This is a genomic window from Jiangella anatolica (genome assembly GCF_003236295.1).
GTDB lineage: Bacteria > Actinomycetota > Actinomycetes > Jiangellales > Jiangellaceae > Jiangella > Jiangella anatolica.
Window position 1 is genome coordinate 56279 of the sequence record NZ_POTW01000005.1, and the last position, 55858, is coordinate 112136.

The window sequence follows — 55858 nt, forward strand, 5'->3', positions numbered from 1 at the left end:
GGCTTGGTGCTGCCGTGGAAGTTGAGCATCAGCTCGTGCTCGCCGGCGGCGTCGCCGATCGACTGGTACCAGCCCATGACGTTCTGCGAGTCGTTGAGGAAGAAGTCGACCTTCAGCCCGACGACGCCGTACGCCTTGTGCTCGGCGACCAGCGCGTCGGCCTGCGTGGGCGTGGCGAACGGCTCGGCCGTCACCCAGGCGAAGATGCCGACGTCGCGCTGGGCGGCGTACTGCGAGATCGCCGGCAGGTCGACGTCGGGGTCGTAGCAGCAGTCGACCGTCACGTACTCGAAGCCCATCGACGCGGCGAAGTCGACCATCTGCTTCTGCTTGTCCAGGTCCGCCGCGCTGTCGCCGTCGCTGAACCAGGACCACGCGGCCCGGCCCGGCTTCACCCAGTCCGCGTTCTGCGTGGCCGGCGGGTTGAGGTGCTGGACGAGGTCGGAGTTGACCAGCGTGTCCAGGTCACCGGCGATGATCGCGGCCCGCCACGGGGTCTGGAACGGGTACGTGCTGGCGATCGGGAACGACTGGTCCGGAGTCCGCCTCACGTTCAGCAGGCCGTCGTTGGCCTGGCTGCCCTTGAGCAGCGCCGGCGCGAAGCTCGCCCCGGCGTTGTAGACGTTCGCCTCGGAGATCACGGTGAAGTAGGCGTTGTTGTCGATCGACGCCAGCAGCGGCATCGTCAGCTCGGTGCCGTCGTTGAGGCCGGCGGCGGACCGGTAGATGTAGTCCTGCTCGTAGTTCCCGTTCCACACCGCGGCCCAGCCGCCGGTCGGCGCGGGCAGCCGGAAGCCGCTCTTCTCGTCGGTGATGCTGACGGCGCCGGAGCCGCCCGGCAGCACGTACCGGTACGCGACCCCGTCGTCGTAGGCGCGCACGACCAGCTGCATCGTCTGGCCGCCCTTGGTGTAGCTGAGCACCAGCTGGTTGGCGTGGTCGCGATAGGACGGCTTGGTGCCGGCCGGCAGCGTGTAGGTCTGGTCGATGGTCGTCCGGGCCTGCGACGCGTACGTCAGCCCGGTGGAGAAGTCGACGGCGCTGGTCGCGATGCCCAGCGGCGACTCCTCGAAGATCGTCGTGGTGCCGGCGGTGACCTCGTAGGTCAGCGCGCCGGAGGCCTGTTCGTGGACGGCGAAGGTGATCGCGCCGTCCGGTGAGGTGACGGTGTGCGTGGTCAGCGCCTGCGCCGGGACGACACCGACGTCGGTCGCCGTCAGCGCCGCGACGACGGACGCGGTGACGGCGACGGTGGCCAGGGCGAGGGTCGATCGGCGGCGTTTCGAGCCTGCGAACACGGATCCTCCTCCGAGTGCTGCGGTTCCCCTGTCGCGTGACGCTAACCGTGACCGCGCGTCGCGCGGAATGACGAAAACGCGACCGCACCTGGAGAAAGCGATCGAACCGCCGACGGCGCCGGAAACAGGGACGAAGCGGTGGGTGAACAACGCGTCCCGGGCTGGATTCGGGCACGACCGTCCGGCAAGATGCGACTGAGTCGCACATGCGACGTTGTCTCCGGAGGTGCTGTGAGTCTGACCGACACGCTCGTTCTCGACGAGGACGACGACCTCGGCCAGGTCGCGCAACGGCGGCGGACCGCGCTGTGGATCGGCGGGCTGTCCGCCGGGCTGCTGGTCACCGTCGTGCTGGCGGTCGGCATCGGCGCCGTCGGCATCTCCCCCGGCACCGTCGGGCGGATCGTCGGGCACCACACGCTGGGCAGCCCGGACGCCATCACGTGGACGCAGGCCGAGGACTCCATCGTCTGGCAGGTCCGGCTCCCCCGGGTGCTGCTCGGCGTCGTCGTCGGCGCGGCCCTGGCCGTGTGCGGCGTCGCGCTGCAGGCGATGGTGCGCAATCTGCTGGCCGACCCGTACCTGCTCGGCGTCACGTCCGGCGCGTCGACCGGCGCGGCGGCGGCGATCCTGTTCGGCCTCGGCGCCGGGCTCGGCGAGAACGCCCTCTCGGCGAGCGCGTTCGTCGGCGCGCTGGCCGCGTCGGCCGCGGTGTTCGTGGTGGCCCGGGCGGGTGGGCGGATCACGTCGCTGCGGCTGCTGATGGCCGGAGTCGCCGTCGGCTACGCGCTCTACGCCGCGACCAGCTTCCTGATCTTCGCCTCCGACTCCGCCGAGGGCGCCCGCTCGGTGCTGTTCTGGCTGCTCGGCTCGCTCGGGCTGGCCCGCTGGGGCCTGCCGCTCGCGATCGTCGTCGTGGTGGTGACGCTGACGCTGGCCGCGCTGCTGCTGTGGAGCCGGCGGCTGGACGCGCTGGCGATCGGCGACGAGACCGCGCGCACGCTCGGCGTGCCGCCGACGCGGTTCCGGATCCAGCTGCTGATCGTCGTGTCGCTGTGCGTCGGCGCGGTCGTCGCGGCGTCCGGCGGCATCGGCTTCGTCGGCCTGGTCATCCCGCACGTCGCCCGCCGCTTCGTCGGCGCGGCGCACGGCCGGGTGGTGCCGGTCGCGGCGCTGATCGGCGCGATCTTCCTGGTCTGGGCCGACGTCGCCGCCCGGACCGTGCTGGAGCCCCGGGAGCTGCCGATCGGCATCATCACCGCGCTCGTCGGCGCACCGTTCCTGCTCATCCTCGTCCGGCGGTTCCACGCCGCCGGCGCCTGACCTGAGGAGCACCATGCGTTACCTGCCGCCCGTCGCCGTCGCCCTGGTCCTGGTGGCCGCGGCCTGCGGGTCCGACGACACCAGGGAGACCGCCGCAACCAGCGGCGGCTATCCGGTCACCGTCGAGAACTGCGGCGTCGACGTGACGTTCGACGCGCCGCCGGAGCGGGTGGTGCTGCTGGAGAGCGCGCCGGTGACGATCATGCACGAGCTGGGCGTGCTGGACGCTGCCGTGCTGCGGGCCGGAGCGTTCCCGGAGGAGTACTACGACGACGAGACCGACGCGGCGATCGCCGGCATCGAGTCGCTCGGCGAGGACCTCGACACCAGCGGCCATCTGCAGATCTCGCAGGAGGTCATCATCGCCCAGCAGCCCGACCTGGTCATGGGGCTGCCCGACGGCATCACCCGCGAGGGGCTGGACGGCGTCGGCATCGAAGCGCTGGTGCAGCCGGTGATGTGCCCCGAGGGCGTCGACGCGACCACGTTCGACGACGTCTACGAGCAGATCGAGACCTACGGCCGGATCTTCGACCGCGCCGACGAGGCCGGCGCGCTGGTCGCCGACCTGCAGGCGCGGGTCGCCGCCGTCGAGGAGTCCGTCGCTGCCGCCCCCGAGCGCACCGCCGCGGTGCTGTACCCGACCGTCGGCGGCGGCAGCGGCTACGCCTACGGCAACCGCAGCATGGCGCACCCGCAGCTGGAGGCGGCCGGCTTCACGAACGTCTTCGCCGACGTCGACGAGCGGGTCTTCGAGGTGACGCTGGAGCAGATCATCGCCGCCGACCCGGACGTGCTGATCCTGCTCCACGTCGACGGCGACCCCGCCGCCGTCAAGGACGCCGTCGTCGGCCTGCCGGGCGCGGACGACCTGCGCGCGGTCCAGAACGACGACATCCTCGTGCAGCTGTTCAACTTCACCGAGCCGCCCACGCCGCTGTCGATCGACGGGCTGGAGCGGATCGCCGAGCGGTTCGCGCCGTGATCGGCGCCGACGGCGTCTCGTTCGCCTACGGCGACACGCTGGTGCTCGACGGCGCCCGCGTCACCGCCGGTCCCGGCCGCGTCGTCGGGCTGATCGGGCCGAACGGCAGCGGCAAGACCACGCTGCTCCGGACGCTCTACGGCGCGCTGGCGCCGAGGGCCGGACTGGTCACGCTGGACCAGACGCCCGTCGGCGAGCTGAAGCCGCGCGACCTGGCCCGGCGGCTGGCCGTCGTCGTGCAGGAGGGCTCCGGCGAGCTGCCGCTGACGGTGACCGAGACGGTGCTGCTCGGCCGCACGCCGCACCTGTCGACGTTCCAGCGGCACGACCGGTCCGACTACCGGATCGCGGCCGCGGCGCTGGCCCGGGTCGGCGCCCGGCACCTGGCCGGCCGGGTGTTCGCCGGGCTGTCCGGCGGGGAGAAGCAGCGGGTGCTGATCGCCCGCGCGCTGGCCCAGCAGGCCGACCACCTGTTGCTCGACGAGCCCACCAACCACCTGGACATCCGCTACCAGCACGAGGTGCTGCAGCTGGTCAGCCGGCTGGACGTGACCACCGTCGTGGTGCTGCACGACCTCAACCTGGCCGCCCGCTACTGCGACGAGCTGGTGCTGCTCGACGGCGGCCGGGTCGCCGCCGCGGGCACGCCGGACGACGTCCTGCGCGCGGAGGTGCTGGAGCCGGTGTACCGGATCGGCGTCCAGCGCATCGACACCGGCGACGGCGTCCAGCTGCTGTTCCGTCCGCTCGACTCCGTACCCGAAGGAGCGCCCGTATGACCGACGTCGCCACCGCTCAGGACAGCATCAACCGGTACTGGACCGAGCGCGCCGACTCCTACGACGCCCACCACCTGAAGCAGCTCGGCAACGCCGAGATCAAGGCCGGCTGGACCGGCGTGTGGCGGCGCGCGCTGCCCGCCCCGCCGACCCGCGTGCTCGACGTCGGCACCGGCACCGGTCATGTCGCGCTGCTCCTCGCCGAGCTGGGCTACGACGTCGTCGGCACCGACCTCGCCGAGGGCATGCTGGACAAGGCTCGCGCGAAGGCAGCCACGCTGGCGACGCCGCCGAAGCTGCTGATCGGCGACGCCGTCACGCCGGACTTCCCCGATGCGAGCTTCGACGTGCTCACCAGCCGGTACCTGCTGTGGACGCTGCGCACGCCGGAGCTGGCCCTGGCCAACTGGCGGGCGGTGCTGCGGCCTGGCGGTCTGCTGGCGGCGGTCGACAGCACCTGGTTCCCGGCCGGCGTCGGGCCGGACCCGCTGTACGACCGGACGGCGATGTCGCTGCTGCCGCTGGCGGAGGCGGCCAGCATCGACGAGTCGGCGGCGCTGGTCCGCGCGGCCGGCTTCGCCGACGTCGCCGTCACGCCGCTGCCGCAGATCCTCGACCTCGACCGCCGCTTCGGCGTCGCCGACGGGCACGAGGTGCAGCTGCAGTTCCTCATCACCGGGCGGGCCGTCGCATGAGCTGGCTGGAGCGCTGGGACCGCCAGCAGGAGGTCTACATCCGCGACCGGGAGCGGCGCTACGACGCCATGCTGGCGTTCCTGGAGGACCTCGCGCCGAAGGACCCGGTCGTGCTCGACCTCGCCGCCGGCCCCGGGTCGACGGCGGTCCGCGTTCTGGACCGGCTGCCGGGCACCCGCTGCCTCGCCGTCGACGTCGACCCGGTGCTGCAGCGGCTCGGCAAGGACGCGTACGGCGACGCCGGCGGCCGGCTGACCTGGGTCACCGCCGATCTGCGCGACCCGTCGTGGCCGTCGGCGCTGGGCGTGGACGGCGTCGACGCGGTGGTCTCGACGACGGCGCTGCACTGGCTGCGGCCGGAGGAGCTCACGCCCTTGTACCGGACGCTGCGCGAACTGCTGGCCGCGTCGGGCGGGCCGTTCCTCAACGGCGACCACCTGCCGTTCCCGCGCGAGACGCCACGGATCGGGGCCGCCGCCGAGCGCGTCGACCAGGCCCGCCGCGACGCCGCCGTCGAGGCCGGCGCCGAGGACTGGGCCGCCTGGTGGGACGCGCTGCGGGCCGACCCCGCGCTGGCCGCCGAGCACGCCGCCCGCGAGGCGCTCTGGCCCGCCGACGGCCGCGGCTCCGCGGCGGCGTCGCTCGCCTACCACCAGGCGGCGCTCGACGCGGCCGGGTTCGCCGAGTCCGCGATCGTCTGGCAGGACCTGGACGAGCGGGTGCTGCTCGCGCTGCCCTGACTACTCGACCAGCTTGCCCTCGGTGGAGACGTCGCGGATGAGGCCGGCGATCTCGTCCGGCACCGGCGGGATCTCCTCGCGGACCACCCCGGTCGCCGGCGACCACACGAGGTTCACCCGCAGCGCGGGGTCCAGCTCGGGGTGGTCCGCGCGGTTGTGGCAGCCGCGGGTCTCGCGCCGCTCCAGCGCGGCCTCCAGCGTCGCCCGGGCGGCCAGCGCGGACGCCTTCAGGTCGAACGCGTGCGCGAGGTCCTGGAAGCCGGCGATGTCGGGATGGATCCCGACGTCGGCCATGCGGTCCTCGATGCGGCCGAGCTCGGCCAGCCCGGTCTTCAGGCCGGTCTCGTCGCGGACGACGCCGGCGTGCTCGGTCATCGTGTTGCGGATGGAGCGCTGCAGCGCCCGCACGTTCTCGCGCCCGTCCGCCGCCAGCAGGTCGTCGACCTCGGCCCGAGCCTGCGCCACCGCACCGGGCGAGCGGCGCTGGGCGTCCAGGCCGGCCGCGTGCTCGACGGCGGCCCGGCCGACGATGCGGCCGAACACGAGCAGCTCGATCAGCGAGTTGCCGCCGAGCCGGTTGGCGCCGTGCAGCCCGCTGGACGCCTCGCCGATTGCGTAGAGGCCGTCGACATCGGTGCGGTGATCCTCGGGCCGGACCCACACCCCGCCCATCGAGTAGTGCGCGGTCGGCGCCACCTCGATCGGGTCGGTGGTGATGTCGAGCATCTGCACCTCGAGCATCGTCTGGTAGACGCGCGGCAGCCGGGACATGATCGTCTCGCGCGGCAGGTGCGACACGTCCAGCCAGACGCCGCCCTTCTCGGTGCCGCGGCCCTCCTTGATCTCGGTGTACGCGGCCAGCGCGACGCGGTCGCGGGTGGACAGCTCCATGCGCTGCGGGTCGTAACGCTCCATGAACCGCTGGCCGAGCGCGTTGCGCAGGATGCCGCCCTCGCCGCGGGCGGCCTCGGAGATCAGCGTCCCGGCCGCGTTCTCCGGCTCGATGATGCCGGACGGGTGGAACTGGACCAGCTCCGGATCGCGCAGCCGGGCGCCGGCCTCGACGGCGAGCCGGAACGAGTCGCCGGTGTTCTCGTCGCGCCGCGACGAGGTGCGCCGCCAGATGCGGTTGTGGCCGCCGGCGGCCAGGATCACGGCGTCGGCGTGGATGCGGTAGCGGGTGCCGTCGCGCAGGTCGAAGCCGTACGCGCCGAACACCACGTTGTCGCGGACGAGGATGCGGGTGACGTAGACGCTGTCGAGGATCGGGACCGCCAGCTGCTCGGCACGCCGCACCAGCGTGCGCTGGATCTCCAGCCCGGTGTAGTCGCCGGCGAACGCGGTGCGCCGGTACGTGTGGGCGCCGAAGAAGCGCTGGGAGATGCGGCCGTCGGTCTCCCTGGCGAACTCCATGCCGTAGCGCTCGAGGTCGCGGATGCCGCGCTCGGCGCCGCGGGTGACGATCTCGACCGTGTGCGGGTGGGCGAGGAGGTAGCTCTCCTTGATCGTGTCGGCGGCGTGCTGCTGCCAGCTGTCGGCGGCGTCCATGGTGCCCAGCGCCGCGTTGATGCCGCCGGCCGCGAGCGCGGTGTGCGCGTCGTCGCGTGGCCGCTTGCCGACGGCGAGGACGTCGACGCCCTGCTCGGCGACCTCGATGGCGGCCCGCAGGCCGGAGCCTCCGGTCCCGATCACGAGCACGGTGGTGGACAGCTGTCGTTCCGTCATGCTTCTCACGCTAGGCGCGCTGCGTCGATGACGCCAATGCATTGTTCGAGTCGTTTCGATGCGCCTAGGCTATGGAGAATGAACCTCGAGCAGTTGCGCGGCTTCGTCGAGGTGGCGCGGCTCGGCCACTTCACCCGGGCCGCGGAGCACCTGCACCTCGCCCAGCCGTCGCTCAGCCGGCAGATCTCGGCGCTGGAGAGCGACCTGGGCGCCGACCTGTTCCACCGCGCCCGCGGGCACATCGCGCTCACTGCCGCCGGCGAGACGCTGCTGCCGCTGGCCCGGCGCATGCTGGCCGACGCCGAGACCGTCCGGCGCGAGATGGACGAGCTGGCCGGGCTGCGGCGCGGCCGGGTCCGGCTGGGCGCGACGCCGACGCTGTGCGTCAGCCTGGTGGCCGAGGCGGTCAGCGCCTTCCACGAGGCCCACCCGGGCATCGACCTGCACGTCACCGAGGGCGGCTCGCGGGTCCTCATCGACGAGCTGGCCGGCGGCGGGCTCGACCTCGCGCTGATCACCGGGGCCGCCGGCGGGAGTCTCACGCGGACGCCGCTGCTGACCGAGGAGCTGGTCGTCGTCTCCTCCGCGGCGCGCCCGCCGGTCTCGTCCCGGCCGGCGATCGACCTGGAGCGGCTGGCCCGGCTCCCCCAGATCGTGTTCCACGAGAGCTACGACCTGCGCGTCACCACCGAGGCCGCGTTCCGGGCCGCCGGGCTGACCCCGTCGGTCGTGCTGGAAGGCGCCGAGATGGACGCCGTGCTGCGGTTCGTCGAGCGCGGCCTGGGCGTCGCCGTCGTGCCCGCGATGGTGCTGCTGGACCGGCCCGGGCTGCGTTCGGTGCGGCTCACCAAGCCTCGGCTGACCCGCACCGTCAGCCTCGCGCACCGCTCCGACGTCACGCCGACGCGGGCGGCCGCGGCCATGCAGCGGGTGATCGCCGCGACGGCCGACGCGCTCGCGGCCGGCAGTGCGCTGGTCAGCCCGGCGCCGGCTCCCGGTCGGACCCGCCGGTCCACACCCAGCGGGTGAACGTCGGCCCGGTCAGCGCCTCCCACCAGGCCAGCGCGCGCTCGGGGCGCAGCTCGAAGAGCCGGTTCGGGCGTCGCCGACGGATGCCCTGGGATCCGGCGGATGCGGCCCGGCAGGGAGCCGCATCCGCCGGAAATTCGGGCATCCGCCCGCGACGCGCGCCACGGTGTCCGCAGCCGGCCCCGCACCGGCCGGAGAGGCGGGCGTCAGCCGGCGACGCCGTCGGCGAAGGCGAGCAGGTCGGCGGCGAGCAGCTCCGGCGCCTCGAGGGCGGCGAAGTGGCCGCCGCGCGGCTGGTCGGTCCAGCGCTCCAGCCGGTACATCCGCTCCAGCCAGGACCGCGGCGGGTCCTCGCGGAAGCCGCGCTCGTGGCCGAACCGGGCCACCGCCGTCGGCACCTCGACCCGAGCGCCGGGCGGCAGCGCCGTCGTGCCGGCGGCGCGGTTGTCGGCGTAGTCGAGCATCGACGTCTCGATGGTGCCGGTCGCCCACCACCAGGTCAGCAGCTCCGGCAGCGCGTCGCGCCCGGTCCGCGCGGCCACCGTCGGGCCGAGCGCCGGATCGGTCCAGGTGCTCCACTTGTCCAGCACCCACGCGGCCAGCCCGGCCGGCGAGTCGAGCAGCGCCGGGACCAGCGCGCCGGGCCGGGTCGCCTGGATCTCCTTGTAGCCGCGCTCGCCCTGCCACCACGCGTCGCGCCGGTCCAGATAGTCGCGCTCCGCGGCGGCCGGCTCCTCGCCGGGTGCCAGAGTCGGGGCGAGGTCGAGATTGGACAGGTGCAGTCCGGCGACGAGGTCAGGCCGGTCCAGCGCCAGCCAGCTCGCCGTGTCGGAGCCGAAGTCGGTCCCGTGCGCGACGAACCGGCGGTGCCCGAGCGCGGCCATCACCTCGGCCAGCAGCCCCGCCGTGTCGCGCGTCGTCCATCGTCCGGCCGGCCGCTCGGACCAGCCGTAGCCGGGCAGCGACGCGACGACGACGGTGCGCGGCGCCAGCAGCGGGACCAGCCGCTCGAACTCCAGGAAGCTGCTCGGCCAGCCGTGCAGCAGGAGCAGGGGCGGCCGCTCGTCGCCGTCGTGCACCGCGACGTGGACGCCGCGGACCCGCAGGTGCCGGGCCCGGTTGATCCGCCGTTCCGCGGCCGGCCAGTCGAACCCGTCCGCCCACCAGCCGCACAGGTCGCGCAGCTCGGCGGTCCGCGGCCCCAGTTCGTCGCCGTCCGACGTCCGGGCCGGCCAGCGGGTGGCGCGCAGCCGGTCGCCGAGCTCGTCGAGCACGTCCCGTCCGACCGCGATCGGCACCGGTTCCAGGTCCATCGGCCCAGACTACGTGTATCTGTCTACATGTATATATGTCTTTGTGTATGTTCGACGCATGGACGAGCTGCGGCACCGGCTGAGCGTGATCGCGGAGCCGAACCGGTTCCGCATCGTCGAGCTGCTGCGGTCCGGCCCCCGCAGCGTCGGCGTCATCGTCGACGCGCTGGAGCTGGCGCAGCCGCACGTGTCGCGGCACCTGCGGCTGCTGGCCGAAGCCGGCGTCGTCGACGCGACCCGCCAGGCGCAGCAGCGCATCTACCGGCTGCGGGCGGAGTCGATGCGCGACATCGGCGCCTGGGCGCAGAGCTTCGCCGTCCTGTGGACCGAGCGGCTCGACCGCCTCGGCGACCTTCTCGACGACACCGACCCGAACGGAGACCGCACGTGAGCGCCGACGGCATCGTCATCGACGAGCGCCAGCGCTGACCCGCTGAGCACGTGCGACGGCGGCAGCCCCCTCACGCGGGGCTGCCGCCGTCGTCTCGTGGTGGCTCAGTCGGTGCCGAACTCCATCGCCGCGCGGTCCAGCATGGCGTCGGAGTCGACCTCGCCGCGCGATGCGATGGCCTCCGCGCCGCCCTTCGGCAGCTCCCCGACCAGGTGCGTCGCGCCGATCAGCTCGGCGTGCGCGCCGCCGACCAGGCCGAGGCCGGCGTACTGCTCCAGCTTGGCCCGCGAGTCGGCGATGTCGAGGTTGCGCATGGTCAGCTGGCCGATGCGGTCGACCGGGCCGAACGCGGAGTCCTCGGTGCGCTCCATCGACAGCTTGTCCGGGTGGTAGCTCAGCGCCGGGCCGGTGGTGTCGATGATCGAGTAGTCCTCGCCGCGCCGCAGCCGCAGCGTCACCTCGCCCGTCACGGCCGAGCCGACCCAGCGCTGCAGCGACTCGCGCAGCATCAGCGCCTGCGGGTCCAGCCAGCGGCCCTCGTACATGAGCCGGCCGAGCCGCCGGCCCTCGTTGTGGTAGTTGGCGACGGTGTCCTCGTTGTGGATCGCGTTGACGAGCCGCTCGTAGGCCGCGTGCAGCAGCGCCATGCCAGGCGCCTCGTAGATGCCGCGGCTCTTCGCCTCGATGATCCGGTTCTCGATCTGGTCGGACATGCCCAGCCCGTGCCGTCCGCCGATCGCGTTGGCCTCGAGCACCAGCTCGACGGCGTTGCTGTGGCGGTGGCCGTTGATGGTCGTCGGGCGCCCCTGCTCGAAGCCGATGGCGACGTCCTCGGTGGCGATCTCGACCTCGGGGTCCCAGAACCGCACCCCCATGATCGGGTCGACGGTCTCGATGCCGGCGTCGAGGTGCTCCAGCGTCTTCGCCTCGTGCGTCGCGCCCCAGATGTTCGCGTCGGTCGAGTACGCCTTCTCGGTGCTGTCGCGGTACGGGAGGTCGTGGGCGCGCAGCCACTCGCTCATCTCCCGCCGTCCGCCCAGCTCCCCCACGAACTGCGCGTCGAGCCACGGCTTGTAGATGCGCAGGTTCGGGTTCGCGAGCAGGCCGTAGCGGTAGAACCGCTCGATGTCGTTCCCCTTGAACGTCGACCCGTCGCCCCAGATCTGGACGTCGTCCTCGAGCATGGCGCGCACCAGCAGCGTGCCGGTGACGGCCCGTCCCAGCGGGGTCGTGTTGTAGTACGCGCGGCCGCCGGAGCGGATGTGGAAGGCGCCGCAGGTCAGCGCCGCCAGGCCCTCCTCGACCAGCGCGGCGCGGCAGTCGACCAGCCGGGCGATCTCCGCGCCGTACAGCTTGGCCCGCCCCGGCACCGCGTCGATGTCCTCCTCGTCGTACTGCCCGAGGTCGGCGGTGTACGTGCACGGCACCGCCCCTTTGTCGCGCATCCACGCCACCGCTACGGACGTGTCGAGACCGCCGGAGAACGCAATGCCGACCCGCTCGCCGGCGGGCAGGGAGGTGAGCACCTTGGACACGAGCAAAAGTATGCAGTGTTCCGCATGACTATGCAAGCGGTCGTCCAGGTGATCTGCCGCACGCGGCTTGTCAGTCGTCGTCGGGAGCGGGGTCAGGCAGGGCCGGGTGGTCGGTCGGATAAAGGCCGGCCACGAAGCCGAAGACGGTGTCGCCGGAGCGCGGGATCGTGCTGAACTCGCGGACCAGCTCAAGCACCTTCTCCCAGAACTCCATCCCCCGCTCTCGCGGGATCCGAGCGTGCCGATGGATGCTCATCAGCACGTCCGCCTCGTACGCGGCCCGCGCCTCGGCCGCCGCGACGGAGAGGTCGTTCTCCCAGATCACCGGATGGTCGATCTTGCCGATCCGGAACAGCCGCGCCGTCCGCCCGTAGTAACGCTCGTCAATGGCGCGCACCCGCCGGGTCCGCACCACCCGCAGCATGCCGGCGTCGACGAGCACACCGACGTGGTGGGCGACGGTGGACTTGGGGCGCCCGACGGCGGCGGCGAGCTCGGTGACCGTCGCCGCCCGCTCGAGGACGAGCTCGAGGATCGTCGATCGCAGCGGATCGGACATCGCGCGCAACTGCGCCGGCGCCGTCACGACGGCCTGGTCGTCCAGGTCGTAGTCGGGCATCGCGCGATCGATCGACATTTCCGGTCCGTTCCACTAGGTTGGATTGATCGGCAGATCTGGATCATACCCGAGAGGCGAACCATGCACATCGTTCTCATCCCCGGCCTCTGGCTCGACGGCTCGTCGTGGGACCGGGTGACCCCCGTCCTCGAACGGGCCGGCCACACGACGCACGCGCTCACGCTGCCCGGCATGGAGTCGCGCGACGCCGACCGCTCGCAGGTCACGCTGCAGGACCACGTCGACGCGGTCGTGGCAGCGATCGACGCTGTCCCGGCGGACGCGGGAAAGGTGCTGGTCGTCGGCCACTCGATGGGCGCGGCGCTGGCGTACGCGGCCGCCGACGCACGGCCGGACCGAGTCGCGCGCACCGTCTACATCGGCGGATTCCCGGCCCGCGACGGCGAGCCGCTCGGCGACTTCCCGGCCGAGAACGGCGAGATCCCGCTGCCCAGCTGGGAGGACATCGGCGAGGACGACCTGAAGGACCTCGACGACGCGGCCCGGGCCGACTTCCGCGCCCGCGCGATCCCGTCGCCGCAGCGGTTCACCACCGACCCGGTCCGGCTCACCGACCAGCGCCGCTACGACGTCCCGGTCACCGTCGTCTGCCCCGAGTTCACCGCCGCCCAGCTGCGCGCCTGGATCGACGCCGGCGAGCCGTCGGTCCAGGAGTTCACCAGGCTGCGCGACGTCGAGTACGTCGACCTGCCGACCGGGCACTGGCCGCAGTTCAGCCGTCCCGACGAGCTCGCCCGGGCCATCGACGCGGCGGCGGCGAAGTGACCGACGTCGACGAGCACGGCCGGCCGGAGCCGCCGGTCGACGGCGACGAGCTGGCGACGCTGACCGGCTTCCTCGACTACCAGCGCGCCACGCTGGGCTGGAAGTGCCGCGGCGTCGACGCCGCCGGCCTGAACGCCACCGTCGGCGCGTCGACGATGACGCTCGGCGGACTGCTCAAGCATCTCGCCCTCGTCGAGGACGACTGGTTCACGTTCTGGCTGTTCGGCCGCGACCGCAGCGCGCCGTGGAACACCGTCGACTGGGCCGCCGACCACGACTGGGACTGGCACTCCGCCGCCGGCGACACCCCGGACCAGCTGTTCGCGCTGTGGGAGGAGTCCGTCCGGCGGTCGCGGGCGAGCCTGGCCGAGGCGATGGCCGACGGCGGGCTGAGCCGGCCCGCCGACCGCACCTGGCGCGACGGCCGCGCGCCCAGCCTGCGCTGGATCCTCACCCACATGATCGAGGAGTACGCGCGGCACAACGGCCACGCCGACCTCCTGCGCGAGTCCATCGACGGCAGCACCGGGGAGTGACCATGTCCGAGCCCATCACCATGCGCGCCTTCCACGCCGACGAGCGCACCCGCGACTGGCGGGTCGTCGGCGACGGCGCCACCGCCGTGTTCCGCACCGGCACGTTCACCGCCGGCGCGACGCTCGTCCAGGTGATCGCCGCGGCCGCCGGCGACGCCGGGCCGCACCAGCCCGACGTCGACCTGCGGCACGACACCGTCACCGTCCGGCTTCTGACCGCCGGCCCGGACTACATGGGGATGACGACGGGCGACGTCGAGCTGGCGGTGCGGATCTCGGAGCTGGCCCGCTCCCTGGGTCACAGCGCCGACCCGTCGCCGATCCAGACCGTCCAGATCACCATGGACGCGCTGGTCAGCGCCGACGTCATGCCGTTCTGGGCGGCCGTGCTCGGCTACGAGCGGCGCCCCGACAGCCCGGACGAGGACCTCATCGACCCGCGCTGGCGGGGCCCGTCGATCTGGTTCCAGGACATGGACGCGCCCCGCCCGCAACGCAACCGCTTCCACATCGACGTCTGGGTGCCGCCGGAGCTGGCCGAGCAGCGGGTCGCGGCGGCGCTGGCCGCCGGCGGCACCCTGGTCCGCGACGCGTCGCCGACCTGGTGGACGCTGGCCGACGCGGAGGGCAACGAGGTCGACGTCACCTGCGCGACCGGCCGGGACTGACGGCGTTCAGCGCTGCAGATCCGCCGTCTCGTCCACGTCGTCGACGTCGTACACGGGGCCGGCGTCGCGGCTGGCCTGCGCCCGCAGCTGCGCCGTCCGCGGCTCGGCGAACTCGACGGTGACGCCGGGCCGGCCGGCCTCGACGAGGAACTCCGCCGCCGTCCGCACCGTCGCGCCGTCGGGCTGCCAGACCGTGTCGAGCAGCCGCAGCGAGCTGAGCATCCGCTCCGGCGTCACGTCGCAGACGACGTAGCCGCGCTGGTTGTCGAAGTACTTCCAGTGCGGGCTCTCCGCCGCGATCGGCTGGTAGGTGTTCTGGAACGCGACGGGGTCGGAGTTGCCGCCGGACGAGATCGACGTTCCGGTGATCTCCGCGCCGACCACCGGCGACGACGGGTCGTCGAAGTCGGGGTGCAGGTCGGCCACCCAGGTGCAGTGCCGGTCCCCCGTCAGCACGACCGGGTTGTTCACCGCGTCGCTGCCGAACACCTCCAGCAGCCGGCGGCGCTGCACCCGGTAGCCGTCCCAGTTGTCGAGGTCGAACGTGTCGACCTCGCCGGCGGTGCGGTCGTTCTGCGCCCACATCACCTGGTTGGCCAGCAGGTTCCAGCGAGTGCCGCCGTCGGTGAGACCGTCGACCAGCCAGCGCTCCTGCTCCTCGCCGGTCATCGTCAGCGGCTGCGTCTCGGCCTGCTCCAGCGTCGCCGGCTGGTCCGAGCGGTACTGCCGGGTGTCGACGACGTGCAGGTCGACGAGGTCGCCGAACCGCAGCCGCCGGTACAGCTGCAGGTCCAGGCCGCGCGGGCGGGACCCGCTGCGCAGCGGCATGTGCTCGTAGTAGGCCTGGAACGCGGCCTGCCGGCGGGCCCGGAACGCCTCCGGGGTCTGCTGGGCCGGGTCCTGCGGGATCTCGTCGGCCCAGTTGTTGTCGACCTCGTGGTCGTCCCAGGTGACGATCCACGGGAAGCTCGCGTGCGCGGCCTGCAGGTTCGGGTCGGACCGGTACTGGGCGTGGCGGTTGCGGTACTGGACGAGCGACAGCGGCTCGCCGGTGCCCTCGTGGGTGCGGACGGTGGTGGTGCGCGGCACCGACTCGTAGATGTAGTCGCCGAGGAACGCGACGAAGTCCAGGTCCTCACCGGCCAAGTGGTGATAGGCGGTGAAGTAGCCGTCCTGCCAGTTCTGGCAGCTGGCGAACGCGAACCGGACGGCGGCGACGGAGCCCGCCGGCGCCGTCTTGGTGCGGCCGACCGGCGAGATGCGGCCGCCGGCGCGGAAGCGGTAGGCGTACTCGGCGCCCGCCCGCAAGCCGTCGACCTCGACGTGGACGCTGTGACCCTGCTGCGGCAGCGCGACGGCCCGGCCGCGGCGGACGACGCGGGCGAACGTGTCGTCGTCGGCGACCTCCCACTCGACGGGGAACGGCCGGTCCGGCATGCCGCCGCCGTTGAGCGGGTCCGGCGCGAGCCGCGTCCACAGCACGACGCCGTTCGGGAGCGGGTCGCCCGAGGCGACGCCGAGCGAGAAGACACCGTCCGGCAGCGCGCCGCCGGTGCCGGGCGGGGCCGCGTACGCGCCGTCGACGCGCAGGATCCCGGGGACGGAGGCCGCGGCGGCGGTGGCGCCGAGGCCGGTGAGCAGGAGACGACGGGACAGGGGACGCTGAGGGGAGACATCCATGGGATCACGCTTCCCACGGGGGGTTAACGGTCGGTATGACGGGAAGTGACCGTCCGCTGAACGTCGGCCCGATCAGCTGGGCGTCGCGTCGAGTCCGTCCAGCAGCGGCCCGGCCAGCTCACCCGCTATGGCCTCGGGCCGCTCCCGCAGCTCGCGGCCGGTCGGCAGGATGAGCCACAGTCCGCGCAGGAACATCATCACCCGCCACGGCGCGGTGGCATCCGGTTCGCGCGTTCCGGCGAGGGCCAGCACGGCCCGGGTCAGGCCGTGCACGAGGGCCGGCTCCGGCACACGGCCGCAGATCAACGTGACCAGGCCGTTCTTCGCCAATGTGATGATCAGCAGGTCGTTCTCGTCGATCCGGCCGGCGTCGATGCCGTGGGTGAGCCGCACCGTGCCCCTGCGGGCCGACGAGCGGAGAGGCCCGAAACCGGGCCAGTTGACCGTCACGCCGTACGTCACGAGAAGCCGCCCGACCTGTTCCGCGAGCTCGGTGTGGCGCGGCAGCCGTGGTCGTCGGCGCCACCGAACCGGACGAGCGACCAGGTACAAGTGGGCGTTGTTGCGACGGGTGTCGACCGGCACCGGATCGGTGGCCAGCAGCGCGACAAGGTGGCCGGCTGTTCGGTCCTCGTCAGGGTCGTCGCCGTCGGCCCCTCGCCGCTCATCCGCGTCGCGGTCGTCCGCTCGGCGACGACGCACGGCCCGAAGGACGAACAGGGCCACCACGACCGGAGCCGCGAAGACGACGGGCGCGGGCCGCGGATAGGCACGGACGGCGACGAACGCGACGACGCCGAGCAGTACCACGGCCAGGCCCACGTCGACCCGTATCACGGGTACGCGCGCAGCCGCCGTCCACGACTGCAACTCGAGGGCCGTTCGCACCGCGATGCCGGCGAGAAAGAGGCTGAAGCCGGCGGCGATCAGGGCGAACGCGGCGTTCACGGGCACGGCGTACCGCGGGTGTGCCTCGGTCTCGAGGACGTCGCCGGACGGCAACCGCAGCCAAAGCACGTCCGCGCCGCCCGAGACCACCGTGACCTGCCGGCCGGCAGTCAGCTCGTCATCGTGGGCCTGCGATCGCAGCGTCACCTCCAGGCGCGTGCCACTCGCACGGCTCGGATTGGAGGGCTCGACGACCAGCTCCCACGTTCTCAGCCCGACCGCCCAGTAGCCGGCATCGGTGCGGGGGTCGACGACCTGCACCGTGTGCTCGGTCAAGCAGCCGTCGCCGTCGCACAGCCGCGAGTTGGCGTCGACGGCCTTCGCAACGAAGAGCGCGCAGACGAGCAGTGCGAACAGGGCGCCGACCAGCGCCGCAACGGGCCGGCCCAGATTCCACATGCGTGCCCCCCAGCTCGTCGCTCTGGCGCAGAGTACCGCCCGGACCCTGAGGTCAGGGATCTCGTACCCGGGGACAGCGGTCCGGCACCTCAGGTGGAGGTCCGGCACCGGCCCTGATTCCTAGCGTGCTGGTCATGACGATCCTCCTGTCCGACCCGCGAGTCGCCGCCATCCCTGTCGAGGACGAGGGCGAGCCGCTGGTGGAGCTGACCGAACCGTTCGGCCCGGCCCGGGCGCGGGTGCGCGTCTCGCTCGCCCAGCGCCTCCTCCTCGCCGCCGGCCGCCTCCCCGACGGCATCGGGCTGCGCGTGGTCGAGGGGCACCGCAGCATCGCCGACCAGCGCGCGATCATCGCCCGCTACGCCGCCGAGCTCTCGGCGACGCATCCCGGCCTGGACCGCGACCTCGCCGAGCTGGAACGTCTCACCAGTCGGTTCGTCTCACCCGTCGCCGTCGCGCCGCACGTGGCGGGCGCCGCCGTCGACCTGACGCTGGTCGGCCCCGACGGGCGGGAGCTGGACATGGGCACCCCGATCGACGCCACGCCGGAGCAGAGCGACGGCGCCTGCTACTTCGCCGCGCGCAACATCTCCGCGAACGCCCGCGTCCACCGCGCCCTGCTGGCCGACGTGCTCGGGTCGGCAGGCCTGGTCAACTACCCGACCGAGTGGTGGCACTGGAGCTACGGCGACCGCTACTGGGCCCTCACGATCGGCGCGCCGGCCGCCCTCTACGGCCCGATCGGCGCGCACCTGGTGACGGCATGAGCGCCGCCCTCGCCATGGCTCCCGCACCCACGGTCACGACGACGAAGCCCACCCTCAGCACCGACCTCGCGGCCGTCGCGGCCAACACCCGCACCCTGATGGCGCACGCGCCCACCGCCGTGCTGATGGCGGTCGTCAAGGCTGATGGGTTCGGGCACGGCGCCGCCGACGTCGCCCGGACGGCGCTCGCGGCGGGCGCGACCCGGCTCGGCGTCACCAGCGTCGACGAGGCGCTGGCGCTGCGCGCGGCCGGCATCGGCGCGCCGATCCTCAGCTGGCTCAACCCGGTCGACGCCGACTTCGCGGCGGCCGCCCATCAGCACGTCGACCTGGCCGTGCCGAGCAGGGCGCACCTGGACGCCGTCATCGCGGCGGCAAGCGGCGGCCCGGCCAGGGTGCACCTGCACCTCGACGTCGGCCTGGCCCGCGACGGCGCCCCGCCGGCCGAGTGGGCCCAGCTGTGCCGCGCCGCCCGGCTCGCCGAGCAGCGCGGGCTGATCCGCGTCGACGGCGTCATGGGCCACCTGGCCTGCGCGGACGTCCCCGGCGACCCCTCCAACGCGACCGGCCGGACGCGGTTCGCCTGGGGCGTGGAGGTCGCCCGCGCGACCGGCCTGCGTCCCGTCCACCGGCACCTCGCCGCGACCGCCGCCACCCTCACCGACCCGCGCACGCACCACACGCTGGTCCGGGCCGGCGCCGGGCTGTACGGCATCGACCCGTCCGGGACGGTCCGGCTGCGGCCCGCGCTGACGCTGACGGCGCCGCTCGTGACCGTCCGCCGGGTCCGGGCCGGGACGCCGGTCGGCTACGGACACGCGTGGACGGCGCCGGCCGCCACGCACCTGGGACTGCTGCCGCTGGGCTACGCCGACGGACTGCCGCGGGCGGCCGCCGGACGGGCCGAGGTGCTGGTCCGCGGCCGGCGCCGCCGCGTCGTCGGCCGGTTCTCGATGGACCAGATCGTCGTCGACCTCGGCGACGACGCCGTCGAACCGGGCGAGGTCGCGACGGTGTTCGGCGGCGCCGACGGGGCGCCCACGGCGGCCGAATGGGCGCGCTGGGCCGGGACGATCGAGCACGAGATCGTCACCGGCATCGGTCCGCGAGTGACGAGGAGGACGCGATGAGCACCGGACGAGTGGCCGTGATCGGCGGCGGGCAGAACTGCGAGCACGAGGTCTCGCTGGCCTCGGCCGCCGCCGTCGCCGGCGCGCTGGAGACCGCCGGGTACACCGTCGTCCGGCTCACCATCGAGCGCGACGGGAGCTGGCGGCACGGCGACGTCGGCTGCCCGATCGACCTCGCCGACGCCATCCAGGTGCTGAGGACCTGCGCCGCCGCCGTCCCCGTCCTGCACGGGCCGCGCGGCGAGGACGGCACGCTGGCCGGGCTGTGCGACCTGGCCGGCGTCCCCTACGTCGGCTCCGGTGTGCTGGCCGGCGCGCTGGCCATGGACAAGTGGGCGACGAAGCTGCTGGCGGAGGACGTCGGCATCGCCACGGCGCCCGCCACGCTGCTGACCCGGTCGACGGCGCCCGGCTACCGCTGGACCCGCCCGGTCGTCGTCAAGCCGGTCGCCGCGGGGTCCAGCCAGGGCGTCTCGCTGGCCGGCACGCCGGACGACCTCGAGCCGGCGCTGGCGGCCGCGTTCGCGCTGGATCGCCGCGTGCTCGTCGAGGACGTCGTCGTCGGACGCGAGATCGACCTCGCCGTGCTGGGCCGGCCGGACGGGACCCGCACCGTCGCGCCCGCGCTGGAGATCGTCGCCGACGGGTTGTTCGACTACGACCAGAAGTACGGCGGCGACGCCGACTTCCGCGTCCCGGCACCACTGTCCGACGCCGAGCGCAAGGCGCTGGAGGACGCCGCCGTCGCGATGTTCGACGCCCTCGGCTGCGCCGGCGTCGCACGCGTCGACTTCTTCCTGACCGCCGGCGGACCGGTGCTCAACGAGGTCAACACGATGCCCGGGTTCACCGAGCAGTCGCAGGTGCCGAAGATGTTCGCCGCGGCCGGCGTCTCCTACGCCGAGCTGCTGGACCTGCTCGTCCGCGACGTCCTCGGGTGAGAGCCGTGGTTCCATTGCTGGGACACGCCCGCACCGACCCCGCCGGAGGACCCGACATCGCCGCGTTCGACACCGTCGCGCCGCCACCCGGCCCGGGACCGGACCGCGATCCGGGCGCCGACTGGCAGGCGTGGGTCCCGGACCTCGCGGTGGCGGCGGTCGTCGCGTTCCTCGGGCTGTTCGAGGCGGCGACGGCGTGGGTCATGCCGATCAGCCGGGTCGAGCTGGCGTTCGTCGCGATCGGCACCGCCGCCGCCGTCGGGCTGAGCCGCCGGCTGCCGGCCGCAGCGCTCGGGCTGGTCTGGGCGGTGTGCGGGGTGCAACTGGTCTTCGGCATCGACCTCATGCTGGTGCAGGTGACCATCGCCGCGGTGGCGTTCGGCACGGCCCGCTGGGGCAGCACGGCGACGGTGTGGCTGAGCGCGCTGTCGATCCCGGTCGCCGCGATGATCGTCGTCGTCATCGCCAACGCGCGCGGCCTCGGCGGCCTGGCGGACCTCGCCGGCAACGCGAGCCTCGTCGAGAGCCTGCGCGACCTCAGCATGACCTGGCAGGTCACCGGGGTCCTGGTGGGGACGGCGGCGCTCGGCGCACCGTGGCTGGCCGGGCTGGCGCTGCGGTACGGCGACCGTGCCCGCCGGTCGCGGGTGTCGCAACAGGCCGCCGAGGAGGACACAGCGCGCGCCGTCCGCGAGACCGGGCAGGCACGCGAGATCGCCCGGCTGCGCGAAGAGCAGGCGCGGCTGGCCAACGACGTGCACGATGTGGTGGGGCACTCGCTGGCGGTGATCCTGGCGCAGGCCGAGTCCGCCCAGTACCTCGACGACCCGCAGGCGCTGAAGGAGACCATGGCGAAGATCGCGACGTCGGCACGGACCTCGCTGCGCGACGTGCGGCAGGTGCTGACCGACACCAAGCAGCCGCCGGCCCAGCCGGCCGGGCTGGAGACGCTGGTCGACGGCGTGCGGGCCAGCGGGCACGAGGTGGTGTCGACGGAGATCGGCGTGCCGCGGCCGATGCCGCCGGAGCTGGAGGTCGTCGCGTTCCGGGTGCTGCAGGAGATGCTCACCAACGCGATCAAGCACGGCCGCCGCGACGTCCCCGTCCACGTCGAACGGCACTGGGAGGGCGAGCTGCGCATCGAGGTCCGCAACGTCGTCGCCGAGTCCCCGTTCGCCGCACCCGCCGGCACCGTCGCGGGCGGCGGCGCCGGGCTGGAGGGGATGCGCCGCCGGCTGGAGTCCGTCGGCGGCCGCCTCGACGTCCGCCGTCGCGACGAGGACGGCCGGACGACGTTCACCGCGACCGCGTGGGTGCCGGTCCGGGCGGGCGGCGCATGACCGCTGACATCCGGGTGCTCCTGGTCGACGACCAGGAGCTCTTCCGTGAGGGCGTGCGCGTCATCGTCGACGCTCAGGAAGGGATGACGGTGGTCGGCTCGGCCGGCGACGGGCTGGAGGCGGTCCGCCTCGTCGACCAGCTCTCCCCCGACGTCATCCTCATGGACATCCGGATGCCCGACATGGACGGCGTCGAGGCGACCCGGCAGATCTTCCTGCCCGACCGCGTCTCGCGGCGGCCGAACCCGGTGCGCGTCGTCGTGCTGACGACGTTCAACCTCGACGACCGCGCGGCGACGGCGATCCGCTACGGCGCCAGCGGGTTCCTGCTCAAGGACACGACGCCGCTGCAGCTGCGCGACGCGATCCGCACCGTCCACGCCGGCAACGCGGTGCTGGCGCCGCAGGACCTCGCGACGCTGCTGGAGGGCCAGTACCGGTCCCGCTCCGCGGTGCCGTCGGCGTACCTGTCGCTGACGGACAAGGAGCGCGAGGTGTTCACGGCGGTCGCGCGCGGGCTGTCCAACACCGAGATCGCCGGGCTCGTCTTCGCCAGCGAGTCGACCGTGAAAACGCACGTCGGCGCGATCCTGCGCAAGCTGGCGCTGCGCGACCGCGTCCAGATCGTCGTCTTCGCCCACGAGCACGGACTGCTCGACGCGCGTTGAGTCCGGCCCAGACAGCCTGACCGGCGGCAACGGTGCCGCATCGGTGTCGTTGGGGCGACAGTGATCTCACACCGTCGTCGCAGGGAGCAGGGCGATGTCAAGCGGCCTGATCAACCGCCCTGCGGATGACCAGGCCACAAACGATCTACGTCGACCACAGTCACAGGGATGGCGCCGTGATCACACCGTGACGAGGGCGGCTAGCCTGAGCCGATGACGACGCAGCCGATACCGGACCCGGCGGTGGTGGTGCTGGCCGGCGCGTCCGGCGCGGGCAAGTCGGCGTGGGCGCAGGCGCGCTACCGGGCGCCGGAGATCGTCTCCTCCGACGACCTGCGCGGCGTCGTCGGCAGCGGCCGGCACGACCTAGATGCGACGGAGGACGCGTTCGGGCTGCTGGACCGGATCGTCGCGGCGCGGGCCGGGCGCGGGCTCACCGTCGTCGTCGACACGCTGGGGCTGGACGCCGACCGGCGGCGCGAGTACCTGACGGTCGCCAGGAATGCCGGGCTGCCCGCCGTCGTCGTCGTGTTCGACACGCCGGCCGAGCTGTGCCGGGCCCGCAACGCCGCCCGCGACCGGCCGGTGCCCGCGCCCGCGCTGGCGAGCCAGCTCCGCCGAGCGGCGGCGGTCCAGGACGAGGCGGCCGGCGAGGGCTGGGACCTCGTCGTGACGGTCCGCGCCGACACCCCCGAGCAGCCGGCCGCGGCACCGCACCAGCCCGCGGCGCAGAGCGACGCCGACCGGCAGGTGATCCTGCAGGTCTCCCGGTTCCCCTGGGGCGACGACCCGGCCCGCTGGCTGAAGGACGTCGCCCTGGCCGCCGACGACGCCGGGTTCGCCGGCCTGGCGCTGATGGACCACCTGATCCAGATCCCGCAGGTCGGACGCGCCTGGGACCCGATCCCGGAGCCGTTCACCACGCTCGGGATGATCGCCGGCCTCGGCACCGGGCTGCGCCTGGGCCCGCTGTGCACGCCGGTGACGTTCCGCCGCGGCGGCATCATCGCCAAGTCGGTCGCGACGCTCGACGTGCTGAGCGGCGGGCGGGCGTTCGTCGGCATCGGCGCCGGCTGGTTCGGCCGTGAGCACGACGTGCACGGGCTGGCCTTCCCGGGCCCGAAGGAACGGCTGGACGAGCTGGAACGGGCGATCGAGACGATCCGCGCACTCTGGGCGCCGGGCACGAAGGCCCACAAGAGCGAACGGGTCAGCCTCCCGGAGACGACGTCCTACCCGCGCCCCACCGGGACGCCCCAGATCGTCGTCGGCGGGTCCGGCGACCGGTCGCTGCGCATCGCCGCCGAGCTGGGCGACGCCTGCAACCTGCGCACCGACCTCGCGCTCGACGAGCGGCTGGCAGTGTTCGAGAAGCAGCGCGACCGCACCGGCCGCGACGTCGCCGTCACCGTCCTCGACCTGCCCATCGTCGGCCGCGACCGCGACGACGTCTGGCGCCGGGTCGAGCGGGCCCGCGGCAACGCCCCGGCGGCCGCGTACGCCGCCAAGCACCATGCCGCGACGGCCGAGCAGACGGCGCAGCGGTACCGCGAGCTGTTCGCCCGCGGCGTGAGCACCATCTTCGTCGCCGTCCAGGACCTCGCCTCCCCCGACGACGTCCGCGCGCTGGCCCCGATCGCCACGCCCTGAAGCGATGCAGCGTCCGGCCACACCCGCGCGTCCTTGAGGGTGAGGAGGCGATGTGAGCCCTGACGACGAGGAGTTCCGCCAGTTCGTGGCCGGACGGTCGCTGGCCCTGCTACGCACGGCGTACGCGCTGACCGGCGACAAGGAGGCCGCCGAGGACCTGGTCCAGGGCGCGCTGGCCAAGCTGTACCGGCGCTGGCACAAGGTCGACGAGCCCGAGGGCTACGTCCGCCGGATCATCTACAACGACCAGGCCAGCCGCTGGCGTCGCCGGATGGTGCTGCGCGAGGACCCGGTCGGCGACGTGCCGGAGACCGCGCTGCCCGACCTCACCGGTCCGGCCGGCGACCGCATCGACGTGTGGCAACTGCTCGGGCAGTTGGCGCCGCGGCAGCGGGCCGTGCTGGTGCTGCGCTACTACGAGGACCTGTCCGAGCGGGAGATCGCCGCCGTCCTCGGCTGCTCGACCGGGACGGTGCGCAGCCAGGCGCACCGCGCCCTCGCCCGCCTCCGCGACCTGGCGCCCCAGCCGACACCGGACGGAGCCTGACCCGTGAACGTCGACGACCTGCTCAAGACCGCCGTGAACGACGCCGTCCGGGAGGTGCCGCCCGGATTCGCCGACGGCGCCATCCGCCGGGCCCGCCGCGCACGGCGCACCGCCCGCCTCGTCGCCGCGGGCGGGACCGCCGTCGTGGTGGCGGCCGCCGCCGTCGGGGCCTCTGTCATCGGCGCCAACGGCCCCAGCACCGGAGCCGACCCGGCCGGCCTCGGCCTGGTCGAGCTCGCCCGGCTCGACGCCGGTCCGGCACCGGAGGTGCCCTGGTACGGCGGCGACGCACTGCACTTCGGTGACTCGGCGACCCCGTTCGAGTACCTGGGCGGGCTGGAGAGCCCGCCGGCGACCATCGCCCGGATCAGCGGCGGCTACGTCGTGACACAGGGCGAGGCGGACCTGGCCCACGCGACGGTGACTCTCGTGCGCGACGACGGCGAGCAGATCGAGCTCACCACGGGCCTGGCCCAGCCGCCGGTCGTCTCGTCCGACGGCGAGCGAGTGGCCTGGTCGGTGCGGAACGAGGAGGTGGTCCGCGACACCCCGCAGACCTTCACCACCACCGTCACGGTCGCCGACGCCACCGGCGAGGTCGTCGCCCAGCTGCCCGCGTCGGCCAGCCCGTACGCCGACCCGGCCGGATTCCTGGCCGACGGCCGCCTCGTCCTGAACGCCGAGGTCGACGGGGAACCGGGCGTGTACGCCTGGGAGGTGGGCGACGACGCCATCACTCCCCTGCCGATCCCCGCCAGTCTCCTCGCCATGGCGCCGGCCGCGGACCTGGGTCTGTACAACGAGGGTGACGGCCGCTACGAGGTCGCCGACCTGGCGACCGGCGAGGACCTGTGGCGGTTCGAGGACGGCAAGGACGCGGCGTTCTCCCCCGACGGGCGATACATCGCCGGGAGCGACCGGCCGGACGCTCCCAACCCGCCGTTGGAGCTGGTGCTTCGCGACGCCCGCACCGGCGACGAGGTGCTGCGCGTCGCGTTCGAGTGGATCGCGCACAGGATCTGGGAGTCGCCGACGTCGATCGTCCTGAGCGTCGTCCAGGGCGGCGAGGCCGCGCTGGTCCGCTGCACCGTCGACGGCGACTGCGAACGGGTCACCGAGCTCCTGCCGGCCGACGCCGACCCGGCCCTCCTCGACAGTCCCTACCTCCTCTGAAGCGGCCGGCTCAACGGTTGCGGCCACGTGTGCGTCTAGACAGCGTGAGCTCGAAGGACGACGACTTCGCCGGCTGGTACGTCGCGCTGCGGCCGCGGGTGCTGCGCGCCGTCACCATCGCCGTCGGCGACCGGGACCTGGCCGAGGAGGCCACCGCCGAGGCGTTCGCCAGGGCACTGGCCCGCTGGCCGGCCGCCACGGCGTTGGACGCGCCCGTCACATGGCTGGTGACGGTCGCCGTCAACGAGGTCCGCTCGCGCTGGCGGCGGGCCCGGCTGGAACGGCGCCACCTGCACAGAATCGCCGCGGAGCCGGAACGGCACACCCCGGCCGCCGAGCCCCGCGACGACGCGCTGTGGACGGCGGTGGCGGCGCTGCCCGAGCGCGGCCGCCAGGTCGTCGCGCTGCGCTACGTCCTCGACCTCACCGAACCAGAGATCGCCACCGCGCTCGGGATCTCCCGGGGCACCGTGGCGTCGACGCTGAGCCGCGCCCGCCAGCAGCTCGCGGCCGCTCTCACCCGTGAGGAGTCTCAATGATCGAGTTCGACGACGATGCCCTGACCCGCGCGCTCGCACGCCTCCCGGTCGGCGAGTACGCACCGATCGAGCTCCTGCGCGACCGCGCCCGCCAGGCCCGGACCCGCCGCCGGCTGGCCCAGGCCGGCATCGCGATGACGGCGGTCGCCCTCATCGCGGTCCCGTCCGCGCTGGCCCTCGGCGGCGACGGCGCCGGCCGGCCGCAGCCCGCCGGGTCCGGCGCCGCGGACTGCCCCGCGACCTTCGCCGCGGTCGATGTCTCCGATGTGCCACCGGTCCCGGTGGACGACGTCTCCGACCTCCCGGAGCCGCTGCGGCTGATGTGGATGCCCGAGGCCGCACCCGACCCGGACCGGGTGTTCGCCGAGGACGCCTCCGCCCGCAACGCCGCCATCGACGATCGGCTCGCCGGCTGCCCGGAACCGGCCGACCAGAGCATCCTCGTCGTCCAGGCCGAGGGCGGCGTCGTCACCCGCAGCGTGCTCATCCTCCGCGCCGACCCCGAGTCCGTCGGCGCCGACGAGAGCAGCACGCTCACCGTCGACGACGTCGAGGTGCACCTCCAGCGCGGCGACGGCTTCGTCTACGCGTGGTGGGAGTCCGGCGACGCGACCTGGGAGCTGCGCGCCGACACGCTGTCCGACGACGAGATCGCCGAGCTGATCCGAACCATGCGGACCGACGGCGAACGCGTCGACGTCAGCGACTGGTCCGTGGCCGCGGACGCCGAGCAGCTGATCCAGGGCACCGGCCGGAGCGACCGTCCCGGCGACTACATCTACACCGCGGTCGCCGGCGACCTCCGCCTCACCGTCACCGACGAGGTCGACTCGATCTGGCTGCACGCCCGGCCCGGCTCCCGGGTGACGGAGTTCCTCGAACGCGAGGTGCTGGTCACCCCGCTGCCCGAGCGCGGGACGCTGCTGGCCTGGCACCTCCACGACGGGGACACCGTGACGCTGCAGGGGCAGGCGAGCGCCGAGGAGCTCCTCGCGATCGGCGAGACCATCGGCGTGACGCCGCCCGACGACCCGCGGTTCGACGCCTGGGCGCTCGGCGAGGAGGAGCCACAGCAGTGACGCCGGTCAGCCGCGCAGCGTCAGGTAGTCGGCGCGGTCGGCGAACACGCCGCGCATCTCGGCCGTCACCCCGGCCATGAACTCGTCGCGGTAGGTGGAGTCGGTGAGGATGGAGATGGCGTAGTACAGCCCGGTGAACGCCGCCATCCCACCGGCCACCCGCAGTAGCGTCTCCGTCAGCCGGACGGGGTGGCCGAGCAGGTCGAACCGGTACTCCCACGAGCCGGCCGTGCCGGCCCACTCCACACCGACGTCCGGGGTCAGCGCGAACAGCCCGAACGCGACGAAGAACGCGCCCACGCCGGCGGCGACGACGGCCACCTGCAGGATCTGGCTCACCACCAGCGTCAGCCCGACGTTGAACCGCTGCCGGCGCGTCAACGGCCGGGCGTCGGCGTTGAGGTCGCGCTCGAGCTGGCGCACCAGCCCCGGCGCCCGTACTGCCAGGAACACCAGCCCCAGGCCGAACAGCAGCCCCGTCACCACGAACACGAACGGCCGCGGCATGGTGCCGAACATCTGCCACATCTCGGCGTTGACGAACAGCACGAGCGAGAAGATCAGCAGCAGCGGCAGCGTCCGGACCAGCCGGCCCAGCGACGCCGCCAGCTCGTCGGCCATCCGGGTCAGCGCCCACAGCACCGTCGCGATCAGCCCGTACCCGACCACCAGGTAGATCAGCAGCAGGAACAGCGAGTTGCCGGCGAGGATGCCGAAGAACTGCCGCCACTGGCCACCGAAGATCACCGGCAGCAGCGCCGGGACCAGCACGAACGCCGCCAGCTCCGGCCGTCCGACCTCGCGCGGCAGTTCCAGGAAGCGACGGCCGCGGATCCGGTTCAGCACGCCGAACGCGACGATCAGGATGACCAGGCCGCCCAGCGCCGCGGCCAGGTTCAGCAGGAACGGCCACTCCAGTTCGGTCGCTCCCAGCATCTCGCCGAGGAACACCAGCGCCAGCCAGGGCGCCGCGCGGGTGAAGATGTCCTCGCTCGCGCTGTAGTCCTCGATGAACAGCGGCAGCCCGCTGCGCCGGAACCGGCGTTCGTAGTCGGCGAGGGCGTCGTGTGCGGCCACCTGCCGGACTCTACCGACCGGCGGCGTCGCGGGCCGGAAGCCTCACCTGGGCGGGTTTGGGTACGATCCGCCCGATAGGAGGTGCGGTGGACGAGCCAGGGTACGCCCGCAACGAGGACAAGGCCGACCGCTACGACCGGCACTGGAACGAACTGCTGCAGGAGCTGCGCATCGCCCAGACCGGCGTGCAGATCCTGTTCGCGTTCCTCCTGACCATCGCGTTCACCTCGCCGTTCCGCGAGGCCGACGAGTTCACTCACGACGTGTACGCGGTGACGATCGTGGTCGCGGCGATGTCGATGGCGCTGCTGATCGCGCCGGTCTCGCTGCACCGGATCGTGTTCCGGCAGGGCGTGCGCGACCGGATGATCCCGGCCGCGTCGCGGATGACCGCGGGCGGGCTGCTCCTGCTGATGCTGGCCGTGTGCGGCGGGCTGCTGCTGGCCCTGGACGTCGTGCTGCCGCGCTGGTTCGCCCTCGCCGTCGACGCGGCGGCGCTAGTGTGGTTCGTCGTGTTCTGGTACGTGATCCCGGCCCGCGTCCGCGCGCGGAGCGCGTCTTGACCCTCGTTCACCACCGGCACGACGGCGACGGCTGGGTGGACTGCGCCTGCGGGCAGCGGCACTGGGGCCGGTACGGCGCGGCCGGCCTGATGCTCGTCGACGACGAGCGCGGCGTGCTGCTGCAGCACCGGGCCCACTGGAGCCACCACGGCGGCACCTGGGGCGTGCCCGGCGGCGCGCGGGCGTCGGCGGAGACGGCGCTCGAGGCGGCGCTGCGCGAGGCCGCGGAGGAGGCCGCGATCCCGCCCGACGCCGTCCGACCCAGCCACGCCTGGGTCGAGGACCACGGCACCTGGTCCTACACGACGATCGTCGCGCGCTCGTCCCGGCCCGTGGAGGGGCGGACCGCGGACCCGGAGAGCCTGGAGATCACCTGGGTGCCGCTGGACGACGTCGAGGCGCTGCCGCTGCTGCCGGCGTTCGGCGCGATGTGGCCGCGGATCCGAGCGGCGGCGCCGTCGGACCTGGTCCTCGTGGTCGATGCCGCCAACGTGGTGGGCTCGCGGCCGGACGGCTGGTGGCACGACCGCGTCGGCGCGACCGCCCGGCTGCGCGACGAGTTGGGCCGCCTGGCGCCGGTGCCGCCGGCGGCGCTGCAGCTGCCGGCGGCGCAGTGGTGGCCGCGGATCGTGCTGGTGACGGAGGGCCGGGCCCGCGGCGTCGCGTCGCTGGACGGCGTCACCGTCGTCGACGCCCCCGGCAGCGGCGACGACGCCCTGGCCGCCGCCGTCGCCTCAGCCGTGGCCGAGCGGCCGCAGGACCACGTCGTCGCCGTGACGGCCGACCGCGAGCTACGCGCCCGCGTCGAAGCCGCCGGCGGCCGCAACGTCGGCCCGTCCGCCCTCTTCGAGATCACCCACCGCCGCGGCTGAGAGTCAGGCGGACTTGCGCTTGGCGGCGGCCTTCTTCGCCGTCTTCTTGGCCGGCTTGGCCTCCTTGTCGGCGGCGCGGCTCTGCTTGGCCTCCTCGACGCTGCGGCGCAGCGCCTCCATGAGGTCGACGACCTTGCCCTCGGCCGGCTCGGCCTCCGGCGCGGCGATGACCTCGGCGCCCTCGGCCTTGGCCTCGACCACCTTCAGCAGCGCCTCGCGGTAGTCGTCGTGGTACTCGTCGGGGTTGAAGTCGCCGGAGAGGGTGTCGATGTAGGACTCGGCCATCGCCATCTCCTGCTTGCGCACCTCGACGTCCTCGTCGAGGAAGTCGAACTCGGGCTTGCGGATCTCGTCCGGCCACAGCATGGTCTGCACGATCAGCGTGCCCTCGAACGAGCGCAGCACCGCCAGCCGCTCCTTGTTGCGCAGCGCCACCTTGACGACGCCGACCCGGCCGGAGCGCTCCAGCGAGTCGCGCAGCAGCGCGTACGGCTTGGTGTCGCCGGTCGGCTCGGCGTAGTAGGCGCGGTTCAGCGACGTCGGGTCGATCTGCGAGAACGGCACGAAGCCGAGCACCTCGACCGCCCGCGACGACGTGATCGGCAGGTCCTCGAAGTCCTCGTCGGTGAGCACGACCAGCTGCCCGCCGGGCAGCTCGTAGCCCTTGGCGATGTCGGCGTAGGCGACCTCGTGGCCGCCGGCCTCGCACACGCGCTTGTACCGGATGCGCCCGCCGTCGGCCGCGTGCACCTGCCGGAAGCTGACGTCCTTCTCCTGGGTCGCCGACACGAGCCGGACCGGGATCGACACCAGTCCGAACGAGATCGACCCCTTCCAGACCGTCTGTACAGGCATGTTCCACTCCGTCCGCCGGCCACCTCTACCGATGCGTGCCCAGTGCCATTGTTGCGCGTCGAGGCCCCGGCGCGCCTCCCCGCCCCCGTCCGGGCCGCGTGTCACGCTCGAAACATGAGGGCAAGACGAGATCTCAATGTCGCGGCGCCCGAGCTGCTCATCGGGTCCCTCACGGCCTGGTGCAGCGAGTGCGACGCGGAGACCGAGTTCGACAAGGTCCCGGGCGGCATGGGCGTGGAGTTCGCCTGCCGGGAGTGCTCGGCGGCGGTGTTCAACGGCGACCTGCCGCTGATCGAGTCGATCTTCCAGCCGATCGCTGTCTAGCGCCACGATCGTCGCCGCCTGCCTGCGTGACGGCCACGGCGGCAGCCCGACGGCGGTGCTGGACGACGGCCCGCTGCCCGACGCCGACCGGCGCCGCGTCCCGGTGCTGGCCGGCACGTCGCACGCGGTCTTCATCGCCGACGCCGACCCGGTGCGGCTGCGCTTCTTCACCTCGGCCGGCGAACTGCCCGCCTGTGGCCACGGCACGCTGGCGGCGCTCGCCGTGCTGGCCGGCCGGAGTGGCACCGACCTCGACGTCGCCCTGACAGCAGCCGGGCGCACGTTCGCCGGTCGGGCGGTTCGGACCGGCTCGCTGGTCACGGCGGAGTTCGACCCCGGGCCCGTCACGCTCCGCGACCCCGCGCCGGCCGAGCACCAGGACGTCGCCGCGGCCCTGGGCGCCGCGCCGGAGACGTTCATGGACGGCGCCGTCGTGGCGTCGGCCGGACGGCCGCGGCTGCTGGTCCCGCTCAGCACCCGCGCCGCCGTCGCCGCGCTGAACCCGGATCTCGACCGGCTCCGGGCCGCCTGCGACCGCCACGGCCTGCTGGGCTGCTACGTCCACTCGGCGCCGGACGACGACGGCCGGGTCGCCGCCCGCATGTTCGCACCGTCGATCGGCGTCCCAGAGGACGTCGCGAACGCCAACAGCACGGCCTGCCTCGCCGCCCACCTCGGCCGGCGCGTGACGGCGGATCTGGGCGACGCGCTCGGGCGGCCGGCCACCGTCACCGCGACGGTCCAGCCGGGCGGCGCGGTGCGCCTCGGCGGCACCGCAGCCGTCGTCGGACGCGGCAGCTCTGACGGCCTCAGGCCGCGGCCGCGGCGTCGACCACCCGGCCGTCGCGGAGCTCGACGGTGCGGTCGGCCTGCTCCATGAGCGCGGGATCGTGGGTCGCGACGATCGCCGTCATGCCGCGGCGGCGGACGAGGTCGTGGATGAGCGTCATCACCGAGGCGCCGGTGCGGGTGTCCAGCTGCGCGGTCGGCTCGTCGGCGATCAGCACCTCCGGGTCCCCCGCCAGCGCGCGGGCGATGCCGACCCGCTGCTGCTGCCCGCCGGACAGCTCGTACGGACGCTGCTCGGCGTGCCCGTCCAGCCCGACCAGCGCCAGCAGCTCGGCCACCCGGGCCGCCCGCGCGACCGGGTCCAGCTCCTGCAGCCGCAGCGGGATCTCGACGTTCTCGGCGGCGGTGAGGATGGGGATCAGCCCGAACGACTGGAACACGTAGCCGATCTGGTGCCGGCGGACGGGGACCAGTTGCTTCTCGCTCATCGACGACACCTCGAGGTCGCCGACGAACACCTGGCCGCTCGTCGGCCGGTCCAGCGCGCCGAGCATGTTCAGCAGCGTCGTCTTCCCCGACCCCGACGGACCCTTCACCACCAGCAGCTCGCCCGGGTCGGCGCGCAGGTCGACGGCGTTGACGGCGTGCACCTCGCGCGCGCCGCCGCCGAACACCCGGCTGACGGCGACCGCCCGGACGGCGTGGTTCCCACTCACTCGCGACCCTCCCGTTCGTCCGGCCACACGCCGATGTGGTCCGGCTCCAGCGCCAGCCGGACCCGGTCCTCCAGCCGCAGCGCGCCCACGAAGTCGTCGGGCAGCTGCAGCCGACCGGCCCGGTCCAGCACGGCGAACTCCTCGGCGATGTGCTGCTCCTGGCCGTGCTCGTCCAGCTCGGTGCGGCGCAGGATCTCCGTCGCCGTGCGGCCGTCGCGGATCTGCACCGTCCGGCCGACGTGCCCGGCGACGGTCTGGTCGTGCGTCACCACCAGCACCGTCACGCCGAACTCGGTGTTCGCGTGCCGGATCGCCTCGAACACGTCCGCCGACGTCGCCTCGTCCAGTTCACCGGTGGGCTCGTCGGCCAGCAGCACCCGCGGCTCGTTGACCAGCGCGACCGCGATCGCGACCCGCTGCTGCTCGCCGCCGGACATCTCGCCGGGCCGGCGGTCGCCGCAGTGGGCGACGCCCATCGCCTCGAGCAGCAGCTCCACCCGCTCCGCACGGGAGCGACGGCCGGCGATCGCGGCCGGGACGGCGACGTTCTCGGCGGCGGTGAGGTACGGCAGCAGGTTGCGCGACGTCTGCTGCCACACGAAGCCGACGGTGTGCCGCTGGTAGCGGACCCGCTCGCGGCCCTTCATCGTCAGCATGTCGTGACCGGCCACCTTCGCCACGCCGGCGGTCGGGGTGTCCAGCCCGGACAGGATGTTGAGCAGCGTCGACTTGCCCGACCCGGACGCGCCGACGACGGCGACCACCTCGCCGGCGTCGACCCGCAGGTTGAGCCCCTGCAGCGCCTGCACCTCGACACCCTCGGCGGTGTAGATGCGCACGAGGTCCTCGCACACGATGTCGCGCCGCTCGTCCACAGCAACGGTCATGTCTCGTCACCTATCCGTAGGATCCCCGCCGGCGACAGCCGCCGTCCCGTCAGCACCGACACCACCACCGCCACGCCGACCACCAGCACGAACACGAGCATCACGACGCCGAGCAGGCCGACCGGCAGGTGCACCGCCGGTTGCTCCCCGCCACCGGTCAGCGAGCGCAGGTCGATGCCGGAGAGCACCGCCCAGGGCAGCGCCACGCCCAAGGCCAGCCCGGTGACCAGCGACACCGCCGCCACCGGCGCGGCCTCCCAGACGACCAGGCCCTCGCTCTGCCGCCCGGACAGCCCCAGCGTGCGCAGCTGCGACAGCAGCCGTCCGCGCGACGGCGCGCCCACCACCATGGTGAGCACCACGGCGGCGGCGCACAACAGGCCGGTCAGCGCGATCGCGCCGACGATGGCCCGCGCGGTCCCGTCGTTCACCGGGCCGCGCAGCGCGGCGGTCGCCGACTCCGGCGTCGTCACGATCCGGTCGCCCACCTCGGCCGCGACAGCCGACGCGCTGCCACCGGAGGCGAGGTCGACGAACACGAGCCGCGGCGGGATCATCGTCACGCCGGCGTCCTCGAGCACGCCGCGGTCGGCCAGCATCCACTGGCTGCCGACGGTGAGCCCGGGGACCGCGCCCGCGGTGCCGGCGACGACGGCGTCCAGCCGCTCGCTCAGCGCCAGCCGCCCGGTCGCGCCCTCCTCGACCAGGCCGTCGGCCACCAGTAGCGGGATCGCGCCGTCCGGGCCCGGCTCGGTCAGCCCGGCCGGCAGCGGGTCCAGGGCCGACCCGCCGGCCCGCACCGCGTTCAGAGCGGCGACGTCGACGACGTACAGCGGGATCTGGCTGTCGACGGCGCCGACCTCGAGCAGCGTCGGGCCCGGGTCGACGAGCGGCGCGACGGCCTCGACGCCGGGCAGCTCCGCGACGGCGGCCAGCTCGGCCTCGGTCAGCGGCGCACCGGCGATCCGGACGTCGGCGCCGACCTGCTGCCACGCGGTCTGCTCGATCCCCCGCTCGGTGGTGGCCCAGACGACGGTGGAGAACGCGGCGATCGACATACCGACGACCAGCGCGAGCATCGGGACGAACCCGGCGACCGGGTCGCGGACGGCCCGTGCGGTGCCGAGGTAGGCGACGGTGCCGCGGCGGCCGCCGAGCACCCGGCCCAGCGTCGCCATCGGCCGCGGGTACAACCGCATCACCAGGACGCTGGCGGCCAGCGCGAGCAGCGGCGGGGTCGCGGCGGTGAGCGGGTCGACACCGGCGCCGCCGGCGTCCAGCCCGCGGGCGTTGAGCGTGGCAGCAGCGGCGACGGCCGCGCCGACCGCCAGTCCTTCGAACAGCTTGCGGGCCCGCGACGACCGGCCCAGGCCGAGGTCTCGGCGCACGACCCGCAGACCTCGAGGCCGCGCCGCCAGCGGCAGCAGCACGGCCGGGGCGAGCCCGACCAGCAGCGGCAGCACCAGCCCGGCCGTCCCGCCGACGCCGTCGGTGAAGCGCCCGGTCAGCACCGTCGCCAGTGCGGCGGCCGGCAGGCCGAGCAACAGCCCCTCCACGACCATCAGCAGCCGCAGTTGCAGCGGCGAGGCGCCGCGCGCGCCGATCAGTGCCAGCGCGGACCGGCGCCGCTCGATCATGAGCCGGGCGGCCAGCGCCAGCACCGCCAGCGCGACGCCCAGCGGGCCGGCCGCGACGACGGCCATCACGGCCCGCGCGGTGTCGTGGCGCTGCGACACCTGGTCCAGCACGTCGGTCGAGTCGGTGGCGAGGATGGGGGTGAGCGGCGGGCCGCCGGGCGCGCCGGCGAACGCCGGCGCCGCCGCGACGAACCGGCTCAGCGCGTCGCGCACCCGCTCGGTGTCCGCGGCCCGAGCGGACGACACGTCGACCGGGTACCACAGCCGGGTGCTCATCGGCGACCCGAGCGTCGGCGCCAGCACGTTCCACGAGTTCGGCTCGACGTACGCGGCGGCGGTCAGGGTCCGGCCGAGGTTCCAGTCGTCGAAGACCGCCGGCTCCGGCGCGCCGGTGTGGTGCGCCCACGCCGGTGCGCCGGGGTCCAGCGGCTCGAACACGCCGGACAGCCGGTACGACAGCGCCGACACGGTGATCTCCGGGCCGACCGGCAGCTCGGACTCGATGACCTCGCCGACGGCCCAGCCGAACTGCTCCGCGGCCGACCGGGACACCATGACGTCGACGACGGCCGGCTCGCCCGGCGCCGGCGGCTCCGTCGCCGGGGCGGGCGCCTCGCCCTCGACCACGCGGGCCGTCTCGGCCCAGTACGGGTCGGCGGTCGGCAGCAGGAACGTGCTGGCCTCCACCGCGCGCCCCTCGATCTGCACCGGCGGCGCGGTGACGACGAACCGGCCCGGCCCGGTCGCGTCCCGGATCCCCGGCGCCTCGTCGCGGACCCGGGCGAGGCTCCGGTCGAACGGCGCCCAGACGTCGTCGCCGACGGCGCTCGGCGGCGGCTCCGCGACCACCGCGGTGACGTCGCGCAGCGCCGGCGGCGTCCGCTCCATCACCGTGTGCAGGTCGTCGGTGAACACCTGCTCGGCCAGTCGTGGCAGTGCGGCGGCCACCAGCGCGAGCACGAACACGACGCCCATGACGACCAGCGCGGCGACGCGGTCGGCGAGGAACTGCCGGCGGAACAGCCGGCCGGTGCCCAGTCGCAGTCCCGGTCGCGCGCTCATCGCCGCTCCTCCCCGGGCATCGCGACGGCCGCGTCGTGCCCCGCTCGCGACGCCTGTAGCAGCGCGACGGCGGCGACGACCGCCGTCAGGACGACGCCGAACAGCGCCAGCGCGCCGAGGCTGGCGCCGGCGACCGGGTCCAGCGCCTCCGGCACCCCGGACGTCGCGGCCCGGGCCAGCACCGTCACCGTCAGCGCCGCCACCAGCAGCCCGCCCGCCGCGCCCGCCACCATCGCCAGCACTCCCATCCCGGCCTGCTCGATCCGCCGCGACCGGGCCTGCTCCGACGGCGCCACGCCGACGACCCGCAGCACGGCCAGCTCGCCGCGGCGCTGCCGTCGCAGCGTCGCCGCAGACGCGACCGCGCCGATCGCCGTCAGCACGACGGCCGCGGCGGCCACCGACCAGAACGCGGGCACGACATGCCGGGCGAGGCCGTGGTCGAGCAGCTCGGACCGGACCGTCTCGCGGTCGGTCAGCTGCGCCGCGCCGGTCAGCCCGGCCGCCTCGGCCGCCGCCGCCAGGTCCGCGGTGCCACCGTCGGCGCGAAGCCACACCTCGCTGATGCGCTGCGGCAGGTCGGCGGTGCGCAGCAGCGTCGACGTGATGCTCGGCAGGTCGGCGACGAACGCGACCGGGTCGGCGACGCCGGGCACGACCGGCACCGTGCCGGTGACCAGGAGATCGACCCGGCTGCCGACGAGGTGCATGGTGACCGGGTCGCCGGTGCGCAGGCCGAACCGGTCCATCGCGGCCTGCGAGGCGACGACGGGTACCGGCTGGTCCGTCACGGCCTGCGGCGTCACGCGGACCTTGCCGCCGGGCTGGAACGCGACGGTCGCGGCCGACAGCGGCGACACCGTGCCGGGCTCGGCCTCGTCGATCCGGTAGCTGGCCTCGACCTGCGGCGCCCACGGCCCGGCGCCGTCCAGCGGCACGACGGTGGCGGGACCGGACGCGCCGGCCGCGCGCAGCTCCGTCACGGCGACCTCACTCGCACCGGTCGCCGCGAGGGTGAGATCGGCGGCCACGAGCGTGCCGAAGCCGGCCGGAACGGCCGCGACGCCGTTCTCGACGACGGCCTGGGCCAGCACGCCGTCGACGTCGGCGAGCAGCAGCGTCGCCGCGGCGACGCCGGTCGTGTCGACCTCCAGCCGCTCGCTGCCCTCGGGCAGCTCCAGGCCGATCAGCGGGGCCTGCTCCGGCGTGACGTCGGCGGCCACCCGGGCGGCCGGGAACACGTCGTCGCGGGTCTCGACGACCGTGCCCAGGCCGGCGGCCGGCATCGCCAGCAGCGCCGCGCTCTCGTCACCGATCCGGGCGCCGGCGGACAGCACACCGACGGCCTCGCCCGCGCCGCCGACCTGCCCGAACGGCGTGGCCGACTCGGCCGGGCGGGCCGCCGTGAGCGGCCCGGCGCGGTCGAACGTCACCCGGACGTCGGCGCCGGAGCGGACGTCGGCGAGATCCTCCTGCAGGCCGGTCCAGGTGGCCGAGTAGGACGCCGCGAGCACGCCGGCGCCCGCCGTCACCACCACCAGCACGACCACCGACGCGTACACCGGCAGCCGCCGGGTCACCTGCCAGGCCGGCAGCAGCAGTCCGAGCCGGCGCCGCCCGGCCAGCGCCTTCTCGGCCAGCGCGAGCGGGAACGGGACGGCGAGCAGCGCGATCGCCGCGCAGGCCAGCAGCGCCAGCGCCGGTCCAGGAGTAGCAAGAAGGTCCGCGCTGCTGCTGTCGGAGGCTCCGGAGCCCGAGCCGTAGCGGCGCAGCTGCCAGATCGCGACCGCGGCGGCGATCAACGCGACCGCGGCGAAGGTCCAGCCGATCGCGCCGGTCGCGCGGCGGCTGGTGAACGCGACGGTGTCCTCGACCCGGCGGCGCGCGGTCGCGACGGCGCCGGTGACCAGCAGCGCGAGGGTGCCCGCGGCGACACCGGCGGCGCACCAGGCGGCCACCCCGGCGCCGACCTCCGGCCCGCCGCCCGCCCGCAGCGCGAGCACCGTCGCCGCGGCGCCGAGCGTCGCGGCCGGCAGCACGACCGCCACCGACTCCAGCACCGACCACCACACGAGCTGCGCGGCGGACAGCCCGCGCGAGCGCAGCAGCGTGGTCTCGATCTCCCGGACGACGCCGAGCAGCCGGGCCACCTGCGCGCCGGCCACGACGGCGACGGCCACCAGCACGACCAGCGGCACCGCCGAGACGCTGGCGCCGCGGTCGACGTCGGCGTCCAGCGCGGCGGCGGTCGCGGCCAGGTCGCCGCTGATCGCGACGCCGTTGACGTCGATGCGGTCGTCCTCCAGCGCGCCGGGCAGCCCGGGCAGCGCGGCGGCCAGCCCGTCGACCTGCCCGGGCGTGATCTCGTCGGCCAGCGGGGTGATCCGCCAGCGGGCCCGCGGAGACGCCTCGACGGCGGTCAGCGAGTCCTCGGTGACGACGAACGGCCCGTACGCCGAGCCGTCGACGCCGGTCACCTCCAGCGGCTCGCCGAACCAGAACGGGTCGGCCGGGTCGGCCGGCAGCCAGGTGCCGGTGACCACCACCCGGACCTCGCCGACGGTGATCTCGTCGCCCACCGTCAGGCCGAGCGCCTCGGCGGCGGTGGCGTGCAGCGCGGTCTCCGTGTCGCCGACGGCGGCCGCCGAGATCGGCTCCGGCCACTCGCCGCTGGCCAGCTCGGCGTGTTGCTCCAGGTCCTCGTAGGCGACGAGGACGCCGCGGGCGTCCTCGTCGCTGCCGGGCACCGTCAGGGCGTCCTCGCCGCCGGCCAGGCTGCGGTGGACCGCCAGCGGCGCGCCGCCGGACCGGTCGTCGACGGCCGCGCGGACGGCGGCGTCCTGATCGGCGGGGTCGGCGCCGAGCCGGGTGACGGCCTGGACGGCGGCCTGCGCCGGCGGCGCGTCGCGCAGCGCCTCACGGACGCCGTCCTGGCTGGCCACGACCAGGTAGCCGATCAGGCCGGTGGTGACGGCGGCGACCACGAACACCCAGGCGGCCACCGTCGCGACGACGGCGGCATGGGCACGAGCGCGCTTGACCCGCATCACCTGTACCAGCCGTATCGGTAACCGTGACCCCCACGCATGATCGCCACAGACTACCGGGGAGAACCCAGGGCATAACAGGCTACGGCCGTAGCCGCGGCCACATTGAGACTGTCGACGCCGGCCTGCATCGGGATCCGCACGCGCCGGTCCGCGGCCGCCATCCAGCGCGCCGACAGCCCGTGCCCCTCGCCGCCGATCAGCAGCGCCGTCCGCTCGGCCGTCTCCACGTCCGCGAGGTCGACGGCGTCGTCGGCGGGGGTGAGCGCCAGCGTCCGGAAGCCGGCCGCCGCCAGCGCGCCGGGCACGTCGTACCACTCGTCGACCCGGGTGTACGGGACGGAGAAGACGGTGCCCATCGAGACCTTGACGGCGCGCCGGTACAGCGGGTCGGCGCAGCGCGGTCCGAGCAGGACGGCGTCCCAGCCCAGCCCGGCCGCGCAGCGGAAGATCGCGCCGACGTTCGTGTGGTCGACGAGGTCCTCCAGCACGACGACGCGGCGGGCCGGGCGCAGCACGTCGGCGACCGGCGGCAGCGGCCGCCGGTGCAACGACGCGAGCGCGCCGCGGTGCACGTGGAAGCCGGTGACGCCCTCGATGACCGGCTCCGGCGCCACGTAGACGGGGACGTCCCCGGCCGCGTCGAGCACGTCGGCCAGCGCGTCCAGCCAGCGCGGCGCCATCAGGAACGAGCGCGGCCGGTAGCCCGCCGCGACCGCCCGGCGCACCACCTTCTCCCCCTCGGCGAGGAACAGCCCGTGCTCGGCCTCCAGCGACGTGCGCAGCTGCACGTCGCGCAGCGCGACGTAGTCGGCCAGCCGGGGGTCGTCGACGCCGGCGACCTCGACCACGTTCATCGCAGCACCAGCACGACGACCGCCGTCACGCCGACCACGACGACGACCACGCGCAGCACCAGCGGCGAGAGCCGCCGCCCGATCCGCGCGCCGACCAGCCCGCCGGCCGCGGCGCCCAGCGCGATCAGCCCGGCCGCCGCCCAGTCGACGTCGCCGACCACCACGAACACCAGCCCGGCGACCAGGTTGACCAGCCCGGCCTGCACGTTCTTGACCGCGTTCAGCCGCTGCAGCGAGTCCGAGAGCGACAGCCCCAGGACGGCGAGCAGCAGCACGCCCTGCGCGGCGCCGAAGTAGCCGCCGTAGACCGCGGTGAGCAGGATCAGCAGCCACACGACCGGGCCGCCGTGCTCGCGTCCGGGCGGGCGCTCCTTGAGCCGCCGCGAGATCCACGGCTGCGCCGCCACCAGCACGCAGGCCAGCACGATCAGCACCGGCACGATCGCCTCGAACGCGCCCGGCGGCAGCGCCAGCAGCAGCACCGCGCCGCCGGTGCCGCCGACCACTGCGGCCAGCCCGAACCGGAGCACCCGGGCGCGCTGGCCGCGCAGCTCCTCGCGGTAGCCCCAGGCGCCCAGGAGCGAGCCCGGCACCAGCCCGACCGTGTTGGACACGTTCGCCACCACCGGCGGGTAGCCCAGCGCCAGCAGCGTCGGGAACGTGATCATCGTCCCGGACCCGACGACGACGTTGATCGCGCCCGCGGCGAAGCCCGCCGCGACGATCGCGACGACGTCGAGCAGGCTCACCCCGCCGGCGGGGCCGGCGGCGCGGGCGGCGGGCCGGACCGCCGGCCGTCGCCGGAGTCGGGCTCGGCGGTCAGGTCGCGGCCGATCGCCGGCAGGTCACCCGTCGCCGCCTCGTCCATGGCGTCTCGTGCCGCCTCGTCCTCCGCCGGGCCGGGCTCGCCGGTGTCCACCTCGGACGGCATCGACCGCGACGGGTCAGAAGCGACCTCGGCCGCCGCCAGCGCCCGCCGGACCTCCTCGGCCGCGGCAGCGGCGGCGGCCTCGCTCTCGGCGGTGGCCTCGGCCGCGGCGGCCTCGATCTCCTCGGCGGCGCTGTCGTCGGACGGGATCGCGCCCGGCGCCAGGCCCGCGCCGAACCGGCCGACGGCCTGGCCGAGGCCCTCCAGCGCCTTGCTGAACTCGCTCGGCACGATCCAGACCTTGTTGGAGTCGCCCTTGGCGATCTCGGGCATCATCTGCAGGTACTGGTAGGCCAGCAGCTTGTGGTCCGGGTTGCCGCGGTGGATCGCGTCGAAGACGGCGCCGATGGCCTTCGCCTCGCCGTCGGCGCGCAGGATCTGCGCCTGCTTGTCCGCCTCGGCCCGCAGGACGGTCGACTGCTTGTCGCCCTCGGCGGTGAGGATCGCCGACTGCTTCTGGCCCTCGGCGGTGAGGATCTGCGACTGTCGCACACCCTCGGCGTTGAGGATCGCCGCGCGCTTGTCGCGGTCGGCGCGCATCTGCTTCTCCATGGAGTCCTGGATCGAGGGCGGCGGGTCGATCGCCTTCAGCTCGACCCGGTTCACCCGGATGCCCCACTTGCCGGTCGCGTCGTCGAGGACGCCGCGCAGCGCGTTGTTGATCTCCTCGCGGCTGGTCAGAGTGCGCTCCAGGTCCATGCCGCCGATGACGTTACGCAGCGTGGTGACGGTGAGCTGCTCGATGCCCTGGATGTAGTTGGCGATCTCGTAGGTCGCCGCCTTCGGGTCGTTCACCTGGTAGTAGATGACGGTGTCGATGGACACGACCAGGTTGTCCTGGGTGATCACCGGCTGCGGCGGGAACGACACGACCTGCTCGCGCAGGTCCAGCAGCGGCAGCACGCGGTCGATGAACGGCACGACGACGGTCAGGCCCGGGTCGAGGGTGCGCTGGTAGCGGCCCAGCCGCTCGACGATGCCGGCCCGCGCCTGCGGCACGATGCGTACCGACTTGGCCAGCGTCACCAGCACGAAGATGGCCAGCAGGATGACGACGAGGAGGATGAAGATCTGACCGGCTTCCATAACGACCTTCCGCTGCGGTTTTCCGTGGGTCAGGCGAGTCGCGCGGCCAACCTATCAGTGCGCACGGCTAGCGCGGGTCGGCCTCGAACACGAGCGCCGTCGCCCCCTGGATCTCGATGACGTCGACGTCGCGACCGGCCTCGATGACCGAGGTTCCGTCGTAGCAGCGGGCGGTCCAGATCTCGCCGGCCAGCTTGATCAGCCCCCGATCGGCGTCGACCGTCTCGACGACGACGCCCTTGCGGCCGACCAGCGCGGCGGCGCCGGTGCGGGTGCTGCCGGCGCTGCGCAGGTGCCGCTTGGCCACCGGCCTGACGAACCCCAGCAGTGCGACGCTGACGACGACCGCGACGAGGATCTGCAGCCACAGCGCGTCGACACCCACCAGCGACGCCAGTGCGCCGGCCGCGGCGCCACCGGCCAGCATGAGGAAGATCAGGTCGACCGTGGTGGTCTCGACGATGCCCAGGACGAACGCCAGCCCCAGCCAGGCGGCCCAGGCGTGGTCGCCGAGCCAGTCCAGGAAGTCCTGCATGGTCTCAGTCTATGGTGCGGAGACGCTCTCGCGCTGCGCCGAGACGGCGCGCGCGGACCACCGTCCGTCCTCGTGCCGGATCCGCAGCGGCAGCCCGAACGCGGTGCTCAGGTGCTCGTCGGTGAGCGTCTCGGCGATCGGCCCGGCGGCCACCACGCGGCCGCCCGACAGCAGCAGCGCGTGGGTGAAGCCGGGCGGGATCTCCTCGACGTGGTGGGTCACCAGGACGGTGGCCGGCGAGGCCGGGTCGGCGGCGATCTCGCCGAGCGTCGCGACCAGCGTCTCGCGGCCGCCGAGGTCCAGGCCGGCGGTGGGCTCGTCGAGCAGCAGCAGCTCCGGGTCGGCCATCAGCGCGCGGGCCAGTTGGGTGCGCTTGCGCTCGCCCTCGGACAGCGTGCCGAACGTGCGGCCGGCGAGGTGCTCGATGCTCATGCGGCCCAGCAGCCAGCGGGCGCGGTCGTCGTCGAGGTTCTCGTAGGACTCGCGCCAGCGGCCGACGACGCCGTAGGCGGCCGTGCGCACGACGTCGAGCACCGACTCCTGCCGCGGGATCCGCTCGGCCAGCGCGGCGCTGGTGATGCCGATGCGCGGGCGCAGCTCGAACACGTCGACCGCGCCCATGAGCTCGCCAAGCACGGCCGCGTAGCCGCTGGTCGGGTGCAGCTGCGCGGCGGCGATCTGCAGCAGCGTCGTCTTGCCGGCGCCGTTGGGCCCGAGCATCACCCAGCGCTGCCCCTCGGCGACGGACCAGGTGACCTCGTCGAGCAGCCGGTTCCCCGAGCGCACGAGCGTGACGTCGGCAAGTTCGAGCACATCGGACATCGCGTGGACCGGCTCCCCTCGACGAACGGCTGACGGAGGCGATGGCGGCGCGCGCCCCGGAACCCCCGCACGACTCTAGCGGGCGGGCCGTAGGCTCTGGCGTATGGTCACCCTCCCCCGTTCCGCCCGCCTCGCGGCGTGGGGCACGGCCTGGCTGCGCAGCGAGGCGAGCCTCGACGACGTGGTCGCCCGGGTCCGCGCCGACGACGAGCCGCACGACGCCGTCGACGTGCCCGGATCGGCCACCGCGACTGGGCTGTCCGAGGCGCTGCGGGCGCTGCGCGACGCCGGTGCCACGTCGTTCCTGGTCGCGCTGCCCGCGCCCGGCGACCCCAGGGGCCTGGGTGGCCCGGCCGACCTCAACGGTGACGCGATCGACGCCGGCGAGGCGGTGCTCGCCGCCGGCGCGCCGTACGCGCTGGTGCCCGACGTGCGCACGTTCGGCCCGCCCGGCGACCAGGGCCATCTGGTGACATGGATGGTCCGTCCGGCCGCGCCCGCGCCGCCGGGCCCGGCGCTGGCCGACGCGGACCGCGAGCTGACGGCGTCGCTGCTGGCGGCCGGCTCGATCCTCACCGACCTGGACGTGCCGTCGTGGCGGCCGGAGGTCGAGGCGCTGCTCGAGGACATCCGCACCAACCGCGAGTCCGACCCGCTCCCCCGCGCGTTCCCGCCGCAGGCTCAGGCCGTCGCGGCACGGTCGGCGCGGCTGCTCGCCGTCGTCCGGTTCGCGCTCGGCGACGACGGCGGCGCGGTGACGGCGGCCGCGGCGGCGTCGCGGCGCGAGGCGCTGACGCCGCTGGAGCGGGCCTCCCGGTCCGCGCTGGCCGCCGCGTGCAACGCGCTGGCCACGCGGTAGCGTTTCGGCTTGCGATGAGCCTGCCACCGGAACCCCCCGCCACCACCCTGCTGGTCACCCTCACCGGGCGCGACCGGCCGGGCCTGACCGCACAGCTGTTCACGGCACTGTCCGCCTTCGACGTCGAGGTCCTCGACGTCGAGCAGGTCACCGTCCGCGGCAGGCTGGTGCTGGCGGTGCTGCTCAACCCGGCCCCGGCGTTCGACGAGGTCGCGTTCCGCCCCGCGCTGGTGACGCTGGGCGAGCAGCTCGGCGTCGACGTCGAGCTGGCGCCCGGACACGGCGACCGCCGACGTCCGCCGGGACGCGCGCACATCACCGTCCTCGGGCACCCGCTGCGCCCCGGCGCCGTCGCCGCCCTCACCGACGCCGTCGCGAAGGCCGGCGCCAACATCGACCGCATCGTGCGACTGGCCTCCTACCCCGTCACCTCGATCGAGTTCGAGGTGTCCGGCGCCGACCCCGGCCGGCTCAAGGCCGACCTCGCCGCCGTCGCGCTGGCCGAGGGCGCCGACGTCGCCGTCCAGCCGTCCGGGCTGCTGCGCCGGGCCAAGCGGCTGGTCGTCATGGACGTCGACTCCACGCTCGTGCAGGGCGAGGTGATCGAGATGCTGGCGGAGAAGGCCGGCGTGCTCGACCAGGTCGCCTCCGTCACCACGCGCGCCATGCAGGGCGAGCTGGACTTCGCGGCGTCGCTGCGCGAGCGGGTCCGGCTGCTCGCCGGGCTGCCCGCGTCCGCCGTCGCCGAGGTGCGCGACGCGGTGCAGCTGACGCCGGGCGCGCGGACGCTGATCCGGACGCTCAAGCGGCTGGACTACCGGTGCGCGATCGTCAGCGGCGGGTTCACGCAGATCACCGACCCACTCGCGGACGAGCTGGGCATCGACTACGCGGCCGCCAACACGCTGGAGATCGCCGACGGCGTGCTGACCGGCGGGCTGGTCGGGCCGATCCTGGACCGCGCCGGCAAGGCGGCCGCGCTGGCCCGGTTCGCCGCGGCCGAGGGCATCCCGCTGTCGCAGACCATCGCCGTCGGCGACGGCGCCAACGACCTGGACATGATCGCCGCCGCCGGTCTCGGCGTCGCGTTCAACGCCAAGCCGGTCGTGCGCAGCGCCGCCGACACCGCCGTCAACGTCCCGTACCTCGACGCGATCCTCTACCTGCTCGGCATCAGCCGCGACGACATCGAGGCCGCCGACGCCGCCGACGGGACACCCACCCCCGCCCCACCCGTCCGCTGAGGACCGGGGCCCTAGCCGCGGGCGACGGCGTAGCCGGTCAGCCGGACGGCGCCGGGGTCGACCGTCGCCCAGTCGCCGTCGACGGCGAACACCGCCACCGAGGCCGTCGGGAAGCCGGCCCGCATGCGCGCCGTCTCCGCGACCTCCGATGCGCCGTCGTCGAGCGCGTTGGCCAGCATGCCGATGCCCGGGTTGTGACCGACGATCGCCGCGGACAACGCCTCCGGCGGCAGTGCCCGGACGATCTCCAGCAGATCGCCCGCGGACGCGTAGTACACGTCGTCGGAGACGACCGGGTCGGGGGCGCCGGGCAGCTCCGCGGCCAGCAGCCGGTACGTCTGCCGCGTCCGGTCGGCGCTCGACACGACCGCCACCTGCAGCGTCACGTCCTGCGCGTGCAGCCAGCGGCCGATCGCCGGCGCGTCGCGGCGGCCCTGGCCGGCCAGGGCGCGGCCGTGGTCGTCGCGGTCGTCCGGCTGCTCGGCCTTGGCGTGCCGGATGAGCACGAGGGTCCTCGCCATCCCGGCAGCCTAGGCGCTCCAGTACCCTGCGGCAGGATGGGGTCGCCCGCGTTGGCGGGCATAGCCACGATCGTCCCGATCTGGTAAGGATTCGCTGTGGAGATCACCGTGCCCGAAGCCGACGCCACCGTGCCCGACGTCCCGCCGCCGCCCGCCACCCCGGACCCGGCGCCGCCGGTCGCCAGCTCGCGGGCCGACCTGCGGCATCGGCTCAACACGGCCACGGCCGGATTCGAGGCGCCACTGGCCGCCATCGACATGGACGCGTGGGACGCCAACGCCACCGATCTCGTCCGGCGCGCGGCCGGCAAGCCGATCCGGGTCGCCAGCAAGTCGCTGCGCAGCCGGGCGCTGCTGCGCGACGTGCTGGGCCGCGACGGCTTCCACGGCGTGCTGGCGCTGACGCTGTCTGAGGCGCTCTGGCTCGTGGGCACCGAGCTGAGCTCCGACGTCGTCGTCGGCTACCCCACCGCCGACCGCCGCGGGCTGGCCCGGCTGGCCGGCGACGACGAGCTGGCCGCCGCCATCACGGTCATGGTCGACGACGTCGCGCAGCTCGACCTCGTCGACGCGGTCGCGCCGGCGGACGGGCGGGTGGAGATCCGGGTCTGCCTGGAGCTGGATCTGTCCTGGCAGCCGCTGGGCGGTCGGCTGCGGGTCGGCGCGAAGCGGTCGCCGCTGCACTCCGTCGACGACATCGTCCGGCTGGCGCACGCGGTGCAGTCGCGGCCGGGGTTCCGGCTGGTCGGCATCCTGGGCTACGAGTCGCAGATCGCCGGCGTGCAGGACGCACCGCCCGGGCGCGGCTGGCGCGGCCGGATGGTGCGCTCGATGCAGAAGCGGTCCTGGGCCGAGCTGTCCGAACGACGCGTCGCGGCCGTCGAGGCGGTCCGCAAGCTGGCCGACCTGGAGTTCGTCAACGGCGGCGGCAGCGGCTCGATCGAGCGGACCGTGTCCGACCTGTCGATCACCGAGGTGGCGGCCGGGTCCGGGCTGCTGGCGCCGCGGCTGTTCGACGGCTACACGAGCTTCTCACCGCGCCCGGCGGCGTTCTTCGCGGTCCCGGTCGTGCGCCGGCCGGGTCCTGGCATCGTCACCGTCGCCGGCGGCGGCTACATCGCCAGCGGCGCGGCCGGCGACGACCGGCTGCCGGTGCCGTGGCTGCCCGAGGGCCTGACGCTGGACAAGGACGAGGGCGCCGGCGAGGCGCAGACGCCGCTGCTGGGCTCCCCCGCCGACGACCTCGCGATCGGCGACCGCGTCTGGTTCCGGCACGCCAAGGCCGGCGAGCTGTCCGAGCGGTTCGACCAGTACTACCTGGTCCGCGGCGAGCGCCTGGTCGACACGATCGCGACCTATCGCGGGGACGGCAAGACGTTCCTCTAGTGCCGGTCGTCAGTTACGAGGAGCTGGCGGCGCGGATCCGCGGGCTGCGGTCTCCCGTGCTCGTCGCCGTCGATGGGCCGGCCGGCTCGGGCAAGACGACGCTGGCGGGACGCCTGGCGGCGTTGCTGGGCGACGCGCCGGTCGTGCACATGGACGATCTCTACCCCGGCTGGGACGGGCTCGCGGCCGCCGCCGTCGCCGTCGCACCGGAGGTGCTGGCGCCGCTGGCCGCCGGCCGGCCGGCGCGGTACCGGCGCTGGGACTGGGCCGCGTCGCGCTGGGCCGGCTGGGTCGACGTCGCGCCGGCGCCGGTCGTCATCGTCGAGGGGTGCGGCAGCGGGTCGACGCCCGGCGCGCCGTACCTGTCGCTGCTGCTGTGGGTGGAGGCGCCGCACGACGTGCGTCAGGCCCGCGGCTTCGAGCGCGACGGCGACGGGTTCCGGCCGCACTGGTCGCGCTGGGCCCGTCAGGAGGACGCGTTGTTCGCCGCCGAGCGGACCCGGGAGCGGGCAGACGTGCGCATCGACACCGCGCCGGCCGTCCCGCACGACCCGGCGCGCGAGGTCGTCGCCGAGTTCCGGCTCTGAGCCGGGGCGGTTCGTCGGTTAGCGTTGGTCGCGTGCGCGTCGTCGAGCTGAACATCTACCCCGTCAAGTCCACCCGTGGCATGGCGCTGACCGACGCCGCTGTGGAGCCGTGGGGGCTGGCCGACGACCGCCGCTGGATGGTGGTCGACGAGTCCGGGTACGTCGTCACGGCGCGCGTGCGGCCGGCGCTGCTGGGCGTGACGGTGACGCCGCTGGGCCGTGGCCGGATCCGGCTCGAGGGCCCGCACGCCGCCGCCATGGACGTCGACGCCGCCGAGTCCCGCCAGTACGTCCCGGTGCAGATCTGGAAGAACACCCTCGACGCCGTCCACCCCAGCGCGGCCGCCGACGCCTGGTTCGGCAAGCTGCTCGACGAAGACGTCCGCCTCGTCTGGCTCGACGACCCCACCCGGCGCCCGGTCAATCCCGCCTACGGCCTGCCCGCCGACCGCGTCACCTTCGCCGACGCGTTCCCGCTGCTCGTCACCAGCACCGGGTCGCTGGATCGGCTCAACGACTGGGTCGTCGAGGAGGCGCTGCTGCGCGGCGAGGAGCCGCCGGCGGCGCCGCTGCCGATGCGCCGGTTCCGCCCCAGCGTCGTCGTCGACGGCGCCGTGCCGTTCGCCGAGGACACGTGGTGCCGCCTGCGCATCGGCGAGGTCCCCTTCCGCGCCGTCATGCTGTGCGGCCGCTGTGTCCTGACGACGGTCGACCCGGACACGCAGGTGCGCGGCAAGGAGCCGCTGCGCACGCTGGCCCGGCACCGTCGCTGGGACGGTCAGGTCTGGTTCGGCATGAACCTCGTCCCCGACGGCACCGGCCGCATCGCCGTCGGCGACGAGGTCGAGGTCACCGCCGGCTGACCTCGGTCACTCCTGGGCCGATGTCATGCCGAGCGCTGCCGTGATCGGCATGACAAAGTCCACGAACCCGTTCGTACCGGTGGTGTCGATCGCCACCTGGAGCTGCCGCCCGATCGCCACCGCGGTGGAACCCATCGAAGGCGCGCTGTCGTCCAGTGCGGCGAAGTAGTCGATGCTGCCCGGCCACTGCTCGCAAGCGGTCAGGATCCAGCACAGACCCGCGTAATAGCGCTCGCTGCTGGCCCACATGGTGACGGTGACGTTGCCGGCCTGGGTCGCGTAGGTCGCGGCGACGTGGTCGCGACTCGTGTCGGCCGACAGTTCCTCGACCGGCCCGGCCGCGGCCTCGAGAATCGCCTCGATCCCCTGGAAGTCCCGCCGAACCGCGTCGACGTCCCAGCCGGGTCCGGTGCCGACGACGAGCTCGTCGGCGTCGTATCGCGACCCGGCCCGCCAGGCGGCCTCGGCGATGGCGTTCGCCTCCTCGGGCGAGAACGTGCCGGCCAGGTCCTTCTGGTCGCTCGGACGATGGTCGATCAGCGTCGACCACACCACCGTGACGGCGGCGCTGCCGCCCTCCGCGACGGCCACCCCCGTGACGTCGCCGGCATGGCCGACGACCCGCCAGCGGTCCTCGTCATCCCAGCCCTGACTGCAGGCGGACCAGAGGTCCACGGCGTCGGGGGTCTGCGCGGGCTCGGTGCACGGCCGGAACACACCGAGCTCCGGCGGCGCGGCTTGCACGACGACGTCGACGGTGAACACGGCCTCGCCGCGGACTGCGGTGAAGGACAGCCCGTAGCCCTCGCCGAGGCCCTGAACAGCGAAGCCGGGCTCGGTCGGGCTGAGGTCGGCGGGCAGGGCCGACCGCACGGCCGCCCAGACCACCCGTTCGAGCGGGTCGGCGGTGGCGTCACTTTCCGGTCCGGCGTCCGCCGAGCTCGGCATCGGCCCTCCGAACTGCGGCACGACGGACGCCACGTCGGACGAAGCCGAGGTCGAGTACGGCCAGACCTCGTCGGACGCGGCCGGCACCGGATCGTCGTCCACGAGGGCTGGGACCAAGAGCGCCGTCGTGCCGGCCGCGGCGAGCGCCGCCCCGGTGACCGTGAGGCGGCGCTGACGACGGCGGGTGCGCCGCGCCCGCCCGCGCGCGAGGTCCTCCTGGATCGACGCCGTGATCGGCGGCTCGTCGGTGAGGACGTCCCGGAACAGGTCCTTGAGATCGGAGTCGACCATCAGCCCTCCTCGACCAGTGCGAACTCGTTCGTGCCGAGCAGGTCGCGCAGCTTGTCCAGGCCACGCGCGGACTGGCTCTTCACGGTGCCGGCGCTGCAGCCGAGTAGTCCGGCGACCTGCTCCACCGAGAGGTCCTCCCAGAACCGCAGCACCAGGACGGCCCGTTGCCCCGCCGGGACCGCCGCCAGCGCCGTCAGCAGCCGGTGCCGGGCGCGCGGATCGGACCCGTCGGCCGGGTCGCCCGAGCCGCCGCCGTCGGGGACGACGTCGACGGCATGCTCGCGGCGCCACGGCCGGCGCGTGCTGTCGATGTAGGCGTGCAGCATCGTCTTGCGCGCGTACCCGTCGAGATCGTCGCGGCGCAGGACCCGGCGCCAGGAGACGTAGAGCTTGGTCAGGGTCTCCTGGACCAGGTCCTCCGCCGCGTGCCAGTCACCGGTCAGCAGATAGGCGGTGCGCAACAGGGCGCGCCGGCGCGCTGCCACGTACTCGCCGTACGCCGCCTCGTCGATCGCCGGCATGGACCCGCCTTCGTGGTCACGTCGAACTACTCACTCCGTAGACGGTACGGGCGGCGGATCGGGTTGCACTCAGATGCGGCAGGCGAGGATCTCGGTGACGAGGATCGCCCGGGCGCCGACCGCCCACAGGTCGTCCATGACGCGCTGCGCGTCGGCCCGCGGGACCATCGCCCGGACGGCGACCCAGCCCTCGCGGTGCAGCGGCGACACCGTCGGCGACTCCAGGCCGGGGGTGAGCGCGCTGGCCTCGTCGACCCGGTCGGCGCGGATGTCGTAGTCCATCATCACGTAGCCGCGGGCGACCATGACGCCGTTGAGGCGGCGCAGCAGCAGGTCGATGGCGGGCGGCCGGTCGCTCTCGGCGCGGGCGATGAGCACGGCCTCCGAGCGCAGGATCGGCTCGCCGACGATCTCCAGGCCGGCCTGCCGCAGCGTCGTGCCGGTCTCGACGACGTCGGCGATGACGTCGGCGACGCCGAGCTGGACCGCGGTCTCGACCGCCCCGTCCAGCCGGACGACGGTGGCGTCGACGCCGCGCTCGGCCAGGTAGTCGCGGAGCAGTCCGGCGTACGACGTGGCGACGCGCAGGCCGCCGAAGTCGGACACCTTCTCCGCGGTGCCAGGCCGCGCCGCGAAGTGGAACGTCGAGCCGCCGAAGCCGAGCGACAGCAGTTCCTGCGCCGACGCGCCGGAGTCCAGCAGCAGGTCGCGGCCCGTGATGCCGGCGTCGACGGTGCCGGCGCCGACGTAGACGGCGATGTCGCGCGGGCGCAGGTAGAAGAACTCGACGTCGTTGTCGGGGTCGCGCAGCACCAGCTCGCGGCCGCCGTCGGAGCGCTGCCGGTAGCCGGCCTCGCGCATCATCTCGGCGGCCGGACCGGCCAGCGAGCCCTTGTTGGGCACGGCGATGCGAAGAGTCATGTCAGAGCCTTTCGTAGACGTCGGCGAGGCTGATGCCGCGGGCGAGCATGAGCACCTGCACGTGGTAGAGCAGCTGCGAGATCTCCTCGGCCGCTCGTTCGGCGCTCTCGTGCTCGGCCGCCATCCAGGCCTCGGCGGCCTCCTCCACGACCTTCTTGCCGACGTGATGGACCCCGTGCCGGACCGCCTCGACCGTGCCGGAGCCGGCCGCACCGGACTCCACCTTCGCCGACAGCTCGACCCACAGGTCATCGAAACTCTTCACGTCGCACAAGGGTACGGACACTGCGCCGCCCGATGGCGACGAGGTTCACGAGCCGGACACGCGGCGCCCCGCCGCCGGGCTCTCAGCCGCCCCGCGTCCGTACCCTCAGCCGCCCCGCGGCCAAGGCTCTCAGCCGCCCCTAGGCGTAGCAGCCCTTCAGCGCCACGACCGTGGCCAGCGCCGCCTGCGTCGCCTCGTAGCCCTTGTCCTCCTTGGACCCCGGCAGCCCGGCTCGGGCCAGCGCCTGCTCCTCGTCGTCGCAGGTCAGGACGCCAAAGCCGATCGGGACGCCGGTGTCGACCGCGACCCGCGTCAGCCCCTCGGTCGCTGCCTGGCAGACGTAGTCGAAGTGCGGCGTCTCGCCCCGGACGACGACGCCGAGGGCGACGACGGCCTCGTAGTTGGCCCGGGCCAGCCGCGCCGCGACGACCGGCAACTCGAACGAGCCCGGCACCCGCAGGATCAGCGGGTCCTCGACGCCGGCCTCGTCGAGCGCGCGCTGCGCCCCGGCGATCAGCCCGTCCATCACCTGCTGATGCCACAGCGACGCGACGACCGCGACCCGGAGGTCGCCCACCTTGCCCACCTGCAACTCGGGCGCGCCCTGACCACTCATCGTCCGGTGTCCTCTCGTTCTGGGGTCTCCGAGCCTGGCAGATTGTCGAGCTCATGGCCCATGCGGTCCCGCTTCGTCGTCAGGTACCGCAGGTTCTCGGGGGTGACGGCGACCGGCAGCGCGACCCGTTCGGCCAGCTTGAGGCCGTATCCCTCGACGCCGGTGAGCTTGGCCGGGTTGTTCGTCATCAGCGCGATCGTGCGCACGCCGAGGTCGGCGAGGATCTGCGCGCCGGTCCCGTAGTCGCGGGCGTCGGCCGGCAGCCCCAGCTCGAGGTTGGCGTCGACGGTGTCCAGCCCGCCGTCCTGCAGCTCGTACGCCTGCAGCTTGTGCGCCAGCCCGATGCCGCGGCCCTCGTGCCCACGCAGGTACACGACGACGCCGCGGCCGGCGCCGGCGACCAGGTCCATCGCCGCCCGCAGCTGGGGGCCGCAGTCGCAGCGCAGCGAGCCGAACGCGTCGCCGGTCAGGCACTCCGAGTGCAGTCTGACCAGCACGGCGTCGTCGCCGACGGCGTCGCCTCCGACGTCGCCCATGACGAGCGCGACGTGCTCGCTCCCGTCGAGGACGTCGCGGTAGGCGTGCGCCGTGAACGTGCCGTGACCCGTCGGCAGCCGCGTCGTCGCGACCCGCTCGATCTGCCGCTCGGTGCGGCGGCGGTAGCGGATGAGGTCGGCGATCGAGATCATCGCCAGGCCGTGCGCGTCGGCGAACTCGCGCAGCGCCGGCGCCCGCATCATCGAGCCGTCGTCATGAATGATCTCGCAGAGCACGCCCGCCGGCGACAGGCCGGCCAGCCGGGCGAGGTCGACGGCGGCCTCGGTGTGCCCGGGGCGGGTGAGCACGCCGCCCTCGCGGGCCCGCAGCGGGAACACGTGGCCGGGCCGGCTGAGCTCGTACGCCTCCGTCGCGGAGTCGGCCAGGACCCGAGCGGTGTGGGCGCGCTCGGCCGCCGAGATGCCGGTCGTGATGCCGTGCCGCGCGTCGACGGAGACGGCGAACGCGGTGCCCTTGCGGTCCTCGTTGACGACGGTCATCGGCGGGAGGTCGAGCCGGTCCAGCTCGCTGCCCAGCATCGGGACGCAGATGACACCCGACGTGTACCGGATCGTGAAGCCCATCAGCTCCGGCGTGGCCTTGGCGGCGGCGAAGATCAGGTCGCCCTCGTTCTCCCTGTCCTCGTCGTCGACTACCACGACCGCCTTGCCGGCCGCGATGTCGGCGATCGCCCGCTCGACGGTGTCCAGTTGCACGGTCATGCGTCCACCTCTGTCGTGTTCTCGGCCGTTCCACCCGGCGCCGGGACGCCGTCCGTTCCGTCCGTGCCGGCTGTTCCGCTCGTTCCGCCCGTCAGGAGGCGCTCGACGTACTTCGCGACGACGTCGACCTCGAGGTTCACGCCGTCGCCGGGCTGGCGGCGGCCGAGCGTCGTCAGCTCCAGGGTGGTCGGGATCAGGCTCACCTCGAACCAGTCGTCGCCGAGGCCGGACACCGTCAGCGACACCCCGTCGACGGCGATCGATCCCTTCTCGGCGACGTAGCGCAGCAGGTCGCGCGGCGCCTCGACGCGGACGACCTCCCAGCGGCTGCCCGGCGTGCGCGCGACGACCGTGCCGACGCCGTCGACGTGGCCCTGGACGATGTGGCCGCCGAGCCGGTCGCTGGCACGCACCGCCCGCTCCAGGTTGACCGCGTCGCCGCTGGTCAGCTTCGCCAGCGTGGTGCGGTCGAACGTCTCGCGCATGACGTCGACGGTGAACGTGTCGCCGTCGATGTCGGTGACGGTCAGGCACACGCCGTCGACGGCGATCGATGCGCCGTGCACCGCGTCCTCGGCGACCTTCGGGCCGCGGACGGTGAGCCGCCCGTCGTCGGCGTCTCCCTCCGTTCGGACCAGCACCCCAAGTTCCTCGATGATCCCGGTGAACATTGCCTCACGCCTTCCTGTGTTCTCGCGGAGTTGCGGTGATGCGGAGATCGGGTCCGAACGTCTTGACCTCGGTGATGTCGAGCCGGATCGCGTCGGCGATGGTGCCCACGCCGGCGTCGGCGAGCGCGGCCGGCCCGGCGCCGAGCAGGGCGGGCGCGACGTAGCCGACGACGCGGTCGATCAGGCCGGCTCGCCAGAACGCGCCGGCGAGGGTCGGTCCGCCCTCGAGCAGCACGTAGCGGTGCCCGTCGTCGTAGAGGCGGGCGAGCAGTCTCGGCAGGTCGACCCTTCCATCCGGGCCGGCGCCGACCTCGCCAACCGTCGCAACCCACGTCGGCGCCGCACCGTCCCGCACCCTCGCCGTCGCCGGAGTCCGCCCCGCGCTGTCGACGACCACCCGCAGCGGCTGCTCCCCGGCCGCGCCGCCGCCGGTCGTCGCCGCCGTCGCAGTGGTCGCAGCCGTCGCCCCCATCGCTGTCGTTGCGGTTGCCGCAGCCGTAGGGATCGCCGCCGTCGCAGTGGTCGGGGACACCGGGGTCGCCGCCGCCGTCGGCGTCGCCCCCATCGCTGTCATTGCGGTTGCCGCAGCCGTAGGGATCGCCGCCGTCGCAGCCGTCGGCGTCGCCCCGGTCGCCGCGATCGCCGAGGCCGGGGTTGCCGCGGTCGCTCCGGTGGCCGAGGTCACCGAGGTCGAGGTCGCCGAGGTCGCCTCAGCCGTCGGCGTCGCGCCGGTCGCCGAGGTCTGGGTCGCCCCGGTCGCAGGCGTCGCCGTCGCTGCTGGAGCGGTCGTCGCAGCCGCCGCGATCTGCGACCTCTCGGGATCACGCCGCCCCGCGACCTGCGGATCACTGGCCCCGGCCGGCGCCGTGCCCATGGGCACCGCGTCGGCCGGCCGCGGCGTGAGCAGCGACCCGTCCGTGTCCACACGCGCCGTGAGCTGCGGATCGTCCGCCAGCACGGTCCCCGAGCCGACCACGACCGCATCGACGGCGGCCCGCAGCCTGTGCACGTCGGCCCGAGCCTCGTCGCCGGTGATCCAGCGGCTGGTGCCGTCAGCCGCCGCGCTCCGCCCGTCGAGCGTGGCGGCGAACTTCCAGACGACGAACGGGCGGTGGGTCCGGAACGGCGCGAGCCAGCGGGCGTTGGCGACCGTCGCTTCGTCCTCCAGCACGCCGAGCTCGACGTCGACACCGTGAGTGCGCAGCGTCGCCGCTCCCCCGGCCGCGAGCGGGTTCGGGTCGGCGACCGCGACCACGACCCGAGCGACCCCGGCCGCGATCAACGCCTGCGTGCACGGTCCGGTCCGGCCGGTGTGGTCGCACGGCTCCAGCGTGACCACGGCCGTCCCGCCCCTGGCCCGCTCGCCGGCCTGCGCCAGCGCGTTGACCTCGGCATGCGGCCCGCCGCGACGCTCGTGCCAGCCCTCGCCGACGATCGCGCCATCCGCGTCGAGGACCACGCAGCCGACATCGGGGTTGGGCGGCGTCGTGTAGGCGCCGTTCAGCGACAGCTCGATGGCGCGGCGCATCGCCGCCAGTTCCACCGGACTCGCCACCGGCCCCTCCT

54 protein-coding genes and 3 pseudogenes (1 of these 57 only partly in view) are annotated in these 55858 nt (G+C 74.1%); 29 read left to right on the plus strand and 28 right to left on the minus strand.

Going from position 1 to position 55858, the window contains the following annotated elements; all coding sequences use genetic code 11:
- Positions 1-1298 carry the 5' end (the start) of a glycoside hydrolase family 97 N-terminal domain-containing protein gene (locus C1I92_RS03195; protein ID WP_158563955.1) on the minus strand. The gene continues 1357 nt to the left of window position 1, outside the view, so the window shows 1298 of its 2655 coding nt (coding positions 1-1298); the start codon lies at positions 1296-1298; its stop codon lies off the left edge, out of view.
- A 237-nt stretch (positions 1299-1535) separates the two neighbouring features.
- On the opposite strand from C1I92_RS03195, the gene C1I92_RS03200 reads away from it, so the two are divergent.
- Genes C1I92_RS03200 through C1I92_RS03220 form a run of 5 tightly spaced genes read left to right on the plus strand, consistent with a single transcriptional unit; the run spans position 1536 to position 5820 of the window.
- Positions 1536-2621: a FecCD family ABC transporter permease gene (locus C1I92_RS03200; RefSeq protein WP_438940517.1), complete on the plus strand. Its 1086-nt coding sequence runs from the start codon at positions 1536-1538 to the stop codon at positions 2619-2621.
- A 13-nt stretch (positions 2622-2634) separates the two neighbouring features.
- Positions 2635-3606 carry an ABC transporter substrate-binding protein gene (locus C1I92_RS03205; protein WP_111253224.1) on the plus strand — a complete coding sequence of 324 codons (972 nt, stop codon included), beginning with the start codon at positions 2635-2637 and terminating at the stop codon, positions 3604-3606.
- On the plus strand, positions 3603-4385 hold the full coding sequence (locus tag C1I92_RS03210) for an ABC transporter ATP-binding protein (RefSeq protein WP_111253225.1): 783 nt from the start codon (positions 3603-3605) through the stop codon (positions 4383-4385). The genes C1I92_RS03205 and C1I92_RS03210 overlap by 4 nt, the downstream gene beginning before the upstream one ends.
- Positions 4382-5080, plus strand: a complete 699-nt coding sequence (locus C1I92_RS03215; protein ID WP_111253226.1) for a class I SAM-dependent methyltransferase — start codon at positions 4382-4384, stop codon at positions 5078-5080. The genes C1I92_RS03210 and C1I92_RS03215 overlap by 4 nt, the downstream gene beginning before the upstream one ends.
- A complete protein-coding gene (locus C1I92_RS03220) occupies positions 5077-5820 on the plus strand; it encodes a class I SAM-dependent methyltransferase (RefSeq protein WP_111253227.1) in 744 nt (247 codons plus the stop codon). The genes C1I92_RS03215 and C1I92_RS03220 overlap by 4 nt, the downstream gene beginning before the upstream one ends.
- Here the strand turns inward: C1I92_RS03220 and C1I92_RS03225 are convergent, their stop codons facing one another.
- Entirely contained in the window at positions 5821-7545 is a 1725-nt protein-coding gene (locus C1I92_RS03225) for an L-aspartate oxidase (protein WP_111253228.1), read from the minus strand.
- Positions 7546-7623: 78 nt separating this feature from the next.
- Here C1I92_RS03225 and C1I92_RS03230 point away from each other — a divergent pair, with 78 nt between their 5' ends.
- On the plus strand, positions 7624-8574 hold the full coding sequence (locus tag C1I92_RS03230) for a LysR family transcriptional regulator (RefSeq protein ID WP_111253229.1): 951 nt from the start codon (positions 7624-7626) through the stop codon (positions 8572-8574).
- A gap of 206 nt (positions 8575-8780) precedes the next feature.
- On the opposite strand, the gene C1I92_RS03235 is transcribed toward C1I92_RS03230, so the two are convergent.
- Entirely contained in the window at positions 8781-9887 is a 1107-nt protein-coding gene (locus C1I92_RS03235) for an epoxide hydrolase family protein (protein WP_111253230.1), read from the minus strand.
- 58 nt (positions 9888-9945) lie between these two features.
- On the opposite strand from C1I92_RS03235, the gene C1I92_RS03240 reads away from it, so the two are divergent.
- Positions 9946-10278: an ArsR/SmtB family transcription factor gene (locus C1I92_RS03240; protein WP_111253231.1), complete on the plus strand. Its 333-nt coding sequence runs from the start codon at positions 9946-9948 to the stop codon at positions 10276-10278.
- Between the two features lie 104 nt (positions 10279-10382).
- Here the strand turns inward: C1I92_RS03240 and argG are convergent, their stop codons facing one another.
- Both argG and C1I92_RS03250 read right to left on the minus strand, forming a co-directional pair.
- Positions 10383-11813 carry an argininosuccinate synthase gene (argG, locus tag C1I92_RS03245; RefSeq protein ID WP_111253285.1) on the minus strand — a complete coding sequence of 477 codons (1431 nt, stop codon included), beginning with the start codon at positions 11811-11813 and terminating at the stop codon, positions 10383-10385.
- A 70-nt stretch (positions 11814-11883) separates the two neighbouring features.
- Positions 11884-12450: an ArsR/SmtB family transcription factor gene (locus C1I92_RS03250; RefSeq protein WP_111253232.1), complete on the minus strand. Its 567-nt coding sequence runs from the start codon at positions 12448-12450 to the stop codon at positions 11884-11886.
- Positions 12451-12513: 63 nt separating this feature from the next.
- Here C1I92_RS03250 and C1I92_RS03255 point away from each other — a divergent pair, with 63 nt between their 5' ends.
- Genes C1I92_RS03255 through C1I92_RS03265 form a run of 3 tightly spaced genes read left to right on the plus strand, consistent with a single transcriptional unit; the run spans position 12514 to position 14422 of the window.
- Positions 12514-13218, plus strand: a complete 705-nt coding sequence (locus C1I92_RS03255) for an alpha/beta fold hydrolase (RefSeq protein WP_111253233.1) — start codon at positions 12514-12516, stop codon at positions 13216-13218.
- On the plus strand, positions 13215-13754 hold the full coding sequence (locus C1I92_RS03260) for a DinB family protein (protein ID WP_111253234.1): 540 nt from the start codon (positions 13215-13217) through the stop codon (positions 13752-13754). The genes C1I92_RS03255 and C1I92_RS03260 overlap by 4 nt, the downstream gene beginning before the upstream one ends.
- A 2-nt stretch (positions 13755-13756) precedes the next feature.
- Positions 13757-14422, plus strand: coding sequence for a 4a-hydroxytetrahydrobiopterin dehydratase (locus tag C1I92_RS03265; protein ID WP_111253235.1), 666 nt, complete (start codon positions 13757-13759; stop codon positions 14420-14422).
- A 6-nt stretch (positions 14423-14428) separates the two neighbouring features.
- On the opposite strand, the gene C1I92_RS03270 is transcribed toward C1I92_RS03265, so the two are convergent.
- Positions 14429-16102, minus strand: coding sequence for an alkaline phosphatase D family protein (locus C1I92_RS03270; protein ID WP_111253236.1), 1674 nt, complete (start codon positions 16100-16102; stop codon positions 14429-14431).
- A gap of 72 nt (positions 16103-16174) precedes the next feature.
- Positions 16175-17449, minus strand: a complete 1275-nt coding sequence (locus C1I92_RS03275) for a hypothetical protein (protein ID WP_111253237.1) — start codon at positions 17447-17449, stop codon at positions 16175-16177.
- 134 nt (positions 17450-17583) lie between these two features.
- Here C1I92_RS03275 and C1I92_RS03280 point away from each other — a divergent pair, with 134 nt between their 5' ends.
- The 10 genes from C1I92_RS03280 (at position 17584) to C1I92_RS03320 (ending at position 27283) form a co-directional block, all read left to right on the plus strand.
- Positions 17584-18216, plus strand: coding sequence for a M15 family metallopeptidase (locus C1I92_RS03280; RefSeq protein ID WP_111253286.1), 633 nt, complete (start codon positions 17584-17586; stop codon positions 18214-18216).
- Positions 18213-19346: an alanine racemase gene (alr, locus tag C1I92_RS03285; RefSeq protein WP_199520910.1), complete on the plus strand. Its 1134-nt coding sequence runs from the start codon at positions 18213-18215 to the stop codon at positions 19344-19346. Before C1I92_RS03280 ends, alr begins: the two co-directional genes overlap by 4 nt.
- A complete protein-coding gene (locus tag C1I92_RS03290) occupies positions 19343-20287 on the plus strand; it encodes a D-alanine--D-alanine ligase family protein (protein WP_111253238.1) in 945 nt (314 codons plus the stop codon). Before alr ends, C1I92_RS03290 begins: the two co-directional genes overlap by 4 nt.
- A 5-nt stretch (positions 20288-20292) precedes the next feature.
- Complete coding sequence (locus C1I92_RS03295; protein ID WP_146605004.1) at positions 20293-21627, plus strand: sensor histidine kinase; 1335 nt, start codon at positions 20293-20295, stop codon at positions 21625-21627.
- Positions 21624-22295, plus strand: coding sequence for a response regulator (locus C1I92_RS03300; RefSeq protein ID WP_111253288.1), 672 nt, complete (start codon positions 21624-21626; stop codon positions 22293-22295). The genes C1I92_RS03295 and C1I92_RS03300 overlap by 4 nt, the downstream gene beginning before the upstream one ends.
- A 213-nt stretch (positions 22296-22508) precedes the next feature.
- Positions 22509-23945, plus strand: coding sequence for an LLM class flavin-dependent oxidoreductase (locus tag C1I92_RS03305; RefSeq protein WP_111253240.1), 1437 nt, complete (start codon positions 22509-22511; stop codon positions 23943-23945).
- Positions 23946-23997: 52 nt separating this feature from the next.
- Positions 23998-24492 carry a SigE family RNA polymerase sigma factor gene (locus C1I92_RS03310; protein WP_111253241.1) on the plus strand — a complete coding sequence of 165 codons (495 nt, stop codon included), beginning with the start codon at positions 23998-24000 and terminating at the stop codon, positions 24490-24492.
- 3 nt (positions 24493-24495) lie between these two features.
- The gene (locus tag C1I92_RS33625) at positions 24496-25665 is read left to right on the plus strand and encodes a hypothetical protein (RefSeq protein WP_158563958.1); all 1170 of its coding nucleotides are present in this window, start codon (positions 24496-24498) and stop codon (positions 25663-25665) included.
- A gap of 44 nt (positions 25666-25709) precedes the next feature.
- Positions 25710-26204: a sigma-70 family RNA polymerase sigma factor gene (locus tag C1I92_RS33630; protein WP_158563960.1), complete on the plus strand. Its 495-nt coding sequence runs from the start codon at positions 25710-25712 to the stop codon at positions 26202-26204.
- Positions 26201-27283 carry a hypothetical protein gene (locus C1I92_RS03320; protein ID WP_111253242.1) on the plus strand — a complete coding sequence of 361 codons (1083 nt, stop codon included), beginning with the start codon at positions 26201-26203 and terminating at the stop codon, positions 27281-27283. Before C1I92_RS33630 ends, C1I92_RS03320 begins: the two co-directional genes overlap by 4 nt.
- A 6-nt stretch (positions 27284-27289) precedes the next feature.
- Here the strand turns inward: C1I92_RS03320 and C1I92_RS03325 are convergent, their stop codons facing one another.
- Positions 27290-28360: a hypothetical protein gene (locus C1I92_RS03325; RefSeq protein ID WP_111253243.1), complete on the minus strand. Its 1071-nt coding sequence runs from the start codon at positions 28358-28360 to the stop codon at positions 27290-27292.
- Positions 28361-28446: 86 nt separating this feature from the next.
- Here C1I92_RS03325 and C1I92_RS03330 point away from each other — a divergent pair, with 86 nt between their 5' ends.
- Both C1I92_RS03330 and C1I92_RS03335 read left to right on the plus strand, forming a co-directional pair.
- On the plus strand, positions 28447-28923 hold the full coding sequence (locus tag C1I92_RS03330; protein WP_111253244.1) for a DUF6328 family protein: 477 nt from the start codon (positions 28447-28449) through the stop codon (positions 28921-28923).
- Positions 28920-29795: an NUDIX domain-containing protein gene (locus C1I92_RS03335; protein ID WP_199520911.1), complete on the plus strand. Its 876-nt coding sequence runs from the start codon at positions 28920-28922 to the stop codon at positions 29793-29795. Before C1I92_RS03330 ends, C1I92_RS03335 begins: the two co-directional genes overlap by 4 nt.
- Before the next feature lie 3 nt (positions 29796-29798).
- Here the strand turns inward: C1I92_RS03335 and ku are convergent, their stop codons facing one another.
- A complete protein-coding gene (gene ku / locus C1I92_RS03340; RefSeq protein WP_111253245.1) occupies positions 29799-30650 on the minus strand; it encodes a non-homologous end joining protein Ku in 852 nt (283 codons plus the stop codon).
- Between the two features lie 114 nt (positions 30651-30764).
- On the opposite strand from ku, the gene C1I92_RS03345 reads away from it, so the two are divergent.
- Positions 30765-30974: a hypothetical protein gene (locus C1I92_RS03345; RefSeq protein WP_146605005.1), complete on the plus strand. Its 210-nt coding sequence runs from the start codon at positions 30765-30767 to the stop codon at positions 30972-30974.
- Between the two features lie 55 nt (positions 30975-31029).
- Entirely contained in the window at positions 31030-31854 is an 825-nt protein-coding gene (locus C1I92_RS03350) for a PhzF family phenazine biosynthesis protein (protein WP_111253247.1), read from the plus strand.
- Here C1I92_RS03350 and C1I92_RS03355 read toward each other — a convergent pair.
- The 9 genes and pseudogenes from C1I92_RS03355 to C1I92_RS35845 all read right to left on the minus strand — a co-directional run.
- Positions 31784-32479: an ABC transporter ATP-binding protein gene (locus C1I92_RS03355; protein ID WP_199520912.1), complete on the minus strand. Its 696-nt coding sequence runs from the start codon at positions 32477-32479 to the stop codon at positions 31784-31786. The genes C1I92_RS03350 and C1I92_RS03355 overlap by 71 nt on opposite strands.
- Entirely contained in the window at positions 32476-33366 is an 891-nt protein-coding gene (locus C1I92_RS03360; RefSeq protein WP_111253249.1) for an ABC transporter ATP-binding protein, read from the minus strand. Before C1I92_RS03360 ends, C1I92_RS03355 begins: the two co-directional genes overlap by 4 nt.
- Entirely contained in the window at positions 33363-36065 is a 2703-nt protein-coding gene (locus C1I92_RS03365) for an FtsX-like permease family protein (RefSeq protein ID WP_111253250.1), read from the minus strand. Before C1I92_RS03365 ends, C1I92_RS03360 begins: the two co-directional genes overlap by 4 nt.
- Entirely contained in the window at positions 36062-39112 is a 3051-nt protein-coding gene (locus C1I92_RS03370; RefSeq protein ID WP_111253251.1) for a hypothetical protein, read from the minus strand. Before C1I92_RS03370 ends, C1I92_RS03365 begins: the two co-directional genes overlap by 4 nt.
- A 53-nt stretch (positions 39113-39165) precedes the next feature.
- On the minus strand, positions 39166-39969 hold the full coding sequence (locus C1I92_RS03375; protein ID WP_111253252.1) for a TrmH family RNA methyltransferase: 804 nt from the start codon (positions 39967-39969) through the stop codon (positions 39166-39168).
- Positions 39966-40718 (minus strand): sulfite exporter TauE/SafE family protein, encoded by a 753-nt coding sequence (locus C1I92_RS03380; protein ID WP_111253253.1) that lies wholly within the window; start codon positions 40716-40718, stop codon positions 39966-39968. Before C1I92_RS03380 ends, C1I92_RS03375 begins: the two co-directional genes overlap by 4 nt.
- Positions 40715-41983 (minus strand): SPFH domain-containing protein, encoded by a 1269-nt coding sequence (locus C1I92_RS03385; RefSeq protein ID WP_111253254.1) that lies wholly within the window; start codon positions 41981-41983, stop codon positions 40715-40717. Before C1I92_RS03385 ends, C1I92_RS03380 begins: the two co-directional genes overlap by 4 nt.
- A gap of 67 nt (positions 41984-42050) precedes the next feature.
- Positions 42051-42518, minus strand: coding sequence for an NfeD family protein (locus C1I92_RS03390; protein WP_111253255.1), 468 nt, complete (start codon positions 42516-42518; stop codon positions 42051-42053).
- A gap of 297 nt (positions 42519-42815) precedes the next feature.
- Positions 42816-43340 (minus strand): annotated as a pseudogene (locus tag C1I92_RS35845) (ABC transporter ATP-binding protein); the annotation flags it as partial.
- Positions 43341-43443: 103 nt separating this feature from the next.
- On the opposite strand from C1I92_RS35845, the gene C1I92_RS03400 reads away from it, so the two are divergent.
- Positions 43444-44199: an Rv1486c family protein gene (locus tag C1I92_RS03400; RefSeq protein WP_111253257.1), complete on the plus strand. Its 756-nt coding sequence runs from the start codon at positions 43444-43446 to the stop codon at positions 44197-44199.
- Between the two features lie 14 nt (positions 44200-44213).
- Positions 44214-45443 carry a phosphoserine phosphatase SerB gene (serB, locus tag C1I92_RS03405; protein WP_111253258.1) on the plus strand — a complete coding sequence of 410 codons (1230 nt, stop codon included), beginning with the start codon at positions 44214-44216 and terminating at the stop codon, positions 45441-45443.
- Positions 45444-45454: 11 nt separating this feature from the next.
- On the opposite strand, the gene C1I92_RS03410 is transcribed toward serB, so the two are convergent.
- Positions 45455-45964 carry a SixA phosphatase family protein gene (locus tag C1I92_RS03410; protein WP_111253259.1) on the minus strand — a complete coding sequence of 170 codons (510 nt, stop codon included), beginning with the start codon at positions 45962-45964 and terminating at the stop codon, positions 45455-45457.
- 129 nt (positions 45965-46093) lie between these two features.
- On the opposite strand from C1I92_RS03410, the gene C1I92_RS03415 reads away from it, so the two are divergent.
- Genes C1I92_RS03415 through C1I92_RS03425 form a run of 3 tightly spaced genes read left to right on the plus strand, consistent with a single transcriptional unit; the run spans position 46094 to position 48800 of the window.
- On the plus strand, positions 46094-47350 hold the full coding sequence (locus tag C1I92_RS03415) for an amino acid deaminase/aldolase (RefSeq protein WP_438940518.1): 1257 nt from the start codon (positions 46094-46096) through the stop codon (positions 47348-47350).
- Positions 47350-47937 carry a uridine kinase family protein gene (locus C1I92_RS03420; RefSeq protein ID WP_111253260.1) on the plus strand — a complete coding sequence of 196 codons (588 nt, stop codon included), beginning with the start codon at positions 47350-47352 and terminating at the stop codon, positions 47935-47937. Before C1I92_RS03415 ends, C1I92_RS03420 begins: the two co-directional genes overlap by 1 nt.
- Positions 47938-47969: 32 nt before the next feature.
- Positions 47970-48800, plus strand: coding sequence for an MOSC domain-containing protein (locus tag C1I92_RS03425; RefSeq protein WP_199520913.1), 831 nt, complete (start codon positions 47970-47972; stop codon positions 48798-48800).
- Positions 48801-48806: 6 nt separating this feature from the next.
- Here the strand turns inward: C1I92_RS03425 and C1I92_RS03430 are convergent, their stop codons facing one another.
- From C1I92_RS03430 to ribD, 9 genes and pseudogenes are all read right to left on the minus strand, one after another.
- Positions 48807-50039 (minus strand): hypothetical protein, encoded by a 1233-nt coding sequence (locus C1I92_RS03430; RefSeq protein ID WP_111253261.1) that lies wholly within the window; start codon positions 50037-50039, stop codon positions 48807-48809.
- Entirely contained in the window at positions 50039-50560 is a 522-nt protein-coding gene (locus C1I92_RS03435) for a SigE family RNA polymerase sigma factor (protein WP_111253262.1), read from the minus strand. Before C1I92_RS03435 ends, C1I92_RS03430 begins: the two co-directional genes overlap by 1 nt.
- A 69-nt stretch (positions 50561-50629) precedes the next feature.
- A complete protein-coding gene (gene hisG / locus C1I92_RS03440) occupies positions 50630-51481 on the minus strand; it encodes an ATP phosphoribosyltransferase (protein WP_111253263.1) in 852 nt (283 codons plus the stop codon).
- 1 nt (position 51482) lies between these two features.
- A complete protein-coding gene (locus C1I92_RS03445) occupies positions 51483-51746 on the minus strand; it encodes a phosphoribosyl-ATP diphosphatase (protein WP_111253264.1) in 264 nt (87 codons plus the stop codon).
- 139 nt (positions 51747-51885) lie between these two features.
- The gene (gene ribH, locus C1I92_RS03450) at positions 51886-52362 is read right to left on the minus strand and encodes a 6,7-dimethyl-8-ribityllumazine synthase (protein ID WP_111253265.1); all 477 of its coding nucleotides are present in this window, start codon (positions 52360-52362) and stop codon (positions 51886-51888) included.
- Positions 52359-53621 (minus strand): bifunctional 3,4-dihydroxy-2-butanone-4-phosphate synthase/GTP cyclohydrolase II, encoded by a 1263-nt coding sequence (locus C1I92_RS03455; RefSeq protein WP_111253266.1) that lies wholly within the window; start codon positions 53619-53621, stop codon positions 52359-52361. Before C1I92_RS03455 ends, ribH begins: the two co-directional genes overlap by 4 nt.
- Positions 53618-54292, minus strand: coding sequence for a riboflavin synthase (locus C1I92_RS03460; RefSeq protein ID WP_111253267.1), 675 nt, complete (start codon positions 54290-54292; stop codon positions 53618-53620). Before C1I92_RS03460 ends, C1I92_RS03455 begins: the two co-directional genes overlap by 4 nt.
- Before the next feature lie 4 nt (positions 54293-54296).
- Positions 54297-54731: pseudogene (locus C1I92_RS35535) on the minus strand (RibD family protein); the annotation flags it as partial.
- A gap of 411 nt (positions 54732-55142) precedes the next feature.
- A pseudogene (gene ribD, locus C1I92_RS35540) lies at positions 55143-55820 on the minus strand (bifunctional diaminohydroxyphosphoribosylaminopyrimidine deaminase/5-amino-6-(5-phosphoribosylamino)uracil reductase RibD); the annotation flags it as partial.
- Between the last annotated feature and the right edge of the window lie 38 nt (positions 55821-55858).

Excerpts from the sequence above, each read along its gene's own strand:
- hisG (WP_111253263.1), bottom strand. The coding sequence starts at position 51,481 with ATGACTCTTCGCATCGCCGTGCCCAACAAGGGCTCGCTGGCCGGTCCG.
- C1I92_RS03375 (WP_111253252.1), bottom strand. The coding sequence starts at position 39,969 with ATGAACGTGGTCGAGGTCGCCGGCGTCGACGACCCCCGGCTGGCCGAC.
- C1I92_RS03265 (WP_111253235.1), top strand. The coding sequence starts at position 13,757 with ATGTCCGAGCCCATCACCATGCGCGCCTTCCACGCCGACGAGCGCACC.
- C1I92_RS03300 (WP_111253288.1), top strand. The coding sequence starts at position 21,624 with ATGACCGCTGACATCCGGGTGCTCCTGGTCGACGACCAGGAGCTCTTC.
- C1I92_RS03270 (WP_111253236.1), bottom strand. The coding sequence starts at position 16,102 with ATGGATGTCTCCCCTCAGCGTCCCCTGTCCCGTCGTCTCCTGCTCACC.
- C1I92_RS03390 (WP_111253255.1), bottom strand. The coding sequence starts at position 42,518 with ATGCAGGACTTCCTGGACTGGCTCGGCGACCACGCCTGGGCCGCCTGG.
- C1I92_RS03460 (WP_111253267.1), bottom strand. The coding sequence starts at position 54,292 with ATGTTCACCGGGATCATCGAGGAACTTGGGGTGCTGGTCCGAACGGAG.
- C1I92_RS03345 (WP_146605005.1), top strand. The coding sequence starts at position 30,765 with ATGAGGGCAAGACGAGATCTCAATGTCGCGGCGCCCGAGCTGCTCATC.
- C1I92_RS03255 (WP_111253233.1), top strand. The coding sequence starts at position 12,514 with ATGCACATCGTTCTCATCCCCGGCCTCTGGCTCGACGGCTCGTCGTGG.
- C1I92_RS03235 (WP_111253230.1), bottom strand. The coding sequence starts at position 9,887 with ATGGACCTGGAACCGGTGCCGATCGCGGTCGGACGGGACGTGCTCGAC.
- C1I92_RS03435 (WP_111253262.1), bottom strand. The coding sequence starts at position 50,560 with ATGCCGGCGATCGACGAGGCGGCGTACGGCGAGTACGTGGCAGCGCGC.
- ku (WP_111253245.1), bottom strand. The coding sequence starts at position 30,650 with ATGCCTGTACAGACGGTCTGGAAGGGGTCGATCTCGTTCGGACTGGTG.
- C1I92_RS03410 (WP_111253259.1), bottom strand. The coding sequence starts at position 45,964 with ATGGCGAGGACCCTCGTGCTCATCCGGCACGCCAAGGCCGAGCAGCCG.
- C1I92_RS03365 (WP_111253250.1), bottom strand. The coding sequence starts at position 36,065 with ATGAGCGCGCGACCGGGACTGCGACTGGGCACCGGCCGGCTGTTCCGC.
- C1I92_RS03230 (WP_111253229.1), top strand. The coding sequence starts at position 7,624 with ATGAACCTCGAGCAGTTGCGCGGCTTCGTCGAGGTGGCGCGGCTCGGC.
- C1I92_RS03385 (WP_111253254.1), bottom strand. The coding sequence starts at position 41,983 with ATGGAAGCCGGTCAGATCTTCATCCTCCTCGTCGTCATCCTGCTGGCC.
- C1I92_RS03250 (WP_111253232.1), bottom strand. The coding sequence starts at position 12,450 with ATGTCGATCGATCGCGCGATGCCCGACTACGACCTGGACGACCAGGCC.
- C1I92_RS03240 (WP_111253231.1), top strand. The coding sequence starts at position 9,946 with ATGGACGAGCTGCGGCACCGGCTGAGCGTGATCGCGGAGCCGAACCGG.
- C1I92_RS03370 (WP_111253251.1), bottom strand. The coding sequence starts at position 39,112 with ATGCGGGTCAAGCGCGCTCGTGCCCATGCCGCCGTCGTCGCGACGGTG.
- C1I92_RS03320 (WP_111253242.1), top strand. The coding sequence starts at position 26,201 with ATGATCGAGTTCGACGACGATGCCCTGACCCGCGCGCTCGCACGCCTC.
- C1I92_RS03430 (WP_111253261.1), bottom strand. The coding sequence starts at position 50,039 with ATGGTCGACTCCGATCTCAAGGACCTGTTCCGGGACGTCCTCACCGAC.
- C1I92_RS03455 (WP_111253266.1), bottom strand. The coding sequence starts at position 53,621 with ATGACCGTGCAACTGGACACCGTCGAGCGGGCGATCGCCGACATCGCG.
- C1I92_RS03290 (WP_111253238.1), top strand. The coding sequence starts at position 19,343 with ATGAGCACCGGACGAGTGGCCGTGATCGGCGGCGGGCAGAACTGCGAG.
- C1I92_RS03220 (WP_111253227.1), top strand. The coding sequence starts at position 5,077 with ATGAGCTGGCTGGAGCGCTGGGACCGCCAGCAGGAGGTCTACATCCGC.
- C1I92_RS03305 (WP_111253240.1), top strand. The coding sequence starts at position 22,509 with ATGACGACGCAGCCGATACCGGACCCGGCGGTGGTGGTGCTGGCCGGC.
- alr (WP_199520910.1), top strand. The coding sequence starts at position 18,213 with ATGAGCGCCGCCCTCGCCATGGCTCCCGCACCCACGGTCACGACGACG.
- C1I92_RS03280 (WP_111253286.1), top strand. The coding sequence starts at position 17,584 with ATGACGATCCTCCTGTCCGACCCGCGAGTCGCCGCCATCCCTGTCGAG.
- ribH (WP_111253265.1), bottom strand. The coding sequence starts at position 52,362 with ATGAGTGGTCAGGGCGCGCCCGAGTTGCAGGTGGGCAAGGTGGGCGAC.
- C1I92_RS03360 (WP_111253249.1), bottom strand. The coding sequence starts at position 33,366 with ATGACCGTTGCTGTGGACGAGCGGCGCGACATCGTGTGCGAGGACCTC.
- C1I92_RS03205 (WP_111253224.1), top strand. The coding sequence starts at position 2,635 with ATGCGTTACCTGCCGCCCGTCGCCGTCGCCCTGGTCCTGGTGGCCGCG.
- C1I92_RS03215 (WP_111253226.1), top strand. The coding sequence starts at position 4,382 with ATGACCGACGTCGCCACCGCTCAGGACAGCATCAACCGGTACTGGACC.
- C1I92_RS03225 (WP_111253228.1), bottom strand. The coding sequence starts at position 7,545 with ATGACGGAACGACAGCTGTCCACCACCGTGCTCGTGATCGGGACCGGA.
- C1I92_RS03275 (WP_111253237.1), bottom strand. The coding sequence starts at position 17,449 with ATGTGGAATCTGGGCCGGCCCGTTGCGGCGCTGGTCGGCGCCCTGTTC.
- C1I92_RS03400 (WP_111253257.1), top strand. The coding sequence starts at position 43,444 with ATGGTCACCCTCCCCCGTTCCGCCCGCCTCGCGGCGTGGGGCACGGCC.
- serB (WP_111253258.1), top strand. The coding sequence starts at position 44,214 with ATGAGCCTGCCACCGGAACCCCCCGCCACCACCCTGCTGGTCACCCTC.